Genomic DNA, 57671 nt, shown 5'->3' on the forward strand with positions numbered 1-57671 from the left:
CGCTGGATTCGCAGGAACAGGTCCTTGATGAACGGATCGGTGCTGTACGCGACGACGCTCTGGAAGATCGACAGCGCGATGCCCTCGACCAGCACCTGCATCCCGAGGTTCGTCATGTCGAGCGCGCTGCTCGTGATCGTGTCGTGCAGCAGCCCCTTCAGCGAGCGGCTCATCGGGTAGCTGACGTCGAGCTTCTCGTTGACGAGTTTCGCGTAGGCCTCGACGTGGCGCGCTTCGTCCATCATCTGCGCGGCTGCGCACAACCGCGCGCTCAGACCATTCTCGGCCGACGCGAGCTTCGACGCGCAGATCAGCGCGGCCTGCTCGCCATGCAGGATCTGCGACAACAGCCAGCCCTGCGCGTGATGGCGCACCTCGCGCTTGTCCGCGTCGGCCAGCTTGCCCCACAGCTCGGTGCCGTAGATCAAGAGTGTCGGATCGGGCATGCCGAGCGGGTTCGCCGGGTCGAGGTCGTGGCGCCAGTCGACGTCGGTCGCGACGTCCCACTGCGCGGCCTTCGCCTTCTCGTACAGCCGGTTCAGCGCCTCTTCGCGCAGTGCGTAGTCGTTCGACATCAGCGCGTCGACGGGCATCGACCAGCGGATATCGGCCGTGTCCTGCATCACGGTAAGCGTGTCATTCATGTCAGGGTCTCCCCGGCCGCGCGGCGGCGCCGGAATGATGGGCGGAATCGGTGAACGGGGCGGCGGCGCGCGACGCGCCCGGGTGCGGCTCGACGCGGATCGCGAACGACGGCCACGCGCCGCGCAGTTGCGCGTCGAACGCGTCGGCGAGCCGCGCGGGCCAGATCGCGCAGCACACGCGGTTGTCGCCGGCGAACTCCGCGTCGCGCAGGATGCGGTCGCCGATCCACACGACCGGCGCGCCGCGCGATGCGTCGCGCAATGCTTCGTCGTACAGGTGCACGCCGAGCAGCACGTGCGGCGCGAGCAGTTCGGCCGGCAGCGCGCCGAAATACGGTGCGCACACTTCGATGAACAGGCGTGCGTCCGGATGCACGGCGTCGCGAATCCGCGCGGTGATTTCCGCGAGGAACGCGAAATACTGCACGTGATCGAGCAGCACGCGGCGCTCGCCGCCGGCCACGTCGTACATATTGCCCGCGTCGTACGCATCGCCGGCCGCTTCCGCGAGCGCGGCGCGTGCGTAATCGGCTGGCGTGTCGAGCGGCATCCGGTACGCGCTGGCCGCGACCGCCACAGGCTGCCGCGCGTCGCGCTCGATCCGGTACGTGAAGTGAACGGGTCGCACCATGTCACGCCTCGCCGTCGAGAGAAAACGTCACGTCCGGCGCGAACGCGACGTCCGCGATCGCGTAATAGCCGTTCAGCGCGAGCGAGCAGACGGCCGCGCGGCGCGGCGTATCGCCGTCGCGGTGCGCGAGCAGCACCGACAGCCACGGGTCGCTGCCGAACGCATGGCCGAATACGCCGTGGCCGTCCGGCAGCAGCGGCGTCTTGCCGACCGACGCGAGCAGCGCGCGGCGCGACGTGGCCGGAAAGAACGGCAGCGCCGCGTGCAGGCCGGGGCGCGCCGCGCAGAACGTGCGGATGTCGCGGCCGAGCCGCACGACCGCGCTGGCCGGCGGCGCGGCGTCCGCAATGACCGACTGCGCCGGTTCGCGGCCGACGTCGACGAGCAGCGTGCAGACGCCGAAGCCCGAGCGCCCCCAGGCGGGGTTGCCGTGCCAGTACGTGTAGCCGTGCACGTCGATGTCGACGATCTGCAGCAGCAGCGTGCGCGGCCCGGTTTCCGCCGCGGTCGCGAGCGTGCGGCGCAGCACGTAGCCCCAACCCGCGCATTCGTACGAGCAGGTCATCCAGTCGGGCGTGTAGTCGTTCGCGCCGGCAAGGGCCTGCGCGAACACGCGATGCTGCGGCGAATCGTTCATCAGCAGCATCGACAGGATCGTCGAGCTGACCACGTAGTCGTCCGCGCCGATCGCACCGCACAGCCGCTCGCGTTCGGCGCACGCGAGCGTGCCGATCGCGCGGGCCGTGTCGTCGAGCGGCACGGCCGCGCCGTCGCGCGACGGCGCGACGCGCCGGTACGCGAGCGCCTGCACGGTCAGCGCGGTCGCCGGGGCCGGCTGGACGGCGGCGGCCGCCACGGGGGCAAGGGGCGCGAGCATGGTCGGATCAGGCCGCGTGCTGCTGGCTGCGCAGTTGCGCGTCGAGCTGCTGCAGCGTCGTGTACTGCGTGATGTTCAGCGCTTCCGGATCGATCGAGCCGTAAAGCTGTTCGCAGAACACGATCAGCTCGACGATGTTCAGCGAATCGATGCCGAGTTCGCCGATGCCGGCGTCGGTGTCGACGGTTTCGACATTGAGGATCTTCGCGACTTCGCGGGACAGGATGTCGAGCGCGTCGGCCGGAACGTTCTGGGTCGTCATGAGGGGAGCTCCTGAAGTTGAGTGGATTGGATCGGGATCGATCGGCCTGTCGCGTGGATCAACTGCCGGCTTCGCAGCGCAGGCTCTTGCGAAGCTCGTGATAACAACGGTACGAACTGCCTTCCATCTTCGAAAACGCCAGCAGGTCGCGCTGGTCGTCGAACAGCGGCACCTTGCCGTCGCGCACGAGCGCGGTCAGGAACTCGTTCGACAGCAGCTTGATCGCGAGCACACGCTGCACCTTGCCGAAGCTGTAGTGCGCGTCGTCGGTCTGGCTGCGCGCGGCGTCCGCGATGAAGCGGTGCACGGCGCGCGCATCGGCGTCGAGCTCGACGCGGCCGGTCCGTTCGAGCCAGCCGACGTGCGCCATCAGCGCGCGGACGAAGTACGGCCGCACGACGGTCAGGTATTTGTTGAACACGGTGGGGCCGCCGATCCGCAGGCGGTCCTCGGCGGCGACGCGCACCTGGCCGCCGACGTTCGCGAGCTGCAGGTTGCCCGCGAGGAACGGCGCGCCGCAGGTCGTGCGGGTCAGCTTCCGGTATTCGTCGGGCCATACGAGATAGGCGGCCGGGAACATCACGCCGGGCAGGCGCGCGGCGACGACGGCCATGCAGTCGCGGTGCGCCTCGATGCCCCACACCTTGTCGACGGTCAGCGCGAGGCCGTGGTCGTCGCTGCGCGCGACGGTGCGCCACGCGGCGAGCGTCGGGCCGCCGCCGTCGCTCATCAGGAACGCGAAGTTATGGCCGGCGTCGATGCACTCGCAGGCGCGGTGGTTCTGGTCGTCGGAGAAGAACAGCCCGAACATGATGCGGATGAACGCGCGCATGAACGGCTTGAACAGGTGATGAAACCCTTCGCGGCCGATCTGTTCGAGCAGCGCTTCGGTGAGCGGCGCTTCGTCGTGCCGCAGCGGGGTCGACGCGGATGCGTCGGGCAGCACGTCCGGTGCCGTGGAGCGCAGCGCGATCACCATCTCGCTGTCGAGCAGCCGCACGGCGGCGGCCTCGACGAGCCGGGCGGCCGCGCGTGGCGGCGTGCCGATCGCGTCGAGGTGGCGCAGCACCGGATACGCGGCCTGATCGGCCACGCGCAAGAGCAGCGACGGTGCGAGCGGGGCGGGGGCGGAAAGCGTGGACATGGCAGGGTTCCTGTCAGAAACGCACGCGCACGGCGGCGTCGATGCGGGTGCCGAGACCGACCATCCGGTACTCGGACTGGCTGTCGGAGAAGGCATGGGTGAGCGCGACATCGACGCTCACGCGTGTGTTCACGTCGGCGACGACCTGCGCGATCGCGAGCAGGCCCTTGTCCTGCGGCGAATAGACGCCGCGCAGCGAATACTCGATGCGGCCAACCTTCTTGCCGAGCCGCGCGAACAGGTAGTCGCGCAGGCTGCCGTCGACGCTCACGAAGCTGGCCGTGCCGCCGAGGCCGGCCAGCGCGGCGCCCGGCGCGACGGGCAGCAGCGCATTGTTCGCCTGCACCGCGCCGACCATCCGGCGCCACTGGCTCGCGTCGTAACGCGCTTCGTCGTGCGACCACTCGACGATCAGCGACAGGTTGCCGGGCAGCGCGCTCTGCATGCCGAGCGCGCTGCGCCACATGTATTGGCGATCGTTGCGGCGATCGACGGCGTCGTACGCGGCCGCCGAATCGAGCGGCGTGCCGTTTGCGATGAAGGCGGGCAGCGGCCGCGTCGTGCCGCGTTCGAGCCACGCGCTCGCGTAGACGGTGTTCGAGCGCGCGACGTCGAACGACAGCGTCGCGCCCGCGCCGCCGCGGCCCGCGTGACGGCCGGCGAGCAGCGCGGCGGAGCCGCCCGACCAGTTGTACGCGCCGCGCACCAGCTGCGTCGCGCCTTCGACGTCGCGGTTGTCGACGTCGTTGCGCAGGGTGCGGTTCTCGCCGGCGATGAACTGCAGCGTGGTCTGCTCGCCGGCCCATTTCGCTTCGACGAGCGGTGTGCCTTCGACGTCGCCGTAGCGATCGTAGATGTCGGCCGTCGCGGCCCGTTTCTGGAAGAAGCCGAGCGGGAAGAACGCCTGCGACGTGTCGAGCGTATCGATCCGCTTGCCGGCCGTGAGCGTGATGCCGTTGTCGAACGCGTAGCGCACGCCCGCTTCGTTGAAGCGGCTCGCCTGCGCGCCGAGCGAATGGTTGCTGGCGACCACGCGCGCATTCACGAACAGGTTCTCGCCGTCGATGCGCGCGAGCAGCCCGGCTTCCTGCTGGTTGCGCGGCGAATCGCCGATCAGGCGGCCGAGCAGCGCGTGGCCGTCCATGCTGTCGACGGAGCGCGTGTAGCCGATCCCGTTGAGCGTGCCGAGCTGGTCCATCAGCGATTCTCCGTGCGCGAGCGTGCAGCCGAGCGCGAGCGGGATGGCGAGCGCCACACCGGGCCAGCCGCGACGGGCGCGATTGGGCGATGAACGGCGGCGGTCACGATGAGCGTCGGCATCGGCGTCGTACTCACTGGCCATCGGCGAGCGTGTCGGGATTGAACCAGCCCGACGGAATCTTGCGCGGCTGGCCGTCGAGAATGTCGACGACGCTCGCGCGCTGCTTCTCGACCTCGTTGCGATACGTGATCTTGCGGATCACCTTGCGGCCGTTCGCGTCGACCGGCGCGGAGAAATCGGCGCTGCGAAACAGCAGGCCGCTCGCGAGGAAGAACTGCGCGCGCAGCGGCACGTCGGTATCGGGCGTGACCCACAGCTTGATCGTCGGGTACACGTTGTCGGGATCGGTCGCGGTCAGGTCGAGCTCGGTGGCCGGCTTGCCGGCGATCGGCGTCGTGCCGGGCGCGACCGTCGCGCGATAGCTGTCGGCCCAGTGCGTGCGCGTGATGTCGCTGATCACGACTTCGCCCTGCAGCCGCTGCATTCCGTTGATGCGCACCGCGCTGCGCGTGTTCGGCACGTAGAACCAGTGCCCGCGCGTCGTCGCGAGGTATTTCTGGCCGTCGTTCTCGCCGCTGCGCGTCAGCGCGAGCGTGTCGCCGTTGCCGCGCGTGTAGACGAGATAGCGCGTCGCGTCGCCGGATTGTCCGCCGACTTCGTTGGTGATCTCGATGTTGGTCTGCGTATCGGCGGCTGTGCTGCGGTAAGCATCGGCACGGGCGAGCATGGTCTGGGCCGGCGACGCGTCGGCCGCGTGGGCGGCGAGCGGCACGCACGCGACGAACGCGGCGAACGTAAGACGAATGCGATTCATGGGGCGAGTCCTTCGAGGATGTTGCGTTTCGCGAGCCCGAGCGTCGCGAGCAGCGCCGCGGCCACGCCGAGCACGACGAACGCGGCTTCGACGGCAGCCACGGCGACGGGCGACACGGTGAATTCGAGCAGGATCGGTTTCACGCGGCCGGGCGGCGCGGGCAGGTGGATCTGCGCGTGATTGAGCGCGACCATCGTCAGCAGCGCGAGCGCGATGCCGGCGGCCGCGCCGAGCAGGCCGAGCAGCGCGGTTTCCTGGATCAGTACGCCGCGCACCGTCGCGGCCGGCACGCCGAGCGCGCGCAGCGTCGCGATCTCGCGGCGGCGCTCGACGATGCTCATCAGGATCCAGTTGCTCATCGACAGCAGGATCGTCACGCAGAGGATCGCGCCGAATACCGAGAACTGGTTCTTGTACAGCGCGACGACCTGGTGATAGAGCGACACCAGCTGGTCCCAGGTCCGCACGTCGAGCGTCGGCAGCGCGGCGCGCAGCGTCGCGGCGGCGGCCGGCGTGCCGGCGGTGTCCTTGAGGAACACCGCGATGCGCGACGCGCGGTCGGTGCGCAGCAGCGCCTGCGCGGCCGCGAACGTCACGTTGACGATCCGCTCGTCGACGTCCTTGTTGCCGGTGCTCATCACACCGACGATCTGCGCGTCGGTCGCGTTGATCCCGCCGTGCGCGGTCGACGCCATCAGCTGCACGACCGAGCCGACGTGCACGCCGAGCTTGCGCGCGAGTTCGGCGCCGACGACGACTTCGGTGCCGGCGTTCGTCGGCGACAGGTAGCGGCCCGACAGCACCGTGTGATAGTCGAAGAAGCCGGGCGGTTCGCGGTTCGGCTCGATCCCTTCGCCGACGAACCCGTAACTGAGATCGCCGTTCGACACGAGTCCGTCGAAGTCGATGCCGCGCGCGGTCGTCGCGACGCCGGGCAGCTTTGCAATCGCCTGCGTGGCGGCAGCCTGTTCGTCGGCGCTCAGCCCGTACTGCAGCGGCCGTTCGCCGATCAGGTCGAGATAGCCGTGATGCAGCACCTGCACGTGGCCGACGCCGCTGTCGATCGAGCCTTCGCGCACCGCGTCGAACGTCGCGATCACGTAGCCGAGCGCGAGGCTCGACGCGAACGCGGCGACGCCGATCATCGCCATCGTCAGCACGGTGCGGCGCCGGTTGCGCCAGAGGTTACGCCACGCAAACGTCGACCAGTTCACGATTCACTCCCGGTACGCCGTCGCGCATTTCGATGCGGCGCGGCAGGTGCGCGCACAGACGATCGTCGTGCGACGCAATCAGAAAGGCGGTGCCCAGCGTGCGCTGGGTGTCGAGGATCAGCTCGGCGACCGCCCGCGCGTTGGCGCTGTCGAGGCTCGCGGTCGGCTCGTCCGCGATCACGATGGCCGGCTCCTTGGCGAGCGCGCGGGCCAGCGCGACGCGCTGTTGCTCGCCGCCGGACAGCTCGCCGGGGCGGTGCCGTTCGCGCGCGGCGAGGCCCACCGCGTCGAGCATCGCGCGGGCGCGTTCGCGCCGCGTGCGCGGCGTGCCCCACGCGAAGCAGCCGAGCTCGACGTTCTCGAGCGCCGACATCACCGGAATCAGGTTGAATTGCTGGAACACGAAGCCGATGCGCTCGCGGCGAATCCGTTCGAGCGTGTCCGGCGCGTCGTCGATCCGGCGGCCTTCGAGCCAGCGTTCGCCGCTGCTCGGCACGTCGAGAAAACCGGCGAGGTTGAGCAGCGTGCTCTTGCCGCTGCCCGACGGCCCGACGAGCGCGACGACGTCGCGCCGGGCGATCGAGATCGTCGCGCCGCGCACCGCGACGACGCGGCCCGCGCCTTCGTACACGCGGGTGACGTCGCGCAGTTCGAGCACGGAGTCGAGCGGGACGGCCGTCATGCGAACGCTCCCTGGCCGGCTTCGGCGGCAACCGGCGCGGCGATCACGGGCAGTGCGCCGTTCGCATAGAGATCGCGGCACTTCAGGCGCTGCAGCTTGCCGCTCGTCGTGCGCGGCAGCGAGCCGGGCTCGACGAAACACAGATCCTGCGCGGCGAAGCCGATGCGCGACGTGAGCAGTTGCTGGCACTCGGTGCGCGTTTGCGGCGTCGCGTCGACCGGCCGCGCCTCGATCGCGACGACCAGCCGCTCGGTGCCGGTTTCGGGATCGGGCAGGCCGAACGCGATGCAGGTGCTCTTGCGCAGCGCGCAGTGCGAGGCCAACGCTTCCTCGATCTCGTGCGGGAAATAGTTGCTGCCGCGAATGATGATGACTTCCTTCTTGCGGCCGAGGATATGCAACTGGCCGTCCGCGACGTAGCCGATGTCGCCGGTGCGGAACCAGCCGTCGGCCGTCAGCGGCGCGGCGATCGTGCCGTCGTCGGGGTTCAGGTAGCCGAGCATCACCGACGTGCCGCGGATCGCGACTTCGCCGACCGCGCGATTGGCCAGCGCGTGGTCGCCGTCGTCGAGGATGCGGAACGCCATCCCGTCGATCGGCGTGCCCATCGCGAGCACCGTTTCGGTCTCCGTGTCCTGGCCATCGTTCGCGGCGGCCGGCTGCGCGTCGCGGCGCTCGATCAGCGCGCGCCGGTCGAGCGTATCGGCGATCACGTACGGCGCGCCATCGACCGCGCCTTCGTGCCAAGCACGATGCATCGATACCGCGAGCGTCGATTCGGCCATCCCGTAGCACGGTTGCAGCGCCGACGCCGCGAGGCCGTACGGCGCGAACGTCGCGGCGAAATCGCGCAGCGTCGCGTCGTCGACGCGTTCGCCGCCGATGAAGATGTTGCGGCACGCGGACAGGTCGACGCCATCCATCGCGGCGGCATTGAAGCGGCGCACGCAGTAGCGCAGCGCGAAGGTCGGCACCGACGTCGTCGTCGCGCGCGCCGACGCGATGCGCTTGAGCCAGCCGAGCGGATTCCGGATGAAGCTGTTCGGCTGCATCATCAGCAACGGCGCGCGGTAATGCAGGTTCGACAGCAGCGTGAGCAGCCCCATGTCGTGATAGAGCGGCAGCCACGACGCGGTGCCGTCGCCGGCCGCGATGTCGAAGCGCACCGACCCGCCGATGCCGAGCACGTTCGCGATCACGTTCTCGTGACTGAGCACCGCGGCTTTCGGATGCGACGTCGAACCCGACGTGAGCTGCACATGATGCGGATCGCGGCCGCTCTTCGAACTGATCAGTGCGCGCGCGCCGGCATCCGCCGCGCTCGACAGCGTCGCGAGATCGACGACGCGCGTGGCGGCCGCGGGAAACGCGTCGTCGCGCCAGGCCGCGGCCTGCGCGTCGGCGGCGATGACGAGGCGCGGCCGGTACAGCTCGCACGCGACGTCCGCCACCTGCCGCCCGGCCGTGGCACGCCGCGCGGGAACGGGCACGGTGCACGGCAGCGCGCCCGTCATCACGCACGCCATCATCGCGACCGCATGCTCGACCGACGCCGGCAGCGCGAGCATCACCAGGTCGTTCTCGCGCACCCCGAGCTCGCGCAGCGCGCCGGCCTGGCGAAACACCGCTTCCGCGAAGTGCCGGTACGTGATGCCCGCTTCGTGGCCCGCGTCGTCGACGAACGTCATGCGATGCATGGCGCCCGCGACGTCCTCGAGCGATTCGATCAGACGGTGAATGGTGGAAGCGCACTTCGTCACGAGGATTCTCCCCTTGAGGAACACGGCCGCTCGCGCCACGGTGCCGGCGGCGCCGTTCGTCGAGTGAGGAGGATTCTTGCCGGATCGATCGGCGGCGACAAACGGAATCTATGCAGGCTATGCATGAGCAGCGCGCATCCACGAGGTGACTGGTCGGTCTCATTCGACCGGTCGTCTAGTTCACGATGTGGTGCGCTCATGCGCAGGCGTCATGCAATGCGTTCGGAAAATTCGTTTGTCCGAAACATCGACTCACAGAAGAATTGCAACCCGGCAGCGCGCCAGCGTCGCCGCGTCATCGTGCCGGGGCAGTCCGGCTCAAGGAGAGCGTCTTGTCCGTCACCTCATCGCTTGTCGCCCGCCCGAAACCGGTTGCGGACATGAAGAGCCGCCCGAGCGGCGTGGTCTTCTCGCTGAAGCTGGCGGTCTACGTCGCGCTCATCGCGCACGGGATGATGTTCGCGCTGTCGACGCTCGTGATCCTGAAGATCGTCGGCATCCTGCTGATCGGCGCGATGTACGCGCACGGCGTCGAGCTGCAGCATCAGGCGCTGCATTACCAGGGGTTCCGCAGCAAGCGGCTGAACATGGTGTTCGGCGTGCTGCTCGGCATGCCGATGCTCGTGTCGTTTCATGCGTACCAGGACAGCCACCTGCGGCATCACCGGCTGCTCGGCACACCGGAGAACAAGGAGTTCTTCGATTACGGCGACCAGTACGGCGCACGCCCCGTCGTCAACGTCGGGCTGTGGATGTGGCGGCTGTCGATGGCCGCGCACTATATCCAGTTCGCGAAGAACGTCGCGAAGCTCGTCGTGCCGGGCGCGCGCTTCGGCGACAATGCGCTCGTGTCGCGCGCGATCCGCCGCGACTACCTACTGATGGCCGCCGCGATCGCGCTGCTGGCCGCGCTGTCGTTCGCGTTGCACACGTGGTTCGTCGTCTGGGTGTGGGTCGTGCCGCTCGTATCGGTCGCGGCGCCCGTGCATGCGCTGGTCGAGATGCCCGAACACTACCGCTGCGACCTGACGAGCACCGACCCGTTCCGCAACACGCGGACGATCGAGAGCAACGCGTTCATGACGTGGTTCACGAACGGCAACAACTATCACGTCGAGCATCACATGATGCCGAACCTGCCGATCGAGCGGCTGCACGACCTGCATGGCGCGATCGCGCCGCGCATCCGCTATTACCACCGCACGTATCGGCAGTTCTACTCTGCGTTGCTGCGCGGCCGGCTGTCGCCGCGTGCGGTGGACGACGACCGGGACGATCGCGAGCCCGATGCCGAAGCGGCCGCGCCGGCCTCGACCCAATCGGCATGACCGCGCCACGCGTTGCGACGACGGTGACGACGATGCTCTATCCGGAATTGTTCAGGTCGCTCGAAGCGGTCCGCTGGGACATGGAGAAGGACATTCCGTGGGACAAGTTCGACGCTTCGCTGCTCACCGACGAGCAGGCGAAGACGATCAAGATGAACGCGATCACCGAATGGTCGGCGCTGCCCGCGACGGAAATGTTCCTGCGCGACAACCAGCACGACAGCGACTTTTCCGCGTTCATGAGCGTGTGGTTCTTCGAGGAGCAGAAGCATTCGCTGGTGCTGATGGAATACCTGCGCCGCTTCAAGCCGGAGATGGTGCCGACCGAAGAGGAACTGCACGCGGTGCGCTTCCAGTTCGATCCGGCGCCGCCGCTCGAGACGCTGATGCTGCACTTCTGCGGCGAGATTCGCCTGAACCACTGGTACCGCTGTGCGGCCGACTGGCACACCGAGCCCGTCGTCAAGCAGATCTACGAAACGATTTCGCGCGACGAAGCGCGTCATGGCGGCGCGTACCTGCGCTACATGAAGAAGGCGTTGAACAACTGCGGCGACGTCGCCCGTGCCGCATTCGCGAAGATCGGCGTGCTGATGGCGTCGGCGCGCCGCACCGAAAAACCGCTGCACCCGACCAACCTGCACGTGAACCAGGCGCTGTTCCCGCGCGACACCGTGCAGTCGCGTCTGCCGGATCCGGAATGGCTCGAGCGCTGGCTCGACGAGCAGATCCGGTTCGACGGCGAGTGGGAGAAGAAGGTCGTCGAGCGGATCCTGCACAACCTGTCGATCCTGTTCGAGCGCACGTTCGCGACCGCGCAGGAATTGAACCGCTATCGCCGCGAAGTGACCGCGCGCGCGAATGGCGCGGCGGACGGTCCGTAGCGGATTCATCTTGACGGTCGTCGCGCGGCGCGGCCCGAATTCCGCCCGACATGCGCATCGAATGCACACCGACCGGCGCTGCCGGCCGGCGGATTATGCATTTCCGGACATAATCGGCTCGTCAGTTTCACGAGGCGGCATGAAAATACCGGATTTCATTCGTTTAGTATATTTTAATAAACGCTAAATTCCGGATTTGAATGGCATTTTGTATGTATGTTGCAGACTGTTTGTTTTCGCAATCCGGAAAATAAAATGAAAAGTCGGCTGATTGAAATCGATTTGTAGGCATCGGATGATTTCTCTGTCATGACGTCGATATGGATGCGATGACGTCGAATTTTGTCGGCAATCGCCTGTTTTTACGCCAATTTATCAACCCTTTTGGTACGCTCGATTCGTTCGCATATTAATTTACAAAATCACTACTTGATAATGTTCGTGTAAGCGTATCGATGCGATGAAAATTGATAGATAAATACAAGTGTCACGATTGAAAATAAGAATGATATGCATCCATGCTTCAATATAAAATCGTTTCCGAATCCAAATAGGAGAGACGATCCAGGGAGACGAACGGCAACTTGTCTGTCGATGGGTGCAACTTTGAGGCGGCGGTATGGCTAATGTGAGATTGGCAAAGCGATTGAGAAGTCTGCCTTCGCTGGATTTCCTGAGAGGCTTCGAATGCGCGGCGCGCCATTTGAGCTTCACGCGTGCGGGGCAGGAGCTCAACGTCACGCAATCGGCCGTGAGTCGGCAGGTCAAGGCGCTCGAAGAGCAGCTCCGGATCGAGCTGTTTCATCGGCACATTCGTTCGCTCACGCTGACCGACAAGGGGCGCGAGTTGTACGACGCGATCTCGTTCGCGTTGTCCGATCTGGAATCGGTGGTCGGCAAGCTGTCGTCGAGCGTCGGCCAGCGCGCCATTTCGTTGTCGACCACCGTTTCGTTCGCCGCGCTGTGGCTGATTCCGCGCCTCGGTTCGTTCCGCGCCAGCTATCCGGACATCGACGTGCGCGTGTCGGCAACGAGCGAAATTGAAGATCTTAAACGCAAACGTTTGCACCTGGCGGTGCGTTATGCCGGCCCGTATACGTCGACCGACGATACGGACGTGTTGTTTCGCGAGCGTGTCGTGGCGGTGTGCAGCCCGAGCCTGTTGACGGCGATGGGCGACGCCGCATCGATGAAGCCGGCCGATCTCGACAAGCACGTGCTGCTGCATCTCGACGACCCGCGCGGCGAATGGCCGTGGCACGGGTGGAGCCATTTGCTGAAGGAGCTCGGCGTGCCGCGGCTGCGGCCGGCCGGCGCGCTGCACTTCAGCCAGTACGATCAACTGGTCCAGGCCGCGGTCGACGGGCACGGCATCGCGATCGGCAGGCGGCCGCTGGTCGACGGGCTGCTGAAGCAGGGGCGGCTCGTCGAGCTGTTCCCGCATTGCACCGTTGCGTCGGGCAGCTACGTGCTCGTGCAGAACCCCGACGCGTGCAACGAATTCGATATCGCGGTGCTGACCAACTGGCTGCTCGATCAGGCGTGCCCCGCGCTCGCGCCGGAGCAGGACACGGCCGGCAGCAACGTGCTGCCGATGTATCGCGTCGGATAGTGCGGCCCGGCGAATGCGTCGTGCGCGGCGTCATGCGCAATACCTGCAACCTGTGCGATGATGCGCCGCTTCGCGTTCGTCACGGAACGCCACCGACCGCGACGCCCGGTTCCGGGCCACCGCCGAGTCCTGACCTCCCGGAGACAGCATGCCCGCACACGGCATTCAAGGCAGTACCCTGCATTACCTCGATCACGGCACCGGGTTTCCGGTGCTGCTCGGGCACAGCTATCTGTGGGATGCCACGATGTGGGCGCCGCAGATCGACGCACTGTCGCGCCGGTATCGCGTGATCGTGCCGGACCTGTGGGGGCATGGCGCATCGGGCGCGCTGCCGGACGGCACGCACACGCTCGACGATCTCGCCACGCAGGCGAGCGCGCTGCTCGACGCGCTGGAAATCGAACAGTGCGCGGTCGTCGGCCTCAGCGTCGGCGGCATGTGGGGCGCACGGCTCGCGTTGCGCGAGCCGCAGCGCGTGCGCTCGCTGGTGATCATGGACGCGTCGCTCGACGCCGAGCCGGACGCGACGCGCGCCCGCTACTTCGGAATGCTCGATGCGATCGAGGCCGCGGGCCGCATCGCGCCGCCGCTGCTCGACGCGATCGTGCCGCTGTTCTTCCGGCCGGACGTGAATCTGGAAGATCCGGTGCCGACCGCGTTTCGCGATGCGTTGGCGAACCTGCCCGCCGACCGGTTGCGGCAATCGATCGCGCCGCTCGGTCGGCTGATCTTCGGCCGGCCCGACACGCTGTCCGCACTGGCCGAACTCGACGCGGAACGCACGCTGCTGATGTGCGGCGCGGGCGACATGGCGCGGCCGCCGTCGGAAACCGTGAAGATGGCGAGCGTGATCGGCTGCGCGCATGCGCTGGTGCCGGACGCCGGCCATATTTCGAACCTGGAAAATCCCGCGTTCGTCACGCGCACGCTACTCGACTGGTTCGACGCGCAGCCGCTGCACGCGAACTGACGACCGCGCGACCGGCGACATGCGCGCAGGCCGTGCGGCGTCGCATCGACCTGCGTTACGCGCGCTCGCTGACCGGTGTGAACCTCCGGCCGCGCACACGCGCTTCGTCGGCGCTGCCGCGCACGAGGCTCAACGCTTCCGCGCGGCTCGCCACGCACGGCCCGGAGCCGGGCAGCGGCTGGCGCGCGGTCTCGCGCAGCGCAAGCACCGACACGATGCCGATGAACGACGCGCCCATCAGGTAGTACGCGGGCATCATCAGGTCGCCGGTGCGATCGACCAGCCACGCGGTGACGAGCGGCGTCGTGCCGCCGAACAGCGACACCGACACGTTGAAGCCGATCGCGAGCGCGCCGTAGCGGATCCGCGTCGGGAACAGCGCGGGCAGCGCGGACGGCATCACGCCCGTGAACGTCGACAGCAGGACGCCGTAGATCAGCATCCCGCCGAAGATCGGCAGCATGCCGCCGGTGCGGATCAGCATCAGCGCCGGCACCGACAGCGCGAGCAGGCCCACGCAGCCGGCCATCATCACCGGCTTGCGGCCGACCTTGTCCGACAGGTGCCCGGCGTACAGCGTCATCGGCATCATCAGCACCATCACGAGCAGCACCATGAAGAGCCCGTGCGATTCGCGAACGTGCAGCGTCGCCGACAGGTAGCTCGGCAGGTACGACAGCGCCATGTAGTCGGTCACGTTGAAGATCAGCACGAGACCGACGCATTGCAGCAGCGGCTTCCACTGTTCGACGAGCAGCGTCGCGAAGCGCTGCTTCGGCCGCGCGCGTTCGTCCGCTTCGCGTGCTTCCGCCTCCTTCTTGAACGCCGGCGTTTCCTCGAGCTTGAGCCGCACGTAGAGGCCGACGAGGCCGAGCGGACCGGCGATGAAGAACGGTACGCGCCAGCCCCACGACAGCAGCGCGTCCTGCGACAGCGTGGCCGTCAGCAGCGCGACCGTGGCCGCGCCGAGCGTATAGCCGATCAGCGTGCCGAATTCGAGGAAGCTGCCCATGAAGCCGCGACGCTTGTCGGTCGCGAACTCGGCGATGAAGGTCGCCGCGCCGCCGTATTCGCCGCCCGTCGAGAAGCCCTGCACGAGGCGGGCGACGAGCAACAGGATCGGGGCCATGATGCCGATCGACGCATAGCTCGGAATCAGGCCGATCGCGAAGGTGCCGACGGCCATCATGATCATCGTCGCGGCGAGCACGCGCTGGCGGCCGATGCGGTCGCCGAGCGGGCCGAACACCATGCCGCCGAGCGGGCGCACGAGGAACGCGGCCGCGAACGTGCCGAAGGTCGCGAGCAGCTGCGCGGACGGGCTGCTGGACGGGAAGAACACCTTGCCGAGCGTGACGGCGATATAGCTGTAGACGCCAAAGTCGAACCATTCCATCGCATTGCCGAACGCCATCGCGCCGACCGCGCGCTTGAGGACGGCAGGGTCGACGATCGTGATGTCATCCAGCTTGACGGACTTGCGCGAAGACCGGGCTTTCGCGGGGTGCGCTTGCGACGGGCTCAATGAACTCTCCTGGAATGGCCTTGGCAACCGGCCGGCGGGAATGCAGCGGGGTCGTGCGGGCCGGCGGACTGCGAAGGCGGATGTCTCGGGGATGCCTCGATGCCGGTGGCGTGACGCGCGCAGCGGGACGACACCGGGCAGGTGTATTGTGCGAACCAGTTTAGAGAAACGGGCGCGAGCGGCTATCGGTCATGCGCCCGGAAACCGGTGGTAAACGACACGCGGGGACGTCGCCCGGATTGCACCCCGGCGGGCGGGGCGCGGCATGGACGGTCATCTCGCCGCGCGCCGGCTCGCGGACACCAGCAACGCGACGAACGCCGCTTCATCCGCGCGCAGGCCGCGCAGCGAGCGCCGGACCGCCAGCGTGGCGAGCGCGCCCGACTCGAACGCGTCGAGCACGACCGGATGGATGTAGCAGCGCCGGCACACGGCCGGCGTGTTGCGCAGCAGGTCCGCCACCGCGCGCACGGTTTCGACGATCTGCTTGCGGGCATGCGTGACGCCGCGGTGCTCCACGCGCCGCAGCAACCCGAGCGCATGCACGCTGCCGGCCCACGTCCGGTAATCCTTCGCGGTGAAATCGGCGCCGCCGGCTTCGCGCAGGTAGTCGTTCACGTCGGACGACCCGACCGGATGGCGCACGCCGTCGTCGTCCACATACTGGAACAGCTCGTGACCGGGCAGTTCCGCGCAGCGCCGCACGATCCGCGCGACCCGCGCATCGTCGACCGTCACGTCGTGTTCGATCCCGCTCTTGCCGGTGAAGCGCAGCCGCACCTGGCCGGGCTGGATCTTCAAATGGCGCTTGCGCAGCGTCGTCAGCCCGTACGAGCCGTTTTCGCGTGCGTATTCCGCGTTGCCGATCCGCGCGAGCGTCGTGTCGAGCAAGCGGACGATCGTCGCGACGACCTTGTCGCGCGGCATGCCCGGCAACGCCAGGTCGCGCGTGACGCGCGCGCGGATGCGCGGCAGCGCCCGCGCGAACGCGGCCATTCGTGCGTACTTGTTCGCGTCGCGGGTCGCCCGCCACTGCGGGTGGTAGCGATACTGCTTGCGGCCGCGCGCGTCGCGGCCCGTCGCCTGCAGGTGGCCGAGCGGGTCCGCGCAGATCCACACGTCGGTGTACGCGGGCGGGATCGCGAGCGCGTCGATGCGGGCGATTTCCGCGGCATCGCGAATCCGCGTGCCGTCTTGCGCGTAATACGCGAAGCCGTTGCGCAGGCGGCGGCGCGTGTAGCCGGGCTGGCGGTCGTCGACGTGGCGCAGCGCCGCGGCCGTGCTCGAAGCGGGCTGCTTCATGCGCGCGTGTGCCGGTTGGCGGCGATGGAGACGGCGATGGCGACGGATGGCGACCCGTGCTCGTGGGCGGCGGTCATGTGTTTGCTCCCTTGTTCGTAATGGGCGCGGACGGCGACCTGCAGCACGGCATGAGCGGTCGTTGCGGAACGGGAGCAAGAATCGTGCGCCGGCTGGCCGTACGACGCGACGGCAGAGCGGCCGGGAAATGCCGTTCGCGGCGACGACGAAACGTCATCGGCCGGCCGTGGGCTCGGGACACCTCGACATCCCCTGGTCGAGCTTCTCCAGCAGAAACTCGGCGACGGCCGTCACCGCGGGCGGCAGCGGCGGGCGGCTCGTATAGACGAGCTGCAGCCCGAGCCCGGCGCCGGAGCGTTGGTAGGCCGGCAGCACGCGCGCCAGCTTGCCTTCGTCGATCGCCGCCGCGGCGAGCACCCGCGGCACCAGCGCGATGCCGAGGCCGGCGAGGCACGCCTGCATGACCACGCGCATGTCGTTGACCGAGAAACGGCTGTCGATCGAAATCTCCTGCGTGCCGCGCGGCCCCTGCAGGCGCCACATGCTGCGTCCCTGGCGGCTCGACACCGTGAGGCAATCGTGGTCGGCCAGCTCGCGCGGCGTGCGGGGCGTGCCGCGTCGTTCGAGATAAGCGGGGCTGGCGGCGAGGATCATCGTGCCCGGCGCGATCCGGCGCACGCGGAAGCTGCCGCCGGTCTCGATGCCGATGCGCAGTGCGAGGTCGATGCGCTCGGCGATCAGGTCGGACGGCGTGTCGTCGAGCAGGAAGTCGATGCTGATGCGCGGATGGCGCGCGTAGAACTCGGCCAGCCATTCCAGCTTGATCACTTCGAACAGGCCGGCCATCGCCGCCACGCGCACGGTTCCGGCCGGTTCCTGCCCGTCCGCATGCTGCCGTTCGATCTCGAAGATCCGGTCGAGTGCCGGCGCGTAGCGCTCGAACAGCGCCAGGCCCTCGGTGCTCGGCGCCAGCTTGCGGGTCGAGCGATGCAGCAGGCGCGTGCCGATGTGCCCTTCGAACTGGTCGATGCGCCGACTCAGCGTATTGGCCGGCATGCGCAGGCGTCGTGCGGCCTCCGAAAAGCTGCCGGCGCGGATGACCTGGACGAACAGCGCGAGATCATTCAGATCGAGCATGGGATTACTCCAGAAATGGATTAATCAAATCCTGTTTATCCATCTAGTGTAAAGCCGAATCGATCTCCATACTGGTCTCACGCTACCGGCGAATCCATCCGTCTCAAGGAGAATCTGCATGAAACTGCTGCACATCGATTCGAGCATCCTCGGCCAGGGCTCGGTCAGCCGCGAACTGTCGGCGGAAATCGTCGCCCGCTTCCGCGCCCGCGATCCCGGCCTCACGGTCACGCACCTCGACCTCGCCGCCACGCCGCTCGGCCATCTGGCCGCCGAACACCTTGCCGCCGCGCAAGGCGCGCCGGTCGACGACGCGCTGAAGGCGGACGTCGAGATCGGCCAGCGCGCGCTTGAGGAATTCCTTGCGGCCGACATCGTTGTCATCGGCGCGCCGATGTACAACTTCGGCATCGCGTCGCAACTGAAGGCGTGGGTCGATCGCATCTCGGTGGCCGGCACGACATTTCGCTACGACGAAAACGGGCCGGTCGGCCTGTGCGGCGGCAAGAAGCTGGTCATCGCGTCGTCACGTGGTGGCGTGTACAGCGTCGGGTCGCCGTTCGCGTCGTTCGATCATCAGGAAACCTATCTGAGAGACGCGTTCGGTTTTCTCGGCATCACCGACATCACGTTCATTCGTGCCGAAGGCGTCGCGATGGGGGCGGACAAGCGCACGGGCGCGATTGCATCGGCGAAGGAAGCGGCAGCGGCCCTCGCGGCCTGACGCAATACGCCGGATACCGGCCACCGGAGAACCGATGTTGAATACCCTCGATTCCGTTCCCTCGACCACCGTCGCCGGCCGTCGTGTCGTGTTCCGCACGCGCGGCAACGCGCACGGGCCGGTCGTCCGCATGGTCAGCCCGTCCGACGTGGGCGAGATGATCAAGCCGTTCGTGTTCCTCGACCTGATCGATACGCGGGCGCCGCTCGGCAAGCCGGCCTTCGGCTGGCATCCGCATTCGGGCATCGCCACGCTGACGCTCATGCTCGACGGGCACGGCACCTATGTGGAATCGACGGGCCACGAAGGCCCGATAGGGGCCGGCGACATCGAATGGATGAGCGCGGGGCGCGGCGTCTGGCATACGGGTTCCGTGGTGCCGCCGGTCAAGGCGTTCCAGCTGTGGGTGGCGTTGCCGCCGGGGCGCGAGCTGGCGCCGGCGTTCAGTCAGCACCTGTCGATCGACGACATCCCGACGGACGGGCCGGCCCGCGTGCTGCTCGGCCGCCACGGCGACGCGGTCAGCTCGGTCGATGCGCCGCCGGGCATCAACTACGTCGTCGTGCAGTTGAAGGCGGGTGAGCGCTGGACCTGCCGGCCGCCGCAGGGCCACCGGGTCGGCTGGACCGCCGTGATGGACGGCCGCCTGCGCACGCCGGACCCGGTCGGGCGGGGCGAGCTGGTCGTGTTCGACGCGTCCGACGCGCCGATCGAATTCGAGGCCGTGACCGACGCGCGCTTCGTGGTCGGTACGGCGATTCCGCATCCGCACGATCTTCATCTGGGCGCCTACTCGGTGCACACGAGCGCCGCCGCGTTGGTGGAAGGCGAGCGCGAAATCGGGCGTATCGGCCGTGAACTGCGCGCCAGGGGCGTGATGCGCTGATGCTTTCGTCATCGTCGATATCCGGCCTCCGTTCAAGGCGGCCGGCGTGCCGAGACGCCGCGCCCGCGGGGTGTCGCGCTTAGGTGTTTATACGTATGCCGATTCCGACATCGGCTCAATCCAATATTTCATTGGAAGGTTATCGGACTTGTTTCTAGACTGATGCGGGGCCTGTATACCGCGCCGGCCGAACACGCCGGCCGGCGCAGCCCGATCCGCGCCAGCGCCACGCAGAAACACAACAGCGCCGCGGCACACAACGACATCATCGGAGACGGACCATGACATTCATCAGGAAGCTGGCGGCCGGCGCGATCGTCGCCGCGGCGACGGTGCTGGCAGGCGGCGCGCACGCGCAGCAAAAGCCGATCACGCTCGGGTTCTCGCAGGTCGGCGCGGAAAGCGCATGGCGCACCGCGAACACCGTGTCGGTGAAGAGCGCGGCGAAGGACGCCGGCATCAACCTGAAGTTTTCCGACGCGCAGCAGAAACAGGAGAACCAGATTCGCGCGATCCGCTCGTTCATCGCGCAGAAGGTCGACGTGATCGCGTTCTCGCCGGTCGTCGAATCGGGCTGGGAGCCGGTGCTGACCGAAGCGAAGGCCGCGCATATCCCGGTGATCCTGACCGACCGCGGCGTCGACGTGAAGGACCCGTCGCTGTACGTGACGATGATCGGCTCCGACTTCCTCGAGGAAGGGCGGCGCGCCGGCCACTGGCTGGAAGAGCGCTACAAGAACGACGCGGGCCCGATCAACATCGTCGAGCTGCAGGGCACGGTCGGTTCCGCGCCGGCCAACGACCGCCGCGCGGGCCTGCTCGAAGTGATCAAGAACAATCCGAAATTCAAGGTGATCGCGTCGCAAAGCGGCGACTTCACGCTCGCCGGCGGCAAGCAGGTGATGGAAGCATTCGCGAAGACCTACGGCAAGCAGATCAACGTCGTCTACGCGCACAACGACGACATGGCGCTCGGCGCGATCCAGGCGATGGAAGAGGCCGGCATCAAGCCCGGCAAGGACGTGAGCGTCGTGTCGTTCGACGCGACCAAGGGCGGCTTCCAGGCGATGGTCGCGGGCAAGATCAACGTCGACGTCGAATGCAGCCCGCTGCTCGGCCCGCAGCTGATGACCGCGGTGAAGGACGTCGTCGCCGGCAAGCAGTTGCCCAAGCGCATCGTGACCAACGAAACGGTGTTTCCGATGAACGTCGCGGCGCAGGTGCTGCCGACCCGCAAGTACTGACCTGTCCGCCCGGGCGGCGGCCTGGCGGCCACCGTCCGGGGACGCTTCGAGGGAGGCTGCATGCAGAGTTCGCCGGTGGTCGAGATGATCGGCATCGACAAGTCATTTCCGGGCGTCAGCGCGCTGCAGCGCGTCGACTTCCGGCTGTTTCCGGGTGAGATCCACGCGCTGATGGGCCAGAACGGCGCGGGCAAGTCGACGCTGATCAACGTGCTCACCGGCGTGCATGCGCACGATGCGGGCGAGATTCGCGTCGGCGGCGCGCCGGTGAACTTCGCCGCGCCGCGCGAGGCCGAGGCGGCTGGCATCCAGACGCTCTATCAGGAAGTGAACCTGTGCGCGAACCTGTCGGTTGCCGAGAACATCTTCGCGGGCCGGCAGCCGATGCGGCGCGGCGCGATCGACTGGAAGACGATCCATGCGCGCTCGCGCGACGCGCTCGCCGAACTCGACCTGGCGCTCGACGTCACGCGCTCGCTCGATTCATATCCGATCGCGGTGCAGCAGATGGTCGCGATCGCGCGCGCGGTGTCGGTCGACGCACGCGTGCTGATCCTCGACGAGCCGACCTCGAGCCTCGACGACGGCGAGGTCGCGCGGCTGTTCGACGTGCTGCGCCGGCTGAAGGCGTCGGGCATCGCGATCCTGTTCGTCACGCACTTTCTCGAGCAGACCTATGCGGTGTCCGACCGGATCACCGTGATGCGCAACGGCGAGCGCGAAGGCGAGTATCTCGCGCGCGACCTGCCGGTCGACCTGCTGGTCGCGAAGATGACCGGCCGCGAGCGCATGTCCGAGACGCTGCAGGCGGGCGCCGCGGCGGTCGAGCGCGACACCGCGACCCCCGCGCCGTTCCTGTCGATGCAGCAGGTCGGCCGGCGCGGGATGATGAGCGCGCTCGATCTGGACATGCGCCCCGGCGAGATCGTCGGGCTGGCCGGGCTGCTCGGCTCGGGCCGCACCGAAACCGCGCAACTGGCGTTCGCCGCCGCGCGTCCCGATACCGGTGCGATCGAGATCGGCGGCGCGCGCACGCGGCTCGCATCGCCGCACGATGCGGTGCGCCACGGCATCGCGTACTGCCCGGAGGACCGCAAGAAGGAGGGCATCGTCGCCGCGCTGTCGATCCGCGAGAACATCGTCCTCGCGCTGCAGGCGCGGCGCGGCTGGTGGCGGCTGATCGGGCGGGCGCGCCAGCGCGAGATCGCCGACACGTACATCGCCCGGCTCGGCATCAAGGCGCGCGACGCGGAGCAGCCGATCGGGCTGCTGTCGGGCGGCAACCAGCAGAAGGTGCTGCTCGCGCGCTGGCTCGCGACGGACCCGAAGCTGCTGATTCTCGACGAGCCGACGCGCGGCATCGACGTCGCCGCGAAATTCGACATCATGGAGCGTGTGCTCGCGCTGTGCGCGCAGGGGCTCGCGATCCTGTTCATCTCGTCGGAGATCGGCGAGGTCGTACGCGTGAGCCACCGGATCGCGGTGCTGCGCGACCGCCGCAAGGTCGCCGAATTGACGGGCGCCGATGCGTCCGAGGAGCAGGTTTACCGGTTGATCGCGGGAGGCCAGTCATGAGGCGGTTACGCACGCTGTTTCGTCACCCGCTCGCGTGGCCGGTGCTGACGCTCGCACTGCTGTTCGCGCTGGACGTCGCGCATCGCCCGGGCTTCCTGTCGATCGCATTGCTCGACGGCCACCTGTTCGGCGCGCCGATCGACATCCTCAATCGCGCGGCGCCGCTCGTGATCGTGTCGCTCGGGATGACGCTCGTGATCGCGACGCGCGGGATCGACATCTCGGTGGGCGCGATCGTCGCGATCGCCGGCGCGGCGGCCGCGATCGTGCTCGAGGCGGATCCGTCGCGGGTCGGCATGGCGCTGGCCGCCGCGCTCGGCGTCGGGCTGCTGGCCGGCGCGTGGAACGGGCTGCTGGTCGCCTTCGTCGGGATGCAGCCGATCATCGCGACGCTGATCCTGATGGTCGCGGGGCGCGGCGTCGCGCAATTGCTGACGGGCGGCCAGATCATCCCGATCGGCGCGCCCGGCTATCTCGCGCTCGGCGGCGGCTATCTCGCGACCGTGCCGTGCGCGGTGTGGATCGCGCTCGCGACGATCGGGGCGACCGCGCTGCTGGTGAACCGCACGGCGCTCGGGCTGTTCATTCGCGCGATCGGCGTGAACCCGGTCGCGACGCGGCTCGTCGGGCTGCGTTCGGGCGCGGTCGTGTTCGGCGTGTATCTGTGTTCGGGCGTGATGTCGGCGCTCGCGGGCATCCTCGCCAGTTCGAACGTGCGCAGCGCCGACGGCAACAACGCGGGGCTGCTGCTCGAACTCGACGCGATCCTCGCGGTGACGCTCGGCGGCACGTCGCTGCTCGGCGGCCGCTTCAGTCTCGCGGGCTCGGTGCTCGGCGCGCTGATCATCCAGACGCTCACCTACACGACCTACTCGATCGGCGTGCCGCCGGAGGCGACGCTCGTCGTCAAGGCGGTCGTCGTGATCGTCGTGACGCTGATCCAGTCGGACGCGGCGCGCGCGCTGCTGGTCCGGCACGCGTCGCGACTGCTGCCTTCCGCGCGATCGCGCGCCACCACCACCGGAGCGACGCCGCGATGACCCGTTTCCTTGGCCGCCTCGCCGATCCGCGCACGCTGCCGATCGTCGTGACGATCGTGCTGTTCGTCGCGCTGTTCGGTTTCGGGTCCGTGATGTACACGGGCTTTTTCTCGATGCAGGTGCTGACCGGGCTGCTCGTCGACAACGCGTTCCTGCTGATCGTCGCGATCGGGATGACGTTCGTGATCGTATCCGGCGGCATCGACCTGTCGGTCGGCTCGGTCGTTGCGCTGACAACGATCTTCTGCGCGGTGGGCGCCGAACGGCTGCACTGGCCGGTATGGGTGATCGTGCCGCTCGTGCTCGCATTCGGCGCGCTGTACGGCGCCGCGATGGGCGCGCTGATCCACTATTTCCGGTTGCAGCCGTTCATCGTCACGCTCGCCGGCATGTTTCTCGCGCGCGGCGCGTGCTTCCTGATCACGACGCAGTCGATCACGATCAACCAGCCGGCGTTTCATGCGATCGCCGGCATCAGCGTGCCGGTCGGCGGCGGCACGCTGAGCGCCGGCGCGCTGATCGCGCTCGCGACGCTGGCCGTCGCGATCTACGTCGCGCATTTCACGCGCTTTGGCCGCAACGTGTATGCGGTCGGCGGCAACGAACGCTCGGCGCTGCTGATGGGCTTGCCGGTCGCGCGCACGAAGATCGGCGTCTACGCGCTGAGCGGCTTCTGTTCGGCGCTCGGCGGCGTGGTGTTCACGCTGTACGTGCTGTCGGGTTACGGGTTGCAGGCGCAGGGAATGGAGCTCGACGCGATCGCCGCGACCGTGATCGGCGGCACGCTGCTGACGGGCGGCGTGGGCTACGTGATCGGTTCGGTGTTCGGGGTCGGCATCCTCGGCACGATCCAGGTGCTGATCACGTTCGACGGTACGCTGAGTTCATGGTGGACGCGGATCGTGATCGGCGCGCTGCTGTGCGTGTTCTGCGTGCTGCAGCGGGTCATCGAGCGGCACGCGACGCGGCGGCGCACCGGCGGCACCGGGCTCGGCGCGCAGCGGCCGACGCGCGATACTGCCCCCGCGCGGCCGGCGCCGCCGGAAGAGGACATCGCGCTGGTCTCGACGATGCGGCGGTCGTAGTGCGACCGCGCCCCCTTTGCGCGAGGAGAACGGCATGAAGCGTGATGACATGACGGCGGGCGTGGCCGATACGCTGGCTATCGAGCACGGCCGCCGGCCGCTGCTCGACCTGGGCGACGCGCGCGACTGCCGGATCGTGGCCGATGCGCTGCGGGTGCTGCTGCGCGAACGTTCCGAAGCGCTGGCGTTCGCGATGCGCGTGGCCGACGAGCATGGTCGCCCGCGCCCGGATGCCGGCGAATTCGGCCTGACCGACATCATTCGGCTGACCCGCGTGGTCGAGCGGGCCGATCGGCAGCGCGAGCGTACCGCGGTGAAATGACGCGTACGGGTTCGCGCCGTCAGGCCGGCCCGGTCGCGTCCGTCTCGGTGTCGAACGACGTATCCGCGACGCGCGTGCGTTTCAGCGAGCCGGCCAGTTTTTCGATCGCGTGCAAGTCCAGTGCGTCGAGGTGCGCGCGCATTTCGTGTACGAACGGCGCGTGATCCGGCTCGTCCACATACTGGCCGAGCCATTCCTCGATATCGGTCAGCCGGCCTTCGCCGGCGAGCGCGATCAGTTCCGCGAGTGCATCGGCGGGCGGGCTGCGCATCGCGGGCGCGGCGCGGGCCGGCTGCGCTTCGTCGGCCGGATGAAACCGCCTGACGAGCCCCGACGCCGGTGCGAGCGCATGGCCGAGGGCCGGCGCGACGACCGCGAACGAGAACGACGTGCCGACGCCCGGCTGGCTCGCGACGGCCAGCTCGCCGCCCATCGCGGCGACGATCCGCTGCGCGATGAACAGGCCGAGCCCGGTGCCGCCGTTCACGGCCTGCACCTGCTGGTACGCGCGGAAGATGTCGGTGGTCGCGGTGATGTCGATGCCGATGCCCGTATCGGCGACCTCGAACAGCAGGCGCCACGCGTCGCCTTCGCGCGACGCGTGAACCGACAGCGTGACCGTGCCGCTGCGCGTGAATTTCGATGCGTTGGACAGCAGGTTCAACAGCACCTGTTGCAGCCGGATGCCGTCGATCAGCACCGTGCGCGGCAGCGCCGTGACCGGTTGGTAGACGAACCGGTTGTCCTGCTGCGCGCACAGCGCGAGCGCGTAGTGGCCGATGTCGTCCAGCAGCCCGGGCAGGTCGGTGCGGTCGGGCGCGACGCCGAGCGGCTGCAGTTCGGCCTTCGTGAACGCGAGCAATTCGTCGATCAGCGCGAGCTGGTAGCGGATGCTGCGGTCGATCGACCGGATCAGCCGCGCCTGGCCGCGCGTCGCGCCTTGCAGCAGCAGCTTCGCATAGCCGTTGATCGTCGACAGCGGCGCGCGCAGGTCGTGGCTGACGTAGCCCAGCGTCTCGATCTTCTGCTGCAGGTGCGTCTTCGACTGTTGCAACGCATCGTTGAGCGCCACCGTGCGCCGCGCGACTTCGTCGCGCAGCCGGTCCTGTTCGGTGAGCTGCCAGTGTTCGAGCCGCTTGCGCGCCTCGGTGCGTTGTTTGCCCACGTGGTGAATCCACGCGGCCAGCACGAGCAGGTGCGTCGCGAGCCCGATGATCGCGATGACGGGGTTCGGAAAGACGTCGGACCGAATCCATGACAGCACGGACGGCAACGCGTCGCGGCCATCGAGCATGCGGATCAGCATGTTGAACGTCGCGAACGCGACCGCGATCAGCATCACGCGGCCCGTCGGCGTGCGCCGGATCACGAGCATCAGCGCCAGGCTGATGTTGACGATCGCGAGCGCGGTGTTCAGCCACAGGCAGAACCGTGCGAAGGTCCCCAGATCGCCGAACGCCGCGCCGGCGATTCCCGCGCATTCGAGCGCGAGAAATACCACGTACACCGCGCGCATCGGAATCTTCGCCTTCTCGCGATGCGCGACCATCAGGATGAAGACGATGAAGCACGCGACCGACAGGTACGCGAAGATCGTTTCGCCGCGCGTCGACCATTCTCGGGCGGCGGGGGACAGGGCCATCGCGAGATAGCCACGGTACGCGGCTTCGAACAGCGCGGTGTTCAGGGTCAGCACGGCCAGCACGTGGAACACGCCGCTGCGCGAGAAAAAGCCGATCAGCAGCGCGCACCAGACGAGTGCAAGCAGCCCGCCGAAGAAGCCGAAGTTCCACATCGACGCGTGCAACTCCTGCGCGATCCACGCGTCGCGGGTGAACGCGATCGGCGCGAGCCGCATTTCCTTGCGCGACGTGATGCGGATCAGCACGGGGAGCTGTTCGCCCGCGCGCAGCGTGACGTCGAGGGTCGGGTAGCGCGACGGCGCCTCGCGCGCGTCGCCGCGATCGGCCGGGAAGCTGTGGTCGGGCAGCCAGCGACCGTGCCGCTCGACATAGAAGTCGGCCCGGTCGACGCGCGCATCGCGAATCGCCAGCACCAGCGGGCGCGTTTCGCTGTCGCGATTGATCAGCGTCGCGCGGACCCACCACGCCGAGCGCGAGAACGTCACGTTGAACGACGGGCGGGATGCCGTGGCCGCGTCGCGGCGCGCATCGTCGAGCCGGGCGGCCACGTCGGCGACGGACAGCGTCGTGCCGGCGTCTTCGAACACCGCGACGGCTTCGAGTTGCGCGGGATTTGGCGCCGTTGCGGCACGGGCCGTCGCGCACGTGACGGCCAGCGCCGCCAGCAGCAGGAGCAATCCGCGACATCCCGCTGCCCATGCCGCGTATTGCCTACGCATCGCCGTGGTGCCCCCCGGGTGCGGCCGGCGCGCCGACCGCGTGGCGTTGGCGCCGCCAGTCGGACGGCGTGATGCCGAAGCGTTCGCGGAACGCCGTCGCGAAATTGCCGGGCGTGGAGAAGCCGATTTCCTCGGCGATGTCGCCGATCCCCATCGACGTTTCCGACAGGAAGTGCATCGCGGCGCGCAGCCGCGTGTCGCGCAGGTACTCGAACACGGTCTGGCCGAGATGATCGCGGAACACGCGCGACAGCCGCTTTTCGTGCGTGCCGACCTGCCGGGCGAGTTCCTCGAGCGCCGGCGGATGGCGCAGGTCGCGCAGCAGCACGTCGCTCGCGGCGCGCACGAGCGCCGCGTCGGGGTTGTCGGGCAATTCGGGCAGATGCGCGAACGGCTGGCTGCGCCGCCCGCGCTTCAGGTGATTGCGGATGCGCGCGATGACTTCCGCCGGTTCGAACGGCTTGACGATGTAGTCGAGCGCCCCCGTTTCGAGCCCCGCGATGCGATCCTCGAGATCGCCGGCGGCCGTCAGGATGATCACCGGAATGGATTGCGTCGACGGGGTCGACGCCAGCAGCCGGCTCGCGGCGAAGCCGTCCATGCGCGGCATGCGCACGTCCATCAGGATCAGGTCGGGCGCGATGGCCTGCGCGCGGTGATAGGCCTGCAGCCCGTCGAACGCGACGCTGATCCGGCACTGCGCGGCGCGCAGGATTTCGGTCAGGAGCCGCAGGTCGTTCGGGCGATCGTCGACGATGAGGATATGTGCGCCAGCGAGATCCGGCGTGGTGCGTGGCGACGCCGAACTGGACAAGCGGGATGGCATGGTTGCGAACGCGTTGGAAGGGAATGGCCTGTCAGGTCGGAGGCATCGCTATCTGCACGATTGTTGCAAAAAATTATATGCCGACAACAGTATCGCCTGTGAGGATTCCGTGCGGCGCGTGTGGACTTGTCGGGCGGGCGCGGGAACGGCCCGGCGAGGTGGTTCGCTGCCGACGAAATGATTCGGAAAAATGTGCCGAATCGATTTTGATAATTCCGGTCTTTATTTCCGGTCATATGGACTGGTGGAATCGAAATGGCCCGAATGATGAATTTGTGAGCGTGCTGTCGAAATTCGATGGTGCGGTCTGAATTGAATCTGCTAATTCATTGTCGTGGTGATTAAGTTTTCGTTGATGTCGCGGGGATATTCCGCTTTCCGGAAAATCGAATTTCCTGCGAATGTGTATGAATGTAAATGCTGTCCGCTCGGGAAAAGGATTTGTCCGCTGCGGAAAAGGTTTGTTTGAGCGAATGCCGGCACACTAGCCCCGACGCGGCTGGAATCGGTTCTTTCCCCGACTCCGGTTGCCACGAAAATTGCTGTTTCCGTCGCCTCCATGGCAGCCGATATTCAATGTCACATTGAATGATGGCATTCTCAGATGATGAGAGGACGGTGACAAAAGAATAACAGGCACGAGGGTAATGAAAACGTCATGATTCGTGAAATGCTAGATATACAAGGCGAATCGAGAAATGACGGCGTGGGTGTGGGTGAAAGGCATCGAGCGAGAAGAAATCGTCAAGCAAATTCGATCGATTAATTCGATGCCGGGGTCGTTCGTCGAGTAGCCGGTTTTTTCCGGAAATCCGGAAAAACGGGTCGCCCGCCGGACGGAAAGGGGTGAGTGGTTTCGCGTGGGCCGCCGGGCGGTTTGATCGATCCGAAGGCCGTGCGCGGCGCTCTATCGAATCAGGCGGATACGAAAAATATGAATACGACAAGCATGGCAGGTCAGGGCCTCGGGTCGATCGATCCGGTGCCGGCTGTCAGCGTCAGCGATCCGGCGGCGCATGCTTCAGACCCGGGGACAGCATGGCGCCTTTCGCCGCCTGAATGACACATGACGGGCCGCCCGCGATGCGGGCCGGCCTCCGTTCGTCCAGCGTCCGAGCGACGCTTTTCCGATGAGATTCGAAGTCGCCCGTCGGCGGGTGCGACGGTGGACGCGCGTGCGGTCTCGCAGCGCGGCATGCACCGTGTCGCCGCCGGGCCGGCGAAGTCGATTTCCATGAGCCGCTAGCCGGCGATCGTGATCGCGTGTCGTGCCGAACGGGCACGCGCGTCGATCGGCCGTGCCGTTGCGATGGTGTCGAGCGTGTCGAGCAACGCTGTTCGTAGTTTTTATTAGTAATGCGAAGTAGCAAGCGGAGCGTCGCGGGGCAGGCGAAAGCGGAGAGGGTCCGCGCCGCGCCTGATGTCGCGTTCGCTGTTGCGTCATCCAGCACATGAGAACCGAGGGAACACGAGATGAACAAGTCGTTCAAGTCGATCTGGAACGAAGCACTGGGAGCCTGGGTTGCGGCTTCGGAACTTGACCGGGCGCGCGGGAAGCGGGTGGCGTCGTCGAGAAGGGCGGCCGAGCACGTCGCGCAGGCGGGCGCCGCCGTGCGCCCGGGCGCGCATGCAGGGTTGTCCCCCCGGCGTATCGTGATGACGCTGGCGGCCGCGTATCTCGGGCTGTTTCAGGCCGGCGCGCACGCGCAGTATTCGGCGGGCGGCGGCTCCGCGACCGGCGGCGCCAGTTCGATCGCGGTCGGTAACGGTTCGGTGGCCACGCAGGTGAATTCCACCGCGTTCGGTAACCTGTCCACGGCGGCAGGCACATCAGCCACGGCACTGGGCCCGGGTGCGCACGCGATGGGTGACGGATCGACGGCCATCGGCATCAATGCGCAAGCGACCGGCGTCAACAGTGCATCGCTCGGCGTTCAGGCGATCGGATCGGGGAACTACTCGGTCGCGATCGGCAACCTGTCGAGCGCGACCCAAAGCGGTGCGGTGGCGATGGGCAGCGGCGCGGCGGCGACCGGCGTTTCCGCGGTCGGGCTCGGCAACAACGCGCTGGCTTCCGGCCAGTATGCGGCCGCGCTCGGTCTCGGCGCGAGCGCGGCCGGCGCGCAGAGCGTGGCGCTCGGCTATGCAACGCATGCAACCGACACCGGTGCGGTCGCCGTCGGCAACCAGGCGACGAGTTCGGGCGCGGCCGGCGTGGCCGTTGGCAGCGGTGCGCTGACGAGCGGTAATTCCGGCGTCGCGATGGGCGTCAACAGCGGGGCGAAGGGCACGTCGTCGATTGCGATCGGCTGGGGCGGCACCGCGGGCGTACCCGGGTCGGGCACGCAGTCGCTCGGTACGAGCTCGATCGCGATGGGCTCGAACACGACGGCCGGCGCGGACAATGCGCTGGCATTCGGCCTGAACGCGAACGCGTCGGGCGTCAGCTCGATCGCGATGGGCGTGCAATCGACCGCGACGGCGCTGTTCGGCGTCGCGCTCGGCAATCTCGCGCTCGCGACCGGCACGTCGGCAACCGCACTAGGCCCCGGCGCGACTGCATCCGCCGTCGGGGCAACCTCGATCGGCATCAACAGCGTGGCGGCGGCGGACTGGACCGTCGCGATCGGTGCGACCAACTCGGTCGCGGCCGGCGCGGGCGCCGGTTCGATCGCCGGCGGCAACAACTCGAAGGTGCTGGGCGGGACCGGCGCCGTGGCGCTCGGCCAGGGCCAGACCGTGAGCGGTGACGGCGCCGTCGCGATCGGCGATCCGAGCAGCGCGATCGGCACCGGTGCGGTCACGATGGGCTCGAACAACACCGCGAACGGCAACGGCGCGGTGGCGATCGGCAATACGAACAATGCGCAGGGCACGGGTTCGCTCGCACTCGGCAACACGTCGACCGCCGCAGCCGCGGGCGCGATCGCGTTCGGCGCGTCGGCCGTCGCGAACAATGCAAACGATGTCGCGCTCGGCTCCGGTTCAGTGACGGACGTGCCGCATCCGACGGCGACCGGTACGCTCGGCGGCGTCACGTACAACTACAACGGTACGAATCCGACGAGCGTCGTCAGCGTCGGCGCGGCGGGCACCGAGCGCCAGATCACCAACGTCGCGGCCGGGCGCGTCAATTCGGCGAGCACGGATGCGATCAACGGTTCGCAGCTTGCCGCGACGAACACGGCGCTCGATTCGCTGTCGACGTCGACGGCGTCGAGCATCACGTCGTTGTCGACCGGGGTTTCGTCGTTGTCGACGGGCCTGAGTTCGACCAACAGCGCGGTGACGTCGCTGTCCACGTCGACGTCGACCGGCATCAGCTCGTTGTCGACGGGCCTCAGCTCGACCGACAGCACGGTCGCGTCGCTGTCGACTTCCACGTCGACGGGGCTGTCGTCGGCCAATAGTTCGATCACGTCGCTGTCCACGTCGACGTCGACGGGTATCAATTCGCTGTCCACCGGGTTGAGCTCGACCGACAGCACGGTCACGTCGCTGTCGACTTCCACGTCGACGGGCCTGTCGTCGGCCAATAGTTCGATCACGTCGCTGTCCACGTCGACGTCCACGGGTATCGGTTCGTTGTCCACCGGCCTGAGTTCGACCAATAGCGCGGTGACGTCGCTGTCCACGTCGACGTCCACGGGCATCGGTTCGTTGTCCACCGGCCTCAGTTCGACCAACAGTTCGGTGACGTCGTTGTCCACGTCGACCTCGACGGGCATCAGCTCGTTGTCGACCGGCCTGAGTTCGACCAACAGCACGGTGACGTCGCTGTCGACGTCGACCTCGACGGGCATCAGTTCGCTGTCCACCGGCCTGTCGAGCACGAACAGTTCGATCACGTCGCTGTCGACCTCGACCTCGACCGTCGTCGGCTCGCTGTCGACCGGCCTCAGTTCGACGAACAGCAACCTGACGTCGCTGTCCACGTCGACGTCGACCGTCGTCGGCTCGTTGTCCACCGGCTTGAGCTCGACCAACAGCTCGATCACGTCGCTGTCCACGTCGACCTCGACGGTCGTCGGCTCGCTGTCGACCGGCCTGAGCTCGACGAACAGCAACCTGACCTCGCTGTCGACCGCCACGTCGACCGGGATCAGTTCGTTGTCGACGGGCCTGAGCTCGATCGCGAACAACAACACGAACCTCGGCAACAGCACGGCCGGCGCGATCGGCGGCGGGGCCACCTACGACCCGACCACCGGCACGATCTCGGCGCCGTCGTACGTGACGTACAACAGCGACGGCTCGACCACGATCAACAACAACGTCGGCTCGGCGATCGACAACATCAACGCGCACGGCATCAAGTACTTCCACGCGAATTCGACCGCGCCGGACAGCCAGGCGGTGGGCGTCGACAGCGTCGCGATCGGACCGAACGCGATCTCCAAGGTCGACGGCAGCATCGCGCTCGGCTCGGGCTCGGTGGCTGATCGCGCCGTGGTGCCGTCGTCGGGCATCCTGCGCAACGGCAGCGCGTCGATCCCGTTCGACACGACCGACCAGACGCTGCTCGGCGCGGTCTCGGTCGGCGATGCGACGAACAAGACGTACCGCCAGATCACCAACGTCGCGGATGGCACCGGCCAGCAGGACGCGGTGACGGTGCGGCAGCTGACCGGCGCGCTGCAGTCGTTCGCGGTCACGGGCCAGAAGTACTTCCACGCGAATTCGACCGCGGCGGATTCGCTCGCGGCCGGCGCGGAATCGGTCGCGGTGGGGCCGACGACGGTCGTCAACGGCGACCACGGCGTGGGCATCGGCAACGGCGCGATCGTCGACCAGACCGCGCCGGGCGGCGTGGCGATCGGGCAGGCGGCGAGCTCCGCGCAGGCCGACGCGATCGCGCTGGGCAGCGGCGCGACGGCGACCGGCGCGCAGTCCGTTGCACAGGGCGCGAACGCGGTGGCGGTCAGCGTGGGCAGCGTCGCGCTCGGCTCGGGTGCGCGCAGCACGGCGACCGATGCGCTCGCGCTCGGCGCCGGTGCGTCGGCGACGTTCGCGAACAGCGTCGCGCTGGGCGCCGGTTCGCTGACCACGGTCGGCGCGCTGACGAACTACGTCGCGTACGGGCTGAGCAGCCCGCAGTCGTCGGCCGGCGAAGTGAACGTCGGCAACCGGCAGATCACGGGGCTCGCGGCCGGCAAGAACGGTACGGATGCGGTGAACGTGTCGCAGCTCGATTCGATCGCGAACCAGTTGACGACGCTGATCGACCAGCGCACGACCAACCTCGGCGGGCAGTACACGACGAACCCGAACGGCGCGAACGTGCCGCCGGGCTCGACCGGGGCGAACTCGTCGGCGGGCGGTTCGGGCGCGGTGGCATCGGGCTCGAACAGCACGGCGGTCGGCAACAGTTCGCTCGCATCGGGCAACGGTTCTACGGCGATCGGCGTGGGCTCGACGGCATCGGGCAACAACTCGACCGCGCTCGGCACGGGCAGCAACGACGGCGGCCGCTCGAACGTCGTTGCGGTCGGCTCGGCCGATTCGGCGCGGCAGGTCGTGAACGTCGCGGCGGGCACGCAGGGCACGGACGCCGTGAACGTGAATCAGCTGAATGCGGTATCGAACCAGTTCACGCAGTCGCTGAACACGGTCAACAACCAGCTCACGCAGATGCAGCAGCAGATCCAGCAGACCGATTCGATGGCCCGCGAGGGGATCGCCGCGACCGCCGCGATGGCGTCGATCCCGCACATGGACCGCGATTCGAACTTCGCGATGGGGGTCGGCACGGCGACGTTCCAGGGCCAGAAGGCCATGGCGGTCGGCGTGCAGGCGCGCGTCACGGAGAACCTGAAGGCGACGCTGAACGGCGGTTTCGCCGGCAGCCAGCGCGTCGTCGGCGCGGGCATGCTGTATCAGTGGAAGTGATCGCGCGCAGCGGTTCGTTCCGGCACGCGCTGCCGGAGCGGACCGCGCCGAACGCAAACGTGCGCGGATGCGTCGCGACCTCGCGCCGCACGCGCCGTGCTCATCGCATTCTCGGAGTCATCAAGTGAAAAAACACCATCTTGTCCTGCTGGCGTCCGTCGTTTCCCTCACGGCCTGCTCGAGTGCGTCGGGGCCGACGTACAACGCATACGAACTGCAGTCGCGAAACGGCATCCGGACGTTCCAGGTCGACTGCCACGGCATCCTGTCGACCGCGAAGACCTGCATGAAGGTCGCGACGCGCATGTGCGGCAACGAACCCGTGCGCCTGGTCGACACCACCACGCCGTACCGCGACGGCGCCGATCCGCATTCGATCGTGTTCCAGTGCGGTGCGGCGCCCGCGCCGGCCGCCGCGGCCGTCGCGCCGGCGCCCGCGCCGGTCGAGAAGGTGAGCCTGACCGGCGATGCGTACTTCGCGACCGACTCGGCCGCGCTGACGCCCGCGGCCACCGCCGCGCTCGACAAGCTGCTGAACCAGCAAGGCGACCGCCATTTCGCGCGCGTGGAAGTGGACGGCTATACCGACGCGACCGGCTCGGATGCGCACAATCAGGCGCTGTCGAAGCGCCGGGCGGATGCGGTCGCCGGATATTTGCGCGAGCACGGGCTGAAAGCGGATTCGTTTGCCGCGAACGGTCACGGCGAAGCGAATCCGGCGGCATCGAACGATACGGTCGAAGGACGGGCGCGCAATCGTCGCGTGGAAATCTCGCTGCAGAAGTAGGGCGCTGCGACAAAATTGCCGCAAGCATGGCCGTCGAAGCCTGGCGGCTCGCTTGCGGCGATGATGCACGACGCAGACGGCGGCGGGAGGGAAGATCCGTCGCTGCGTGTGCATGCGGAGTCCGTCGCCTGGCGACGACGCCCCGCATGCTGCCTTGCGTCCGGCACGTGGATCGCCATTCGCACCGGGCCGTGGATCGACGCTCAGTGCCTGATCACGCAGACGGCCACGATCTCGTAGCCCGGGTCGGCATGCGCGCTCGCGGCCTTCTCCGCTTCGTCATACGAACCAAAGGAGGCGGCATCCTCGATGGCCGGCGCCATGCCGATGTCGCCGTCCTCGGCGGTGTAGAGGAACTGCTCGCCGGTCTTCACGACATAGATGGACATCATGATTCCCTCCAGGGTTTGCAGGGGGAAATTTCAGTCTAGCAGGCAGCAACGAAATCGGCGGCCGACGCGAATTCCGGCCGTCAATCGGGGCCGGTTCGTCGATTCGGCTCGCCGTGAAGGGCCGGATTCGCAGCCGTGGATCGGCGGGCGCGAAGCGGCGGCCGTGATGCGCGCGGCAGGGCGGAAAGCCGTGCACAATACGCGCATGCGAGCCCCCGATCTTGAATGCCTTGTCGCCGTCACCATGCCCTTCGGAAAATACAAGGGCCGACTCATCGCCGACCTGCCCGGCCCCTACCTCAACTGGCTGGCGCGCGAAGGGTTCCCGCGCGGCGAACTCGGCCGACAGCTCGCGCTCATGCACGAGATCGACCATAACGGCTTGCGGCACCTGCTGGAGCCGTTGCGCAAACCCGCGTAGCACGGCGTCGCGCCCAGCCGGTTGCCCGAACACGGTCCCGCGACTTCCTTCGCGTCTAACCGATCTGCGTGTTCAGGCGTTTTGCCCGCGCAGCAGCCACAGCGTCAATTCCCGGAGCTGATTGACCGTGACGCGTTCGCGCAGCAGGAACGTTCGCAGATACACCGCGCCGATGAGGCAGTGAAGCAACGGCATCGGGTCCGCATCCCTTTGCCACTCTCCCCGCTGCGTCGCGCGTTCGAAAATCTGCTGGACCGCGGAAAACCGGTTGGTCCACAGCCGGTGCAACTCGCTGGTGACGCCGGCGTCGTTGTAGGTGGCGAGCACGAACTGGATCGCCGACCGGCCCACCCCGGTGCGCAAGTAGCGCACGGTTGCCGACATGAGCGCGACGAGATCCGCATGCAGCGAACCCCGATTGGGGATCACGATGTTCTCGGCAAAAAGCTCGAACACGGCCTCCATCACCAGCCCTTCCTTGCTCTTCCAGCGGCGATAGATCGAACTCTCGTTCACGCCGGAAAGCGCGGCGACCGCGCCGATGCTGAGCCGCTCGAAACCGGATTCCTGCAATTGGGCGATGGTTGCCGCGACCACGGCACCGCGGACGCGTGCGCTGCGGCCGCCAGGGCGGCGGCGACGCGATGGCGATTCTGGTTCGGCGGAATTGGGCATGAGCGGATTTTACACGCGGCGTCGAGGGCTGATGGCGGGACGTTCCATGTCGAACCCGTGCCCGACCGAGCCGGGACGGGCTCGCTTGCGGTAAACGCTAATGCAAGTTTACTTGCATTAGCGGGCGAGATGCGAAAACATGTCGTCTCGTTCGATAGCGCTCAGGAGGTTGAATTGAAATCGGTGACGTTTTTCAAAGCCGGGACAGAGGTAACCGGCGAAGACATCCTCAGGATGGAAGTCAAAAGGGCGCGGCACATGATGGCCCTGTTGATGGACAAGCTCGGGGCGGACGGCATGGTAAAGGTGTTCGCGAAGGAGATCGCGGCACACGAGGCGAACGAGCGGGACTGGTCGCGGCGCGCCAATGGTCGCTTCCGTTCGTCGGTGGCCGAGGCGCACGTCGCGGCGGGCGACGGTGCGGCGTTCATCAAGTGGTTCTGGGACGGCTACCGCGGCCCGAACAGCGCCGCGATGCTGCGCGCTCACCCCGAACATCTCGGCGCGCTATCGCTTCCCGGCGAGCGCGTGGGCATTCTCGAAGTGCCGGGTCATACGCAGTTCCCCGCGTTGCTGAAGTTCCGACATCTGGACGACTGGAGCGGTGTCCCGATCGAACTGGCGCCCGATATGCCGCATCGCATGATGGGGCGAATCGAGTCGATCGACGGGGAGACGGTCGGGTATCTGCTGCATCAATTCAGGGATACGTCGCCGGGGTTCGATGCACGGCTGGAAATTTTCTGGCCGTCGACCACGCCGGACGACTTGATTCGCGGTCACGCGGACCACCTGATGGTCGAGTGGTACAACTGGTTCGAGCTCTACGCCCTCACGCGGACGCAACCGGACGACTTGATGCCGTTGGCCTTTTCCGTGAACGCATGACTTTCCGCGGGCTCGCCCGTTGCGGGCGGGCAGTCCAGCGCAGCGCCGTCATGTTTCGTCACGCTTTCAGTGGCAGGGCAGTATCGATGCATATCGATATGGATGACTGATAAAACGACGGATCGATATCGATAGGATGGCTTTCGTCGTGTGTCGCGCATAAGTTTTTTAAGAATATTAATAAGCATACCTATTAAATTAAAGGAGATATCGGATCATGAATCGGAAAAGGGGAGGCGGTTCGCTCATGCGGATGCAGGCGGCAGCCGCCATGTTGGTGGTCGGCGCGAGTGCGCATGCGCAAAGTACGGTCACGCTGTACGGCGTCGTCGATGCCGGTGTCATGTACACGAGTCGCAGCTTCGACGCGGGAACCGGGACGAACGGCGCCCATCGGATCTCGATGGCGGACGGCGGGATGTCCGGCTCCCACTTCGGGATAACCGGCGTAGAAGATCTCGGCGCAGGCACCAAGGCGATCTTTACGCTGGAAAGCGGTTTCACCATGAACAACGGCGCGCTGGGCAATTCGAACGGCAACCTGTTCGGACGACAGGCGTTCGTCGGCCTTTCGGGACGATTCGGGACCGTCAAGGCCGGCATGCAGTACTCGCCGTTCGGGCTTGCGATCGTCGACACGGACGCGCGGCACGCATCGTTCTTCGGCAGTCAGGCCGGCATCTACATGGGCAATTTTTTTGCGACGGGCATCTTCGTCGCCAATGCCGTGTCGTATACGAGCCCGACCGTGGCCGGTCTCCAGGCGAGCGCGCTGCTGGCGCTGGGCGGCGATCCCGGAAAATTTCAGGCCGGCCGTCAATACGCGGCGCGCTTGAGATACGCGTGGCGAAACCTGGTGGCCAACGCGGCGCTCTTCAGCGGCAATCCCGGCGGTTCGGCGAGTACGTCCACGCCGTTTCCATCGACGGTCGAATTCGCGGGCCGCACGATCGGCGCGGCGTACACGTGGGGCGCCGCGACGTTGAAGGGCTCGTATACGAGCTACAAGATCGCCCATTCCTTCAACGAGAAGGTGTACTCGGTCGGCGGCGAGTATTTGATCACGCCCGCGCTGTCCACCGACGCGGGTGTCTGGTACATGCGGGACAGCAACGATCCGGCCAGCCATGCGCTGCTGACGTCCGCCGGGCTGTACTACTTCCTGTCGAAGCGAACGACGTTGTATGGCGCCGCGGCCTTCGTGAACAACCATGGGTCGATGCATACGGGGTTCACGGTGAACGGCGCGCTCTACGCGCCGACCGGCGGCAGCGCCAGTTTCGTCGTTGGTGCGCGGCATCTCTTTTGAGCGCTGCGCGTCCGTCACGAATGGAAATCGCCGCGAGCGGCATGGCTCGCGGCGATTTCATGAGCACATCGGCGCGTACGGCTCGACATCCGGGCCGGCCCCCACGCCGCGCGCTGACCGGCGCGAGACGCGTGCCGATCAGCGTCCGCTGTCCGCGACCGGCGCGGGCAGTACCGTGCCATAGTTGGCGCCGAACCCGATTCGCGCAAAACCGTCACGCTCGCACCAGCCACGAAAGATCACGGTATCGCCGTCCTCGAGGAACGCGCGTGCTTCGCCGTTGCCGATGTCCACCGGGCGTGTTCCCCCCGACGTGAGTTCGATCAACGCGCCGGCTTCGCCCGGCGACGGTCCCGAAACGGTGCCGCTGCCGAGCAGGTCGCCGCTCTGGAGATTGCAGCCGCCCATCGTGTGATGCGCGATCATTTGCCCGAGCGTCCAGTATTGGTGTCGGAAACTGGTGTGCGTCAACGTACGCGGTGGCTGCCCTTGCGCGAGCTGCCGCGCGCTGAGGATCGACGCCTCGAGCCGGATATCGAACGCGCCGGCCTGCCGGTTGGCCTCGGCATCCAGATAGTCGAGCGGCTGCGGACGATCGGCCACGCGTGACCACGTCGTACGATAGGGCAACAACGCCTCGACCGTGACGAGCCACGGCGACAGGGTCGTCGCGAAGTTCTTCGCCAGGAACGGCCCGAGCGGCTGCATTTCCCACGCCTGGATATCGCGAGCGGACCAGTCGTTCAGCAGGCACATTCCGAACAGGTGTTGCTGGGCATCGGCCAGCGGAATCGCGGTGCCGCGCGAATTGCCGGTGCCGATCACCGCCCCGACTTCCAGCTCGTAGTCGAGCTGGCGGCACGCGCCTCGAACGGGCGCGGACGACGGATCGGGCCGATACTGTCCCACCGGCCGATAGACCTGCTGGCCGCTCACGTCGATCGACGACACGCGGCCGTGATACGCGATCGGCAGCCAGTCGAAATTCGGGCTGATCGCCATCCCGAGCGGGCGACTGCAGTTCAACGCGTGATCGAGCGAGGCGTAGAAGTCGGTGTAGTCGCCGATGCGCACGGGCACGGCATGTTCGGCTTCCGTCTGCGGCACCAGCATGTGACGCACGGTTTTTTCGTGCGGGCTGCCTGCTTCCAGCAATGCGAACAGCGCATGGCGCAACGCCTGCCACGCGGCGGGGCCCATATCGAGCAGCGCATTCAACGTCGTTGCCGTGGCGGTCCGAACGGCGTCGGCGGCCAGACCGTCGAGCACGCCTGCCTGCTGCAACGCCGCGAGATCGACGATCTGGTTGCCGATGGCGACTCCGCCGCGCCAGGGTTCGTCCCGTCCCGCGCGCCGAAAGATACCCAACGGCAGATTCTGCAACGGAAAGTCGGTTCCGGCCTCGTTGGCCGTATCCACCCAGCTGCGCCGGGTGACGTCGTGCGTGTGATTCAGTTCCATCGATATTCCTCGCATGAAGCGGTTCGATGCGGTCTCAAGCCGTGGCGTTGAGTGCATCGTCGAAGATGGCGACCGCGCGGGTCCAGCCCGCGGAGGCGCCGCGAATTTTGTGCGGGAAGCACGAGACAAAAAAACCGTGGGGCGGCAGCACCTCGAGGTTGTGAAGCTTCTCCAGATGGCAATAGCCGATATGGCGGCCAGCCTTGTGCCCCTCCCAGATCAGCGACGCGTCGTGCGTTTCGGCGTATTTCCGGGCCGTATGCACGAACGGCGCATCCCAGCTCCACGCGTCGGTGCCGGTCAGCCGGACGCCTCGTTCGAGCAGGTACAGGGTGGCGTCGAGGCCCATGCCGCAACCGCTCGATACGTAGTCGGGTTGACCGTAGCGCATCCCCGCGCGGGTGTTGACCACGACGATTTCCAGCGGCTTGAGGACGTGATCGATGCGCGCAAGTTCCGCTTCGACGTCGGCGGCGGTAACGACGTAGCCATCGGCCCGGTCGGTGAAATCCAGCTTCACGCCCGGCTGGAAACACCAGTCCAGCGGTACCTCGTCGATGGTGATCGCACGTTCGCGCTCGCCGGTCGATTCATTCATCGTGCTGTGAAAGTGATAAGGCGCATCGAGGTGGGTGCCGTTGTGCGTGCTCAAGCGGACGTGCTCGATCGCCCAGCCTTCGCTGTCCGGCAGGTCGTGTTCCTGCAACCCGGGAAAGAAGGCCGTCACGCTCTTGGCCGTCTCCTCGTGCGCCAGATACTGGATCGTGGGGCCGTAACCCGGCGGATCGGAAATGACGTCGTTTTCCAGATAGATCGAAAGATCGACGAAGCGTCGTGTCATGTTCGGGTACTCGTGGTTGGAGGGTGCGACCGTGGCCGCCGGCTCTGCAGTCCGGGTACGCGACGGGCATTCGCGTGTGCGGTCAACCGCGACGACCGGGGGCGCCCTCGCTCGTGTTATGATTGACTGTACGATCGTACAGTCAGTTTGATGCGAATGCAAACCGTCGTTGCCCGATGACCGGAACGACAGGTGCGAAGACCTGCACAGAATGGGGAGGACCATGCAAGCAAAGGAAACCACGAAGAAGGCGCCCGGCACGCGGGGCGGGGGGCGAACGCAGGACGCGGGGCAGACGAGCAAGCGCGAGCGCGTCCTCGACGTGGCGGAGCGCCTGTTCGCCGCAGGAGGGTTCGACGGGGTGTCGATGCGGGATATCGCGTCGGCGGCAGACGTCGGCTTGCCGCTGATCGTGTATCACTTCGAGACGAAGATGGGGCTGTACCGTGCGTTGTTCGAGCGCCGCAAAACCGTGCTTGACGCGCGGCTGGCGATGCTGCGCGAGCCGGTGGCCGCGGGGGAGGATCCGCTCGAGCACATCGTGCGCGCGTTCGTGCTGCCCGTCATGCAGATCCAGGGTACGGACGCCGGTCTTGCGTACGCGAAGCTCGTGGCACGCGAAGCATCCGATCCGCGCGAAGCGGAGCGCGGCATCGTCGCCGAATATTTCGACCCGTTTGCGGCCGAATTCGTCGGCGCGATCAGAAAGGCGCTCCCCGGCCATGGCGCCAGCTACGCCCACTGGGCCTACCTGTTCGCCGTCGGCGCGCTGGTGATGAGCGCGTTCGATAGCCGCATCGAGCGCATCTCGAACGGCAAGATCAAGGCCGGCGCGTTGAAGAGCAAGACCGCGCATCTGGTGACGTTCATTACCGCGGGCATTCGGGCGGGCGGAGCGTCGGTCTGATCGAGCGGAACGCTGGCATTCCATGGCGCCGCGCGTCATCTGCATCGCTGTTTCTTTCTGTCGTCACGTTACGCGGGATGCGGTCGAATCCCGTCGAGCAAACAATGGTCGAATATTTCCCCACCAACTATGTATGGAACCTGTCCGTCAACATCGCACTGGCGTCGGGCGGAAACAGCGGCGAGATCGACGCGGTGTGCCGTCCGTTGATCGACGCGTCGACACGAAGCGACGACGGCGCAACCGAAGCCTTCTTTCTGGCCTGGTGCGGGCTGGGCGATCGTCTTCGTGGGCTGGCGGAAGCGGAGCTGGCTGCCGGCCGACGATTGAGCGCCGGCGCCAAATTCGGCCGTGCGGCGGTGTACTACCTGACGGGCGAGCGCATGACGCATCCGTCTTTCGAACCCCGCAGGGCTGCCTATGCGAAGGCGCTGCGCTGTTTCGCGCGGTTCGCCGAGCTTCACGAGAAAAATTGCGAGCGGGTCGAAGTCCCGTATCGCGGCACCACGCTCGCCGGCGTGTTCGTCGCGGCGCACGACAACGCATCGGCCGCCGCGCCGTGCGTGGTGTTCGCCAACGGTCTGGACAGTTTCAAGGAGACGATTTACGGCAGCGGCGTGCAGCAGGCGCTCGCGGCGCGCAACATTTCGAGCCTTGCGATCGATCAACCGGGCACCGGCGAAGCGCTGCGCGTGAACGGGTTGACCGCGTTGATCGAATCGGAGGTGTGGGCGGGGGCCGTCGCCGACTACCTGGCGCGACGTAACGACGTCGACAGTCGGATGCTCGGCATGTGCGCGTGGTCGCTCGGCGGGTACTACGCGCCGCGCGCGGTCGCGATCGACAAGCGTTTCCGGCTGTGTGTCGCGTGGGGCGCGAATTTCAACTGGGGCGAACTGCAGCGACGCCGTCTCGCGCGGGAGGGCGACAATCCGGTGCCGCATTACTGGGATCATGTCCGATGGGTATGGGGCAAGACCACGCTTGAAGAATTCATGGCCTTCTCGGAGCGGATCACGCTGGCTCCGGTCATCGACGAGGTCACGGTTCCGTTCCTGATCGTCCACGGGGACGCCGACCGGCAGATTCCGCGGGAATACGCGATCCAGCAGTATCAGGGTGCGGTGAACAGCCCGAAGCGCGAGTTGAAATTCTTCACCGCGGCGGAAGGGGGCGTCGAGCACTGCAGCGCGGACAACGTGACGAACGTTCGCGACTATATCGCCGACTGGATTGCCGAGACGTACAGGGAACTGGGCGCGACACACGTGGAAACATGAGCCGCGCTGCCGAGGCAGGAGGTGGCAGGAGCCGCCGCGATCGACGTGCGCCGCCGGGCTTGCACCGCGAAACGCCGGTCGACTCGTCGATTCCCCGGGAGGCGCAACCGACAGGACGGGCCCCTCCCCGCCGCCTGTCCATGACGCCCGCAGGGTCGTCATGGAAAACTGTATGAATATACAGTATAGTACCCGTCGAACTCGAGCCGCGCAGGTCCAACCCTTGCGGCCCGTGCGCCGCGCCTGCGGGCATCCGCCGCAGCGTTCCGGCACCGTGAACTCTGGCTAACTCATTCAGACGGGCAGGCAAATTGTCATCCAGCAATCTGATCCGCATTCGCGGAGCACGTCAGCACAACCTCAAGAATCTCGATCTCGACCTGCGCACCGGTGAAATGACGGTCGTGACCGGCCCGTCGGGCTCCGGCAAGTCGAGTCTCGTGTTCGACACGCTGTACGCGGAAGGCCAGCGGCGCTACGTCGAAACCTTCAGCGCGTACGCGCGGCAGTTCCTCGACCGGATGGATCGCCCGCAGGTCGAGCGCGTCGACGGCGTGCCGCCCGCGATCGCGATCGACCAGACCAACCCGGTGCGCAGCTCGCGGTCGACCGTCGGCACGATGACCGAGCTGAACGACCACCTGAAGCTGCTGTACGCGCGCGCGGCCGAGCTGTTCGACCGCAAGACCGCGCGGCAGGTGCGGCACGACACGCCGGAGACGATTTACGCGGAGCTCGTCGCGCGCACGCGCGCCGACGATCCGCGCGTCGTCGTCACGTTCCCGGTCGAATTGCCGGAAGCGGTGTCCGACGAGGAAATCGCGCAGTGGCTGTCGGCGAGCGGCTACACGCGCGTGCAGGCGCAGCGCGAAGTCGCGTCGCCCACCGGGCCGCGCAAGATGCTCGACGTGGTGGCCGACCGCTTTCGCGTGCAGCAGGCCGACAAGGTGCGGGTGGTCGAGGCGATCGAGGCGTCGCTGAAGCGCGGCGGCGGCCGCGTGAACGTGTACGTGCTGGCGGCGGAAGCGGAAAACGCGACGGCCGAGCCGTTGATCTGGCGCTTCTCCACCGGGCTACACGATCCCGACAGCGACCTGCGCTACGCGGAGCCGCAAGCCGCGCTGTTCTCGTTCAACTCGGCGTACGGCGCGTGCGAAACCTGCCGCGGCTTCGGCCGCGTGATCGGCGTCGATCTCGGCCTCGTGATTCCCGACGCGCGCAAGACGCTGCGTGGCGGCGCGATCAAGCCGATGCAGACGCCCGCATGGAAAGAGTGCCAGGACGACCTGATGCGCTACGCGGCGAAGGCCGGCATCCGGCGCGACGTGGCGTGGTCCGAGCTGACGGACGCCGAGCGCGACTGGGTCGTCAACGGGTCGCCGGACTGGAACGGCAAGTGGCAAAGCCAGTGGTACGGCGTGAAGCGCTTCTTCGGTTATCTCGAATCGAAAGCGTACAAGATGCACATCCGCGTGCTGCTGTCGAAATACCGCAGTTATACGCCGTGCGACGTGTGCGGCGGTGCGCGCCTGAAGACGGAATCGCTGCAATGGCGGCTCGGCTCGAAAGAGAACGCGGACGCCGTGCTCGCGCCGGCCGACCGCTTCATGCCGCGCGGCGTCGACTGGAGCCGCGCGCAGCTCGAAGCGCTGCCTGGCCTGACCGTCCACGACCTGATGCTGTTGCCGATCGAGCGCATCCGGCGCTTCTTCGACGACATCGTCCTGCCGAGCGTGCTGCTCGACGACGCATTGAAGCTGTTGCTCGCCGAGGTGCGCACGCGCCTGAAATATCTGTGCGACGTCGGGCTCGGCTACCTGACGCTCGACCGGCAAAGCCGCACGCTGTCGGGCGGCGAGGTGCAGCGGATCAACCTGACGACGGCGCTCGGCACGTCGCTCACGAAAACCCTGTTCGTGCTCGACGAACCGAGCATCGGGCTGCATCCGCGCGACCTCACGCGGATCGTCGAGGCGATGCAGCGGCTGCGCGACGCGGGCAATACGCTGGTCGTGGTCGAGCACGATCCGTCGGTGATGCTCGCGGCCGATCGCTTGATCGACATGGGCCCCGGCCCGGGCGAGCGCGGCGGCACGATCGTCTATGACGGCACGCCGGCCGACATCCGGTCCGCGCGCACGCTGACGGGCGAGTATCTCGGCGGCCGCAAGCAGGTCGCGCATGCGTCGAACTGGGCGCGCCGCGTGGTCGACGCCAACACGCCGCGCATCGTGCTCGAAGGCGCGACCGAACACAACCTGCGCGACGTCACGGTCGAGATTCCGCTGCAGCGGCTCGTGTGCGTGACGGGCGTATCCGGCTCCGGCAAATCCACGCTGCTGCAGGACGTGCTGTATCCGGCGATGGCGCGGCACCACGGCAAGGCGACCGAGTCGCCGGGCGCGTACCGCAGCCTCACGGGCGCCGACCAGGTCGGCGACGTCGTGTTCGTCGACCAGTCGCCGATCGGCAAGACCACGCGCTCGAACCCGGCAAGCTACGTCGGCGCATTCGACGAAATCCGCAAGTTGTTCGCGAAGGCGCCGCTCGCGCTGCAGCGCGGCTACGGCGCCGGCACGTTCAGCTTCAACTCGGGCGACGGCCGTTGCCCGACCTGCGGCGGCTCGGGCTTCGAACACATCGAAATGCAGTTCCTGAGCGACGTCTACCTGCGTTGCCCGGATTGCGACGGCAGCCGCTACCGCGCCGAGATTCTCGAAGTGCGCATCGAGCGCGACGGCCGCGCGCTGAACATCGCCGACGTGCTCGATCTCACCGTCAGCGAGGCAGCCGCGTTCTTCGCGACCGACGCCGAGGTGCTGCGCGTGCTGCAGCCGATCGTCGACGTCGGCCTCGAGTACGTGAAGCTCGGCCAGCCGGTGCCGACGCTGTCGGGCGGGGAAGCACAGCGCCTGAAGCTCGCCGGCTTCCTCGCCGAATCGGCGGCGGCGGCCAACGGGCGCCGGGTCGCGACGGAAGAAGCGCGCATCGCGCGTGCGAAGCTGTTCATGTTCGACGAGCCGACTACCGGGCTGCACTTCGACGACATCGCGAAGCTGATGCAGGCGTTCGGCAAGCTGCTCGCGGCCGGTCATTCGCTGATCGTGATCGAGCACAACCTCGACGTGATCCGCGCGGCCGACTGGCTGATCGACCTCGGCCCGGAAGGCGGCGACGGCGGCGGCCTCGTGCTGTGCGCCGGCACGCCCGACGACGTGAAGGCCTGCGCCGCATCGCATACCGGCGTGGCGCTGCTGCAGTACGACCGCGAGATGGATGGCGAGGCGGTGCACGCCGACGAAGGCGTGCCGCTGCAGGCCGTGCTGAACGCGGCGCGCGCGCGCCGGGCGATCGAAGGCGAGGACGTCGTGCGGATCGTCAACGCGCGCGAGCACAACCTGAAGTCGCTCGACGTCGACATCCCGCACGGCAAGTTCAACGTGATCACCGGCGTATCGGGTTCCGGCAAGTCGACGCTCGCGTTCGACATCCTGTTCCACGAAGGCCAGCGCCGCTACCTCGAATCGCTGAACGCGTATGCGCGCTCGATCGTGCAGCCGGCCGGCCGTCCCGAGGTCGACGCGGTGTACGGCATCCCGCCGACCGTCGCGATCGAGCAGCGGCTGTCGCGCGGCGGGCGCAAGAGCACGGTCGCGACCACGTCCGAGGTGTGGCATTTCCTGCGGCTGCTGTATGTGAAGCTCGGCCTGCAGCACTGCATCCACGACGGCACGCCGGTCACGTCGCAATCCGTCGAATCGATCGCCGCGCAACTGCTGCGCGATCATCGCGGCGAGCACGTCGGGCTGCTCGCGCCGCTCGTCGTCAACCGCAAGGGCGTGTATACGGATCTCGCGAAGTGGGCGAAGGCGCGCGGCAGCACGCATCTGCGCGTCGACGGCGAGTTCGTCACGGTCGATCCGTGGCCGAAGCTCGACCGTTTCCGCGAGCACACGATCGAATTGCCGGTGGCCGATATCGTCGTGTCGCCGGACAACGAAACCGAGTTGCGGCGCAGGCTCGACGAGACGCTCGAGCTCGGCAAGGGCGTGATGCACCTGCTCGCGCCGCTCGACGGGCTGCACGATGCGATGCGGAACGATCATTCGACCGCGCAGGTCGGCGCGGTCAAGGTGCTGTCGGTCAAGCGCGCGTGCCCGGTGTGCGGCACGAGCTATCCGGAGCTGGACCCGCGGATGTTCTCGTACAACAGCAAGCACGGCTGGTGCACGACCTGCGTCGGCACCGGCGTCACGCTCACGCGCGAACAGCGCGCCGCGTACGACGACACGGTGCTCGCCGGCGACGATCGCGGCCGCGAGCAAACCTTGCCGTCGGACGAACAGGAACCGGAAGGCGTCGGCAACGAGCCGTGCCCGGACTGCCACGGCACGCGGCTGAATCCGTCCGCACGCGCGGTCACGTTCGACGCGCATCCGATCGTCGAGGTCGCGCAATGGACTGTGTCGGATACGCGCCGCTGGATCGATGCGCTCGAACTCACCGGGCGCGATGCGCAGATCGCGCGCGACATCGTCAGCGAGATCGGCAGCCGCCTCGCGTTTCTCGAGGAGGTCGGGCTCGGCTATCTGAGCCTCGATCGCGCGGCGCCGAGCCTGTCGGGCGGCGAAGCGCAGCGCATCCGGCTCGCCGCGCAGCTCGGCAGCAACCTGCAGGGCGTGTGCTACGTGCTCGACGAGCCGACGATCGGCCTGCATCCGCGCGACAACCAGATCCTGCTCGACGCATTGCGCAAGCTCGGTGACAAGGGCAATACGCTGGTCGTCGTCGAGCATGACGAGGACACGATCCGCCGCGCGGATCACATCATCGACGTCGGCCCGGGCGCCGGCAAGCGCGGCGGCACGCTGGTCGCGCAAGGCGCGGTCGCCGACCTTGCGGCGCAGGCCGATTCGGTGACGGGGCGCCTGCTCGCGCAGCCGATGACGCATCCGTTGCAGCCGCGCCGCAGCGTGAGCCTGCCGGGCAAGAAGGGCGGTGCGGCCGTGCCGGAAGCGTGGCTGACCGTCCATGGCGCCCGGCTGCACAACCTGCGCGACGTCACGGTCGGCATTCCGCTCGCGCGGCTCGTCGCGGTGACGGGCGTCAGCGGGTCGGGCAAGTCGACGCTCGCGCGCGACGTGCTGATGACGAACCTGCTGGATGCGGTCGGCCGCTCGGTGCTGTCGTCGCCGGCCACGCGGCGTGCGCGCAAGGCCGCGCAGCAGGACGCGCCGGCCACCAATCGCCGTTCGAGCGTCCTGGCGCGCAGCGCACCGCGGCCGTCGCTGAACGTCACGCACGCATGGCAGGGTTGCGAATCGCTGAGCGGCTGGGAGCAGATCGATCGCGTGCTCGAAGTCGACCAGACGCCGATCGGCAAGACGCCGCGTTCGTGTCCGGCCACCTATATCGGCGTGTGGGACACGATCCGCAAGCTGTTCGCCGATACGCTCGAGGCGCGCGCACGCGGCTATACGGCATCGCGTTTCTCGTTCAATACCGGCGATGGGCGCTGCCCTGCCTGCGAAGGGCAAGGCGTGCGCACGATCGGCATGAGTTTCCTGCCCGACGTCAAGGTGCCGTGCGACGTGTGCCACGGGCAGCGCTTCAATCCGGAAACGCTCGCCGTCACGTGGCGCGGCCGGAACATCGGCGACGTGTTGACGATGGAGATCGACGAGGCGGTGGAGTTCTTCGCGCCGATTTCGAACATCGCGCATCCGTTGCAATTGATGAAGGACGTCGGGCTCGGCTATCTGACGCTCGGTCAGCCGTCGCCGACGCTGTCCGGCGGCGAAGCACAGCGCATCAAGCTCGTCACCGAGCTGACGAAGGTGCGCGACGACATCACGCGGCGCGGCCAGAAGGCGCCGCATACGCTGTACGTGCTCGACGAGCCGACGGTCGGCCTGCATATGGCCGACGTCGCGAAGCTGATCCGTGTGCTGCATCGGCTGGTCGATGCCGGGCATAGCGTCGTCGTGATCGAGCACGACCTCGACGTGATCGCGGAAGCCGACTGGATCATCGATCTTGGGCCGGAAGGCGGCGTGGGCGGCGGCACGATCGTCGCGGCGGCGCCGCCGGAAGCGCTCGCGAAGGTGAGCGCGAGCCATACGGGGCAGGCGTTGAAGCCGGTGCTCGCACGAACGGCCAGCGAAGACGATGAAGCGGAGCAGCAGGGCGCGGCGCGGGTCGGCTGAACGCATCGTGTCCGGTGAGCGGCCCCGGTGCCTGGCGAGGCATCGGGGCCGCGCGTGTTTCGTCGTTCATGTCGACGCGCTCAACTCCCGTTGACGCCGATCGTCTCGATGATGGTCTCCAGTTGCGGGCTCATCGGCAGGTTCAGACTCAAGCCCGACGGAAGCGGGCGCAGGAACCAGCGCTTGTACTGACGCGCGATCTCGCCGTCGGCGGCCAATTCCTGGAACGTGGTTTTCACGACCTGCGCGAGTTGCGGATCGTCCTTGCGGAACATGATTCCGTACGGGTCGTACGAAAGAAAGTCGCCGACCACGTCGTACTGGCCACCCTTGCCCGCATTCTCGGCAATGAGGCCGTACAGCAGCACGTCGTCCGTCGCGAACGCGTCGGCGCCGCCATTCGCGACGAGCGCGAAACCCTGCGCATGGTCCGGCACCACCTGTAGCTGGATCCCGAGCCGGAACTTGTCGTTCAGGTCGCGCAGCGCCTTCTCGTTGGTCGTACCGGCCGTCACCGCGACTTTCTTGCCCGCGAGGTCGCGGAACGAGCGGATCGGCGCGCCGCGTTTCACCATCACCTTCGTGCCGGCCACGAAGATGACCGGCGAGAACGCCACGCGTTTCTGGCGCTCGAGGTTGCTGGTCGTGGAGCCGCATTCCAGATCGACTTTCCCGCTGACCACCGCGTCGATGCGGGTGTCGGACGTGACCGGCACCCAGCGGATCGTCAGGCTCCGGTTGATCGCATCCTCGATCGACGACACGAGCGCCTTGCATAGCTCGATCGAATAGCCGATCGGCTGGTTGCGCGCGTTCAGGTACGAAAACGGTATCGACGCGTCGCGATAGCCGAGCGCGATCGTCCCGCTGCCGTGCACCTTCGCGAGCGTGCCGGTCAGTTGGGCCGGCGCGAACGGCTCGACGCGCGGCAGCGTCGAAGGCGCATCTTCCGCGCGCGCGGTCGCGCCCGTCGCAAGCAGGCCCGCGAGCGCGAGCGCACGCCAGAATCGCTGCATCTTCATCGCCGGGCCTCCGTCAGACTTCCGTCGGATGTGCGATCGTCGCTTCCTGTTCCGCTTCGATGCGCGCCGCGTTGGCTTCGGCTTCCGCTTCCGACAGGAGCTGGCCTTCCCATTTCGCGACCACCGCGCTCGCGATCGAGTTGCCCACCGCATTGGTGGCCGAGCGGCCCATGTCGAGGAACGTGTCGACGCCGAGAATCAGCAGCAGCCCGGCCTCCGGAAGCCCGAACTGGTGCAGCGTGGCCGCGATCACGACGAGCGATGCGCGCGGCACGCCGGCCATCCCCTTCGACGTGAGCATCAGGACCAGCAGCATCGTGATCTGCGTGCCGAGCGACAGGTGCATGTTGTACGCCTGCGCGATGAACAGCGACGCGAACGTGCAGTACATCATCGAGCCGTCGAGGTTGAACGAATAGCCCATCGGCATCACGAAGCTCGAGATCTTGCGCTTCACGCCGAAGCGGTCGAGCGCATCGAGGATCTTCGGGTACGCGGCTTCGGAGCTGGCCGTCGCGAACGACAGCATGAACGCTTCCTTGATCAGCACCAGCAGCTTGAACACGCGCGGCCCGAGGAACACGAGCCCCGCACAGACGAGCAGTGCCCAGAGCAGGAACAGGCTCACGTAGAAGTCGCCCATGAACACTGCGAACTTCAGCAGTACCGACAGCCCGTTGACCGCGACGGTCGCGGCCATCGCGGCCATCACCGCGAGCGGCGCGAGCTTCATCACGTAGCCGGTGATCTTGAGCATCACGTGCGACAGCTGGTCGATCGCGGCGATGAGGACCTTGCCGCGGTCGCCGAGTGCGGCGAGCGCGACGCCGAAGAACATCGAGAACACGACGATCTGCAGGATCTCGTTGTTCGCCATCGCCTCGGCGAACGACTTCGGCACCATGTGGCCGACGAAATCCTTCAGCGTGAACTTGGACGTCGCGAGGTTCGCGGAGGCGCCGATGTCCGGCAGCGGCAAGCCGAGATTGTCGCCGGGCCGCAGCAGGTTCGCCATCAGCAGCCCGAGCAGCAGCGAAACCAGCGACGCGGTGATGAACCAGGCGATCGATTTCGCGAACACGCGTCCGACCGACGCCGCGTCGCCCATGTGCGCGATGCCGACGACCAGCGTGGAGAAGACGAGCGGCCCGATCACCATCTTGATCAGGCGCAGGAACACGTCGGAGACGAGCGAGATGTACCCGGCGACTTCGGCGGCGGCCTTCTTGTCCGGAAAGCTCGTGAAGACCATGTAGCCGATCGCGATGCCTGCCACCATCGCGATCAGGATCCAGACGGCTGCAGCATTCTTTTTGCGCATCGTGAGCCTCCCATGCAGCGGTTTCGCAATCGGGGGATGGAAGGACGATACAGGACCAGAATGACGATGAACAGTGCAACCGGGTTCGGGTTTGCGCTAGCGCCGGGTGATGGCCGGTCCGGGCGACGGCGATTGCACCGGTGGCGCTTCGTGCCCGACGCCGGTGCAACCCGATGCCGGTTTGTGCGGAGCAGCACGTCGCCGGTATGAAGGCCGCCGCATTGCGACGACCGGCGCCGCGCGTTTCGCCCCGGTCATGCGCACGGAGATCCCGCTGCCTCGTGCTGAAATCGCGGGCCTGCGCCACGCACCGGACGATCCCGGCGGTCGGCGAATGCGCGCGTTGCGCGCGGCGGCCCACGGTTTTCGATCAGCCGGCCGGCGCGACCGATGCACCCGTGATGCCGTGCCGGCGCAGCGAATCGGCGACGAAGCCGGACGCCTTCATGTCTTCCACGAATGCGTTCAGGGCCGCCGCGGCCGCGTCGCCGCGGCTCTTCGGCACGCCCATCGCCTGCCGGATCACCATGAAGCGCTCGTCGAGCAGGTGTAGGCCGGGTGTTTTCGCGGCGTCGGCTTCGAGCTGCTGCTTCACGCCGGCCGCCACCTCCAGTTGCTGCTCGACGAACGTCGACACGACGGCTTGCGACGTCGGCGCGCGCACGATCCGCGCGGCTTTCAGTTCGCGGGTGAGGAACAGGTCGTACGCGCTGCCGTTGCCGACGGCCACGCGGTTGTGCGGCTGGTCGACGTCCGCGTTGGTGCGGATCGGCGAGGCGTCGGGAACGAGATAGAAGCCTTCGATCAGCACGTACGGCGCGGTGAACGCGACCGTTTCGCCGCGCAGCGGATCGACCGCGAAGAAGCCGAAATCGGCGCGCTCGTCGGTCAGCGCCTGCACCGATTTGCCAGCGGCGTCGAACACCACGAGTTCCAGGTCGGCCGACAGGCGCTCGGCGAAGGCGCGGGCGAGGTCGATCGAGACGCCGAACGGTTCGCCCGTCGCCGGGTCGCGGTTCGCGAGGATCGGGTTGCCGAGGTTGATCGAGGCGCGGAGCTTGCCGGTGGGCGTGAAGGCGGAGACGACAGCGGGAGCGATGGGCATGAGCGGACTCGTGGGAGGCATGGGGTCGGTCGGGTGACGGACGCGCGACGGTGCGTCGATGCCGAGCTTATCACCGGACGTCGTGGATCGCATGTGCGGGCGTGCCTGCGCGGAGACGACGAGTCGGCCCGCGGCCTTCATGGGCGGTCGCTGCATCCTGTCACCGTGCTGCACACGTATCCGCAGGGGAAGCGGACGCCGGACGGCGAGCAACATGCGATCAACGCAGGCTGCAGCATGATCGGCAACGACAACGAAGCGCTTCTGTCGGCGGCGCGTGTCGGGCTGGGGATTCTCGCGCGCGGCGACTGCCTGATGATGCAGGACATCGACACCGGCAATCCGACGAGCGGGCTGCCGTGCCGGTGCCGGCTCACCCCTGCACGCTGAGCGCCTTCTCGAGCGCGGCAATCAGCTTGAACGCATCGCCGCGCGCGATCAGAAACCCGCGGCTGGTGTACTCGCACCCGAAGGCATAGAAGCTCGGCAGCAGTGTCACCATGTCGTTCTGCCGATCGAAATCGACTTCGCATTTCGTCAACGGGAAGAACGGAAGCGCGTCGGCCGGCATGTCGTACACGATGGGCTCCTAGTACATTTTTCGGGGCGGAAGCAGGCGCTTCGTCTGCAAGCGCTGTCGGGCAACGGCGCTGGCCTTTTTTCGCTTGCGCTCCGTCGTGGGCTTCTCATAGCCCGTGCGACTGCGCAGCTCGCGAATCAGCCCGGTTTTCTCGATGTCGCGCCGGAATCGCCGCAGTGCGACATCGATCGGTTCGTTGAGCTTCGGCGTAATTGTCGTCATGTAGATCCTGTCTGGAAAGCGGTTGGAACGGAAGGCTAGCCGAGCCGTGTCATGACGGCGCTGGCTATCTCGTCGGATTCGAATTCCGAATAGCCTGCTCCGATCGATAGCGCACGTACCGCCATGAACATGTGGAGCTCCGGTTGATGGCACATCGCTGAATCGGCGATTCCGGCGGGCACGGCGGTGTCGAGCCGGGTGACTTCACGCCGTCTGATCAAGCCGAGCAGTTCGTCGATGATCATTTCGATCTCCAAAATACCGAAAAAGTGTATGGCATTGACGAGCCGCGTCAGCTCGCGTTGGCGAAGAATCCCTGTTTGCCGCGATTGTCGTCGATGATGTTCTCGGCATAGCGGACCGACGCACGACGCGCGTCACCGGCGTTGTCGAAGGGGGACGTGTCGCGCAATCTGAAGGTCTGGCTCTGCGTCAGCGTATCGGTGGTGCCGCGCAGGCAAATCTTGACTGCCGCGTCGAACCCGGCGTCGTAGTTGTGCGGGCAGCCATGCGGCGCGGCCACGTGAGGGTAAATCAGTGGATAAATCTCGAATCCACGATAGACGTGCATGCTCATGACGAACTCCTGGCGTTCGGCCACGACGAGTCGCATGGGCGAACACATCCGGCCTGTATTTCCGTTGTGGGACGGGCCAGTGGGTGAAGGGGACAACGTTGCAGCGCGAAGGCGGGGCGATGCAGCAAGCGGGCGGGTGGAGGGGCGAACGGCCAAAGGACGGCTGATCGCGCGGATGGACCCATCATACGCGCATCGTTTGCCGAGCGGTCGATTTATTCGGTGGCCGCAAGTGCGCAGCGGCACGCCCGGCGACGACGTCAGAGCGTCGTCAGCAAATGCAACTGACGTTCGGTTTCGTCGCCCGCGACCAGCGAAAAGAACCCGGTCTCGCGACGTTCGACTACCGTGAGCCCCTCGCTGTCGGAGAAGACGTTCCACGCGCTGTCGTCGACATGCGCGATCGCGCCGCGCGTGCGCGCGAATGCCAGCAATAGCGGACTCGCCTGGCGGCGCAGCACTCGACGATCCGAATTCAGCACATACGGTGGCCAGCCGGCCCGAAGGACGAGATAGTAAGGAATGGAGCCGGGATCGATTGTCATTGGAGCGGTTTCGTAGATGGGCCTGCGTTTGCCGCCCGGCTGCATTCGGAACGGCGGCGGGGAAAGCGTGCGATGGAGTGACGGGCGTTCGCCGTGATGTGTGTTCAGTCTATGCGTTGAACCGCTCGATTCGCAGGATATCGTAACGATCCCGTGCGGGGGCGATTGCGTATCCGGTTTCGGTCGGCGTGCGCGTTGCGGTCCGGCGACGAGAGCGGTCCGGTCGTCAGGTGCGGCGCGCGCGCCACGCGTCGAGCGGAGCTTCCGGCTGACGAAACGTTGTAGCGATATCTACTGAATTGCAGTGTTCGTGACGGCCCATTATGCTGCCTTCATGAATCCGGTCCCGACTTCCTGGCTCCTGTTGATCGTCAGTCTGCCGACTGACGGCGCGACCGCGCGCATGCGCATCTGGCGTACCGTCAAGGCGCTCGGCTGCGGCGCACTGCGGGACGGCGCTTACCTGTTGCCCGCGCATGCCGAGCAGGCGGCGCAGTTGCGTAACCTCGCCGACGAGGCCCGTAACGGCGAAGGGCAGGCGTGGTTGCTGGATGTCCGTGCGGACGACCCCGCGGACGAAGACGCGTACAAGGCGCTGTTCGATCGCGCGGCCGATTACACGGGCTGGCTCGCCGAGCTTTCGGAGGCTCGCAAGACGCTGCCAGAACTGGCGGCAGCCGATCTCAATCGCATGCAACGCCGCCACGCTCGCACGTACGAGGCGATTCGACGCATCGATTTCTTTCCCGGTGAAACCTCGCTGCGCGCGGATGCGCAATGGCGGGATTTCACCGCCGCGATCGAAGCGTTGCGCTCGCCCGGCGAGCCGCATGCCGCCCAACGCGGCATTCCACGCCGCGACCCTGCGCAGTATCAGGGCAGGCTGTGGGCGACGCGCCGTCACCTGTGGGTGGATCGCGTCGCCAGCGCGTGGCTGATTCAGCGTTTCATCGATCCGCATGCACGCTTCGTGTGGCTGGACAACCTCGCCGATTGCCCGCCCGACGCGCTCGGTTTCGATTTCGACGGCGCGCCGTTCACGCACGTGGGCGACCGCGTGTCGTTCGAAGTACTGGTCGCCAGCTTCGGGCTCGGCGACAACGACGGACTCGTCCGGCTGGGCGCCATGGTGCATGCGCTGGACGTGGGCGGCGCGACCGTGCCGGAAGCCGGCGGGTTCGAGGCCATTCTCGCCGGTGCCCGAAAGCGTCTCGCCGACGACGATGCGCTGTTGACGGAGATCGGCGCCGTACTCGATTCGTTGTACGTGCATTTCCGCGGCAACCGCCAACCCTGACCTTGTTGCTCGCCCGAACATGAACACACATCGCGACCGCCCGGCTTATACGTTGTGGCAACTGATCAGGTACTTCGCGTGGCTCGGCGCGACGGGTTTCGGCGGACCGGTCGCGCTCGCCGGCTACATGCATCGCGATCTCGTGGACACGCGTCGATGGATCGCCGACGCGGACTACAAGGAAGGCCTTGCGCTCGCGCAGCTCGCGCCGGGCCCGCTCGCCGCGCAACTGGCGATCTATCTCGGCTACGTGCACTACCGCATCGTCGGCGCGACGCTGGTCGGGATCGCGTTCGTGCTGCCGTCGTTCCTGATGGTGGTGGGGCTCGGCTACGCGTACACGCGATTCGGCGGCCTGACGTGGATGCAGTCGGTGTTCTACGGTGTCGGCGCGGCGGTGATCGGCATCATCGCGATCAGCGCGCGCAAGCTGACCGCGAAAAGCATCGGCCACGACAAGCTGCTGTGGGCGATCTATCTCGCGCTGGTCGCCGTGACGGTGATCACCGAATCGGAAGTGGCGTGGCTATTTCTCGCGGCGGGCCTGCTCGTCTGGTTCACGCGCGCGCCGCCCAGGTGGCTACGCCAACGGCGCGTCAATGCGGCGATGGCGTTGCCCGTCTCCGCCACCGGCGCGTGGCTCGGTATCGTCGACTGGCCGCAGCTCGCGCAACTTGCCGCGTTCTTTGCGAAGGCCGGCGCGTTCGTGTTCGGCTCGGGGCTCGCCATCGTGCCGTTCCTCTATGGCGGCGTCGTCACCGAACACCATTGGCTCGACGAGAAGCAGTTCGTCGACGCCGTGGCGGTCGCGATGATCACGCCGGGCCCGGTCGTGATCACGGTGGGCTTCATCGGCTATCTGGTGGCCGGGCTGCCCGGTGCGTGCGTGGCGGCTGCCGGCACGTTCCTGCCGTGCTATCTGTTCACGGTGTTGCCGGCCCCGTACTTCAAGAAGTACGGCAGGCTGCCGGCGATTCTGGCGTTCGTCGACGGCGTGACGGCCGCGGCCGTCGGCGCGATCACGGGGTCGGTGATCGTGCTGGCCCGACGTTCGATCGTCGATGTGCCGACCGCGTTGGTGGCGCTCGCGACGATCGTGTTGCTGGTCAGGTTCAAGAAGCTGTCGGAGCCGGTGGTCGTGGGCGGAGCCGCCGTGCTGGGCCTGATCGTGTATCCGCTGTTGCATCACTGACCGTGGAGGCCGCCATGCAATGGATTACGCGACAACGTCCGAAAATCGACCGGGTGGCGTGTCCCTGGCTCATTGCCCGGTTCATCGACGAGACCCCCGAATTTCTGTACGTTGCGCCGGCCGACGTGCTGCGGATCGCCGACGAGACCGGTGCGATTCCGTACGACATTCCGGGGGTGGAGCTGACGCACGTCGGCGAGCAATGCAGCTTCGATGCGTTTCTCGACAAATATGGTCTGGCCGACGATCGCGCGTTGCAGCACATGGCCCGCATCATTCGCGGCGCGGATACGTCGCGACTCGATCTGACGCCGCAGTCCAGCGGGCTTTATGCCATCTCGCTCGGGCTGTCGGACATGTTTTCCGACGATCACGACATGCTCGAACATGGTCTCGTCATGTACGACGCGCTGTATGCGTGGTGCCGGCATTGCCAGGCAGAAGGCCATGCGTGGCCGCCGAAGATGGCGGAGTGACGAGCGGGAAAGCGGGGATGCGTGCAGACGACCGGCGTGGCCGCCGGTCGGCTCGCTAGACGGACGAAACAAAGCCCGCGAGGCGCGGGCTTTTCGTCAACAGTTGCCTTTCTTGGCCTGTCCCGGCGGACAGAATCCATTTCCCG

The 57671-nt window shown here is 67.1% G+C and carries 51 protein-coding genes (1 of these 51 cut by a window edge); 24 read left to right on the plus strand and 27 right to left on the minus strand.

The window, feature by feature from the left end:
- The 10 genes in view from H0X95_RS01215 to H0X95_RS01260 are tightly spaced (at most 58 nt apart) and all read right to left on the minus strand, a layout consistent with a single transcriptional unit that may run on beyond the window.
- Positions 1–644: the 5' portion of a ferritin-like domain-containing protein gene (locus H0X95_RS01215; RefSeq protein WP_048988596.1), read on the minus strand. Its footprint begins 340 nt before the window's first position; 644 of the gene's 984 nt are visible here — the first part of the coding sequence; it begins with the start codon at positions 642–644; its stop codon lies off the left edge, out of view.
- 1 nt (position 645) lies between these two features.
- A complete protein-coding gene (locus H0X95_RS01220) occupies positions 646–1275 on the minus strand; it encodes a hypothetical protein (RefSeq protein ID WP_059721431.1) in 630 nt (209 codons plus the stop codon).
- 1 nt (position 1276) lies between these two features.
- Positions 1277–2152 carry a hypothetical protein gene (locus tag H0X95_RS01225; protein WP_034203963.1) on the minus strand — a complete coding sequence of 292 codons (876 nt, stop codon included), beginning with the start codon at positions 2150–2152 and terminating at the stop codon, positions 1277–1279.
- A 7-nt stretch (positions 2153–2159) separates the two neighbouring features.
- Positions 2160–2414 carry an acyl carrier protein gene (locus tag H0X95_RS01230; RefSeq protein WP_006481176.1) on the minus strand — a complete coding sequence of 85 codons (255 nt, stop codon included), beginning with the start codon at positions 2412–2414 and terminating at the stop codon, positions 2160–2162.
- 58 nt (positions 2415–2472) lie between these two features.
- Positions 2473–3558 (minus strand): hypothetical protein, encoded by a 1086-nt coding sequence (locus H0X95_RS01235; RefSeq protein ID WP_059721430.1) that lies wholly within the window; start codon positions 3556–3558, stop codon positions 2473–2475.
- Positions 3559–3571: 13 nt separating this feature from the next.
- Positions 3572–4900 carry a hypothetical protein gene (locus H0X95_RS01240; protein ID WP_059721429.1) on the minus strand — a complete coding sequence of 443 codons (1329 nt, stop codon included), beginning with the start codon at positions 4898–4900 and terminating at the stop codon, positions 3572–3574.
- Positions 4890–5633 carry an outer membrane lipoprotein-sorting protein gene (locus tag H0X95_RS01245; protein WP_059721428.1) on the minus strand — a complete coding sequence of 248 codons (744 nt, stop codon included), beginning with the start codon at positions 5631–5633 and terminating at the stop codon, positions 4890–4892. The genes H0X95_RS01240 and H0X95_RS01245 overlap by 11 nt, the downstream gene beginning before the upstream one ends.
- Positions 5630–6847, minus strand: a complete 1218-nt coding sequence (locus H0X95_RS01250) for an ABC transporter permease (RefSeq protein WP_048988606.1) — start codon at positions 6845–6847, stop codon at positions 5630–5632. The genes H0X95_RS01245 and H0X95_RS01250 overlap by 4 nt, the downstream gene beginning before the upstream one ends.
- Positions 6819–7529, minus strand: coding sequence for an ABC transporter ATP-binding protein (locus H0X95_RS01255; protein ID WP_059721427.1), 711 nt, complete (start codon positions 7527–7529; stop codon positions 6819–6821). Before H0X95_RS01255 ends, H0X95_RS01250 begins: the two co-directional genes overlap by 29 nt.
- Positions 7526–9289: a fatty acyl-AMP ligase gene (locus H0X95_RS01260; protein WP_230204583.1), complete on the minus strand. Its 1764-nt coding sequence runs from the start codon at positions 9287–9289 to the stop codon at positions 7526–7528. Before H0X95_RS01260 ends, H0X95_RS01255 begins: the two co-directional genes overlap by 4 nt.
- Positions 9290–9669: 380 nt before the next feature.
- Between H0X95_RS01260 and H0X95_RS01265 the strand changes: the two genes are divergently transcribed.
- From H0X95_RS01265 to H0X95_RS01280, 4 genes are all read left to right on the plus strand, one after another.
- Entirely contained in the window at positions 9670–10617 is a 948-nt protein-coding gene (locus tag H0X95_RS01265) for a fatty acid desaturase family protein (RefSeq protein WP_034203968.1), read from the plus strand.
- A 23-nt stretch (positions 10618–10640) separates the two neighbouring features.
- The gene (locus H0X95_RS01270; RefSeq protein WP_062886116.1) at positions 10641–11501 is read left to right on the plus strand and encodes a diiron oxygenase; all 861 of its coding nucleotides are present in this window, start codon (positions 10641–10643) and stop codon (positions 11499–11501) included.
- 619 nt (positions 11502–12120) lie between these two features.
- The gene (locus H0X95_RS01275) at positions 12121–13113 is read left to right on the plus strand and encodes a LysR substrate-binding domain-containing protein (RefSeq protein ID WP_006482230.1); all 993 of its coding nucleotides are present in this window, start codon (positions 12121–12123) and stop codon (positions 13111–13113) included.
- A gap of 148 nt (positions 13114–13261) precedes the next feature.
- Positions 13262–14086 carry an alpha/beta fold hydrolase gene (locus H0X95_RS01280; RefSeq protein WP_006482236.1) on the plus strand — a complete coding sequence of 275 codons (825 nt, stop codon included), beginning with the start codon at positions 13262–13264 and terminating at the stop codon, positions 14084–14086.
- Between the two features lie 55 nt (positions 14087–14141).
- On the opposite strand, the gene proP is transcribed toward H0X95_RS01280, so the two are convergent.
- The 3 genes from proP to H0X95_RS01295 form a co-directional block, all read right to left on the minus strand.
- Positions 14142–15611: a glycine betaine/L-proline transporter ProP gene (gene proP, locus H0X95_RS01285; protein WP_059723887.1), complete on the minus strand. Its 1470-nt coding sequence runs from the start codon at positions 15609–15611 to the stop codon at positions 14142–14144.
- A 273-nt stretch (positions 15612–15884) separates the two neighbouring features.
- Positions 15885–16913, minus strand: a complete 1029-nt coding sequence (locus H0X95_RS01290; RefSeq protein WP_006498022.1) for a DNA topoisomerase IB — start codon at positions 16911–16913, stop codon at positions 15885–15887.
- A 231-nt stretch (positions 16914–17144) separates the two neighbouring features.
- The gene (locus H0X95_RS01295; RefSeq protein WP_059723885.1) at positions 17145–18068 is read right to left on the minus strand and encodes a LysR family transcriptional regulator; all 924 of its coding nucleotides are present in this window, start codon (positions 18066–18068) and stop codon (positions 17145–17147) included.
- Positions 18069–18186: 118 nt separating this feature from the next.
- On the opposite strand from H0X95_RS01295, the gene H0X95_RS01300 reads away from it, so the two are divergent.
- From H0X95_RS01300 to H0X95_RS01330, 7 genes are all read left to right on the plus strand, one after another.
- On the plus strand, positions 18187–18792 hold the full coding sequence (locus tag H0X95_RS01300; protein WP_006498024.1) for an FMN-dependent NADH-azoreductase: 606 nt from the start codon (positions 18187–18189) through the stop codon (positions 18790–18792).
- Positions 18793–18826: 34 nt separating this feature from the next.
- Complete coding sequence (locus H0X95_RS01305) at positions 18827–19678, plus strand: pirin family protein (protein WP_034203973.1); 852 nt, start codon at positions 18827–18829, stop codon at positions 19676–19678.
- A 281-nt stretch (positions 19679–19959) separates the two neighbouring features.
- Positions 19960–20922, plus strand: a complete 963-nt coding sequence (locus tag H0X95_RS01310; RefSeq protein WP_006482235.1) for an ABC transporter substrate-binding protein — start codon at positions 19960–19962, stop codon at positions 20920–20922.
- Between the two features lie 60 nt (positions 20923–20982).
- The gene (locus H0X95_RS01315; protein ID WP_006498027.1) at positions 20983–22497 is read left to right on the plus strand and encodes a sugar ABC transporter ATP-binding protein; all 1515 of its coding nucleotides are present in this window, start codon (positions 20983–20985) and stop codon (positions 22495–22497) included.
- On the plus strand, positions 22494–23537 hold the full coding sequence (locus H0X95_RS01320; protein WP_006498028.1) for an ABC transporter permease: 1044 nt from the start codon (positions 22494–22496) through the stop codon (positions 23535–23537). The genes H0X95_RS01315 and H0X95_RS01320 overlap by 4 nt, the downstream gene beginning before the upstream one ends.
- Positions 23534–24622 (plus strand): galactofuranose ABC transporter, permease protein YjfF, encoded by a 1089-nt coding sequence (yjfF, locus tag H0X95_RS01325; protein WP_006498029.1) that lies wholly within the window; start codon positions 23534–23536, stop codon positions 24620–24622. The genes H0X95_RS01320 and yjfF overlap by 4 nt, the downstream gene beginning before the upstream one ends.
- Before the next feature lie 16 nt (positions 24623–24638).
- Positions 24639–24944 carry a hypothetical protein gene (locus H0X95_RS01330; protein ID WP_226244984.1) on the plus strand — a complete coding sequence of 102 codons (306 nt, stop codon included), beginning with the start codon at positions 24639–24641 and terminating at the stop codon, positions 24942–24944.
- Between the two features lie 19 nt (positions 24945–24963).
- Here the strand turns inward: H0X95_RS01330 and H0X95_RS01335 are convergent, their stop codons facing one another.
- Positions 24964–27306, minus strand: a complete 2343-nt coding sequence (locus H0X95_RS01335; RefSeq protein WP_059723884.1) for a sensor histidine kinase — start codon at positions 27304–27306, stop codon at positions 24964–24966.
- Positions 27299–28132 (minus strand): response regulator transcription factor, encoded by an 834-nt coding sequence (locus H0X95_RS01340; protein WP_006498031.1) that lies wholly within the window; start codon positions 28130–28132, stop codon positions 27299–27301. Before H0X95_RS01340 ends, H0X95_RS01335 begins: the two co-directional genes overlap by 8 nt.
- Between H0X95_RS01340 and H0X95_RS01345 the strand changes: the two genes are divergently transcribed.
- The 3 genes from H0X95_RS01345 to H0X95_RS01355 all read left to right on the plus strand — a co-directional run bounded on the left by H0X95_RS01345 (position 28126) and on the right by H0X95_RS01355 (position 34808).
- On the plus strand, positions 28126–28443 hold the full coding sequence (locus tag H0X95_RS01345; protein ID WP_124633086.1) for a hypothetical protein: 318 nt from the start codon (positions 28126–28128) through the stop codon (positions 28441–28443). The genes H0X95_RS01340 and H0X95_RS01345 overlap by 7 nt on opposite strands.
- 1162 nt (positions 28444–29605) lie before the next feature.
- On the plus strand, positions 29606–34021 hold the full coding sequence (locus H0X95_RS01350; protein WP_043205877.1) for a YadA-like family protein: 4416 nt from the start codon (positions 29606–29608) through the stop codon (positions 34019–34021).
- Between the two features lie 124 nt (positions 34022–34145).
- The gene (locus tag H0X95_RS01355) at positions 34146–34808 is read left to right on the plus strand and encodes an OmpA family protein (RefSeq protein WP_006498034.1); all 663 of its coding nucleotides are present in this window, start codon (positions 34146–34148) and stop codon (positions 34806–34808) included.
- A gap of 203 nt (positions 34809–35011) precedes the next feature.
- On the opposite strand, the gene H0X95_RS01360 is transcribed toward H0X95_RS01355, so the two are convergent.
- Positions 35012–35200: a hypothetical protein gene (locus tag H0X95_RS01360; protein WP_059723882.1), complete on the minus strand. Its 189-nt coding sequence runs from the start codon at positions 35198–35200 to the stop codon at positions 35012–35014.
- A 205-nt stretch (positions 35201–35405) separates the two neighbouring features.
- Between H0X95_RS01360 and H0X95_RS01365 the strand changes: the two genes are divergently transcribed.
- Complete coding sequence (locus H0X95_RS01365; RefSeq protein WP_058903869.1) at positions 35406–35621, plus strand: DUF3820 family protein; 216 nt, start codon at positions 35406–35408, stop codon at positions 35619–35621.
- A 72-nt stretch (positions 35622–35693) separates the two neighbouring features.
- Here H0X95_RS01365 and H0X95_RS01370 read toward each other — a convergent pair whose 3' ends face one another.
- Entirely contained in the window at positions 35694–36296 is a 603-nt protein-coding gene (locus H0X95_RS01370; protein WP_059723880.1) for a TetR/AcrR family transcriptional regulator, read from the minus strand.
- Between the two features lie 183 nt (positions 36297–36479).
- On the opposite strand from H0X95_RS01370, the gene H0X95_RS01375 reads away from it, so the two are divergent.
- A complete protein-coding gene (locus tag H0X95_RS01375) occupies positions 36480–37184 on the plus strand; it encodes a hypothetical protein (RefSeq protein WP_230204669.1) in 705 nt (234 codons plus the stop codon).
- Positions 37185–37401: 217 nt separating this feature from the next.
- Positions 37402–38493, plus strand: coding sequence for a porin (locus tag H0X95_RS01380; protein WP_077175679.1), 1092 nt, complete (start codon positions 37402–37404; stop codon positions 38491–38493).
- Positions 38494–38631: 138 nt separating this feature from the next.
- Here the strand turns inward: H0X95_RS01380 and fahA are convergent, their stop codons facing one another.
- Together fahA and H0X95_RS01390 are read right to left on the minus strand one after the other, a co-directional pair.
- Positions 38632–39954 carry a fumarylacetoacetase gene (gene fahA / locus H0X95_RS01385; protein ID WP_059723877.1) on the minus strand — a complete coding sequence of 441 codons (1323 nt, stop codon included), beginning with the start codon at positions 39952–39954 and terminating at the stop codon, positions 38632–38634.
- A 34-nt stretch (positions 39955–39988) separates the two neighbouring features.
- On the minus strand, positions 39989–40795 hold the full coding sequence (locus H0X95_RS01390) for a cyclase family protein (protein ID WP_058903874.1): 807 nt from the start codon (positions 40793–40795) through the stop codon (positions 39989–39991).
- Positions 40796–41018: 223 nt separating this feature from the next.
- Here H0X95_RS01390 and H0X95_RS01395 point away from each other — a divergent pair, with 223 nt between their 5' ends.
- From H0X95_RS01395 to uvrA, 3 genes are all read left to right on the plus strand, one after another.
- Complete coding sequence (locus tag H0X95_RS01395) at positions 41019–41702, plus strand: TetR/AcrR family transcriptional regulator (RefSeq protein ID WP_059723876.1); 684 nt, start codon at positions 41019–41021, stop codon at positions 41700–41702.
- A 77-nt stretch (positions 41703–41779) separates the two neighbouring features.
- Positions 41780–42982 carry an alpha/beta hydrolase family protein gene (locus H0X95_RS01400; RefSeq protein ID WP_059723874.1) on the plus strand — a complete coding sequence of 401 codons (1203 nt, stop codon included), beginning with the start codon at positions 41780–41782 and terminating at the stop codon, positions 42980–42982.
- Between the two features lie 311 nt (positions 42983–43293).
- A complete protein-coding gene (gene uvrA, locus H0X95_RS01405; RefSeq protein ID WP_059723872.1) occupies positions 43294–49188 on the plus strand; it encodes an excinuclease ABC subunit UvrA in 5895 nt (1964 codons plus the stop codon).
- An 80-nt stretch (positions 49189–49268) separates the two neighbouring features.
- Here uvrA and H0X95_RS01410 read toward each other — a convergent pair whose 3' ends face one another.
- The 3 genes from H0X95_RS01410 to H0X95_RS01420 all read right to left on the minus strand — a co-directional run bounded on the left by H0X95_RS01410 (position 49269) and on the right by H0X95_RS01420 (position 52636).
- A complete protein-coding gene (locus H0X95_RS01410; protein WP_059723869.1) occupies positions 49269–50210 on the minus strand; it encodes an amino acid ABC transporter substrate-binding protein in 942 nt (313 codons plus the stop codon).
- Between the two features lie 13 nt (positions 50211–50223).
- Positions 50224–51531: a dicarboxylate/amino acid:cation symporter gene (locus H0X95_RS01415; RefSeq protein ID WP_006485551.1), complete on the minus strand. Its 1308-nt coding sequence runs from the start codon at positions 51529–51531 to the stop codon at positions 50224–50226.
- Positions 51532–51901: 370 nt separating this feature from the next.
- Positions 51902–52636, minus strand: a complete 735-nt coding sequence (locus H0X95_RS01420) for an ABC transporter substrate-binding protein (RefSeq protein WP_058903877.1) — start codon at positions 52634–52636, stop codon at positions 51902–51904.
- 237 nt (positions 52637–52873) lie between these two features.
- Here H0X95_RS01420 and H0X95_RS01425 point away from each other — a divergent pair, with 237 nt between their 5' ends.
- The gene (locus H0X95_RS01425; RefSeq protein ID WP_006485535.1) at positions 52874–53026 is read left to right on the plus strand and encodes a hypothetical protein; all 153 of its coding nucleotides are present in this window, start codon (positions 52874–52876) and stop codon (positions 53024–53026) included.
- Here the strand turns inward: H0X95_RS01425 and H0X95_RS01430 are convergent.
- The 5 genes from H0X95_RS01430 to H0X95_RS01450 all read right to left on the minus strand — a co-directional run bounded on the left by H0X95_RS01430 (position 53010) and on the right by H0X95_RS01450 (position 54560).
- Positions 53010–53216, minus strand: a complete 207-nt coding sequence (locus H0X95_RS01430) for a hypothetical protein (protein ID WP_080353644.1) — start codon at positions 53214–53216, stop codon at positions 53010–53012. The two genes, H0X95_RS01425 and H0X95_RS01430, sit on opposite strands and share 17 nt — an antisense overlap.
- A 9-nt stretch (positions 53217–53225) precedes the next feature.
- Complete coding sequence (gene rpsU / locus H0X95_RS01435) at positions 53226–53438, minus strand: 30S ribosomal protein S21 (protein WP_048985949.1); 213 nt, start codon at positions 53436–53438, stop codon at positions 53226–53228.
- Between the two features lie 35 nt (positions 53439–53473).
- Positions 53474–53683, minus strand: a complete 210-nt coding sequence (locus H0X95_RS01440) for a hypothetical protein (protein WP_006485579.1) — start codon at positions 53681–53683, stop codon at positions 53474–53476.
- Between the two features lie 47 nt (positions 53684–53730).
- The gene (locus H0X95_RS01445; protein WP_034204103.1) at positions 53731–54015 is read right to left on the minus strand and encodes a hypothetical protein; all 285 of its coding nucleotides are present in this window, start codon (positions 54013–54015) and stop codon (positions 53731–53733) included.
- A gap of 260 nt (positions 54016–54275) precedes the next feature.
- On the minus strand, positions 54276–54560 hold the full coding sequence (locus tag H0X95_RS01450) for a hypothetical protein (RefSeq protein ID WP_034203981.1): 285 nt from the start codon (positions 54558–54560) through the stop codon (positions 54276–54278).
- Positions 54561–54894: 334 nt separating this feature from the next.
- On the opposite strand from H0X95_RS01450, the gene H0X95_RS01455 reads away from it, so the two are divergent.
- From H0X95_RS01455 to H0X95_RS01465, 3 genes are read left to right on the plus strand one after another with little or no spacing between them, the layout of a single operon-like run.
- Positions 54895–55857, plus strand: a complete 963-nt coding sequence (locus H0X95_RS01455) for a chromate resistance protein ChrB domain-containing protein (RefSeq protein WP_196445879.1) — start codon at positions 54895–54897, stop codon at positions 55855–55857.
- Positions 55858–55876: 19 nt separating this feature from the next.
- Positions 55877–57049 carry a chromate transporter gene (locus H0X95_RS01460; protein WP_006485582.1) on the plus strand — a complete coding sequence of 391 codons (1173 nt, stop codon included), beginning with the start codon at positions 55877–55879 and terminating at the stop codon, positions 57047–57049.
- Positions 57050–57063: 14 nt separating this feature from the next.
- Positions 57064–57525 carry a chromate resistance protein ChrB domain-containing protein gene (locus tag H0X95_RS01465; protein ID WP_006485541.1) on the plus strand — a complete coding sequence of 154 codons (462 nt, stop codon included), beginning with the start codon at positions 57064–57066 and terminating at the stop codon, positions 57523–57525.
- Positions 57526–57671: the final 146 nt, after the last annotated feature.

The sequence above is a fragment of the Burkholderia sp. 9779_493 genome, assembly GCF_015712215.1.
In the GTDB taxonomy this organism is placed as follows: Bacteria; Pseudomonadota; Gammaproteobacteria; order Burkholderiales; family Burkholderiaceae; genus Burkholderia; species Burkholderia cenocepacia.

Bases quoted from the DNA above. Each gene is read 5' to 3' on its own strand.
- H0X95_RS01220 (WP_059721431.1), bottom strand. From the start codon at position 1,275: ATGGTGCGACCCGTTCACTTCACGTACCGGATCGAGCGCGACGCGCGG.
- H0X95_RS01225 (WP_034203963.1), bottom strand. From the start codon at position 2,152: ATGCTCGCGCCCCTTGCCCCCGTGGCGGCCGCCGCCGTCCAGCCGGCC.
- H0X95_RS01230 (WP_006481176.1), bottom strand. From the start codon at position 2,414: ATGACGACCCAGAACGTTCCGGCCGACGCGCTCGACATCCTGTCCCGC.
- H0X95_RS01235 (WP_059721430.1), bottom strand. From the start codon at position 3,558: ATGTCCACGCTTTCCGCCCCCGCCCCGCTCGCACCGTCGCTGCTCTTG.
- H0X95_RS01240 (WP_059721429.1), bottom strand. From the start codon at position 4,900: ATGGCCAGTGAGTACGACGCCGATGCCGACGCTCATCGTGACCGCCGC.
- H0X95_RS01245 (WP_059721428.1), bottom strand. From the start codon at position 5,633: ATGAATCGCATTCGTCTTACGTTCGCCGCGTTCGTCGCGTGCGTGCCG.
- H0X95_RS01255 (WP_059721427.1), bottom strand. From the start codon at position 7,529: ATGACGGCCGTCCCGCTCGACTCCGTGCTCGAACTGCGCGACGTCACC.
- H0X95_RS01265 (WP_034203968.1), top strand. From the start codon at position 9,670: ATGAAGAGCCGCCCGAGCGGCGTGGTCTTCTCGCTGAAGCTGGCGGTC.
- H0X95_RS01275 (WP_006482230.1), top strand. From the start codon at position 12,121: ATGGCTAATGTGAGATTGGCAAAGCGATTGAGAAGTCTGCCTTCGCTG.
- H0X95_RS01280 (WP_006482236.1), top strand. From the start codon at position 13,262: ATGCCCGCACACGGCATTCAAGGCAGTACCCTGCATTACCTCGATCAC.
- H0X95_RS01290 (WP_006498022.1), bottom strand. From the start codon at position 16,913: ATGAAGCAGCCCGCTTCGAGCACGGCCGCGGCGCTGCGCCACGTCGAC.
- H0X95_RS01295 (WP_059723885.1), bottom strand. From the start codon at position 18,068: ATGCTCGATCTGAATGATCTCGCGCTGTTCGTCCAGGTCATCCGCGCC.
- H0X95_RS01300 (WP_006498024.1), top strand. From the start codon at position 18,187: ATGAAACTGCTGCACATCGATTCGAGCATCCTCGGCCAGGGCTCGGTC.
- H0X95_RS01305 (WP_034203973.1), top strand. From the start codon at position 18,827: ATGTTGAATACCCTCGATTCCGTTCCCTCGACCACCGTCGCCGGCCGT.
- H0X95_RS01310 (WP_006482235.1), top strand. From the start codon at position 19,960: ATGACATTCATCAGGAAGCTGGCGGCCGGCGCGATCGTCGCCGCGGCG.
- H0X95_RS01315 (WP_006498027.1), top strand. From the start codon at position 20,983: ATGCAGAGTTCGCCGGTGGTCGAGATGATCGGCATCGACAAGTCATTT.
- H0X95_RS01320 (WP_006498028.1), top strand. From the start codon at position 22,494: ATGAGGCGGTTACGCACGCTGTTTCGTCACCCGCTCGCGTGGCCGGTG.
- yjfF (WP_006498029.1), top strand. From the start codon at position 23,534: ATGACCCGTTTCCTTGGCCGCCTCGCCGATCCGCGCACGCTGCCGATC.
- H0X95_RS01335 (WP_059723884.1), bottom strand. From the start codon at position 27,306: ATGCGTAGGCAATACGCGGCATGGGCAGCGGGATGTCGCGGATTGCTC.
- H0X95_RS01345 (WP_124633086.1), top strand. From the start codon at position 28,126: ATGGCATGGTTGCGAACGCGTTGGAAGGGAATGGCCTGTCAGGTCGGA.
- H0X95_RS01340 (WP_006498031.1), bottom strand. From the start codon at position 28,132: ATGCCATCCCGCTTGTCCAGTTCGGCGTCGCCACGCACCACGCCGGAT.
- H0X95_RS01350 (WP_043205877.1), top strand. From the start codon at position 29,606: ATGAACAAGTCGTTCAAGTCGATCTGGAACGAAGCACTGGGAGCCTGG.
- H0X95_RS01360 (WP_059723882.1), bottom strand. From the start codon at position 35,200: ATGATGTCCATCTATGTCGTGAAGACCGGCGAGCAGTTCCTCTACACC.
- H0X95_RS01365 (WP_058903869.1), top strand. From the start codon at position 35,406: ATGCGAGCCCCCGATCTTGAATGCCTTGTCGCCGTCACCATGCCCTTC.
- H0X95_RS01370 (WP_059723880.1), bottom strand. From the start codon at position 36,296: ATGCCCAATTCCGCCGAACCAGAATCGCCATCGCGTCGCCGCCGCCCT.
- H0X95_RS01380 (WP_077175679.1), top strand. From the start codon at position 37,402: ATGAATCGGAAAAGGGGAGGCGGTTCGCTCATGCGGATGCAGGCGGCA.
- fahA (WP_059723877.1), bottom strand. From the start codon at position 39,954: ATGGAACTGAATCACACGCACGACGTCACCCGGCGCAGCTGGGTGGAT.
- H0X95_RS01390 (WP_058903874.1), bottom strand. From the start codon at position 40,795: ATGACACGACGCTTCGTCGATCTTTCGATCTATCTGGAAAACGACGTC.
- H0X95_RS01395 (WP_059723876.1), top strand. From the start codon at position 41,019: ATGCAAGCAAAGGAAACCACGAAGAAGGCGCCCGGCACGCGGGGCGGG.
- H0X95_RS01400 (WP_059723874.1), top strand. From the start codon at position 41,780: ATGCGGTCGAATCCCGTCGAGCAAACAATGGTCGAATATTTCCCCACC.
- H0X95_RS01410 (WP_059723869.1), bottom strand. From the start codon at position 50,210: ATGAAGATGCAGCGATTCTGGCGTGCGCTCGCGCTCGCGGGCCTGCTT.
- H0X95_RS01415 (WP_006485551.1), bottom strand. From the start codon at position 51,531: ATGCGCAAAAAGAATGCTGCAGCCGTCTGGATCCTGATCGCGATGGTG.
- H0X95_RS01420 (WP_058903877.1), bottom strand. From the start codon at position 52,636: ATGCCCATCGCTCCCGCTGTCGTCTCCGCCTTCACGCCCACCGGCAAG.
- H0X95_RS01425 (WP_006485535.1), top strand. From the start codon at position 52,874: ATGATCGGCAACGACAACGAAGCGCTTCTGTCGGCGGCGCGTGTCGGG.
- rpsU (WP_048985949.1), bottom strand. From the start codon at position 53,438: ATGACGACAATTACGCCGAAGCTCAACGAACCGATCGATGTCGCACTG.
- H0X95_RS01440 (WP_006485579.1), bottom strand. From the start codon at position 53,683: ATGATCATCGACGAACTGCTCGGCTTGATCAGACGGCGTGAAGTCACC.
- H0X95_RS01445 (WP_034204103.1), bottom strand. From the start codon at position 54,015: ATGAGCATGCACGTCTATCGTGGATTCGAGATTTATCCACTGATTTAC.
- H0X95_RS01450 (WP_034203981.1), bottom strand. From the start codon at position 54,560: ATGACAATCGATCCCGGCTCCATTCCTTACTATCTCGTCCTTCGGGCC.
- H0X95_RS01455 (WP_196445879.1), top strand. From the start codon at position 54,895: ATGAATCCGGTCCCGACTTCCTGGCTCCTGTTGATCGTCAGTCTGCCG.
- H0X95_RS01460 (WP_006485582.1), top strand. From the start codon at position 55,877: ATGAACACACATCGCGACCGCCCGGCTTATACGTTGTGGCAACTGATC.
- H0X95_RS01465 (WP_006485541.1), top strand. From the start codon at position 57,064: ATGCAATGGATTACGCGACAACGTCCGAAAATCGACCGGGTGGCGTGT.